The organism is Brevibacillus choshinensis, assembly GCF_001420695.1.
Classification (GTDB): Bacteria; Bacillota; Bacilli; order Brevibacillales; family Brevibacillaceae; genus Brevibacillus; species Brevibacillus choshinensis.
Genome location: NZ_LJJB01000007.1, coordinates 879890 through 937560, shown reverse-complemented (window position 1 = coordinate 937560; position 57671 = coordinate 879890). Strand labels below are relative to the sequence as shown.

The window sequence follows — 57671 nt, the reverse complement described above, 5'->3', positions numbered from 1 at the left end:
CTTTTTGATGGCGTCTGTCATTTGTGCCACGGTGCCGTTCAATTTATATTGCAGCGTGATCCTATTGGCCGCATTCATTTTGCCTCTTTGCAATCCGAAAAAGGGCAGGAGCTCTTGTCTGCTTATCGGTACGAAGGCAATCTACAGTCTGTTGTCTTGATTGAGGACGGAGAGCTCTATACAAAATCCGATGCAGTCCTGCGTGTGGGACGAAAGCTCAGCGGAGCATGGCCAGCGCTATCGTTGATTGGAATGGCATTCCCCCGAGGACTTCGTGATGTAGTGTATAATTGGATCGCACGGAATCGCTATCGGTGGTTAGGCCAATCCGAGCAATGCATGTTGCCAACTCCCGACATCAGATCCCGCTTTTTAGAATAACAAGAGCCCAAGCAAAAAGGGGCGTGTCCTTTGACGCAGCCCCTTTCCTCTTTTTTTTCCGTTATTGTACGATCGCTTGCGGATGATCTTCGCTCACGAAATCTGCTGCTTTGGCATTCGCTTCCACCTGAGCCGGGCTTTTGCTTCCCGGAATGACGGTCGTGACAGCAGGATGCTTGAGGCACCAGGCCAATGCCCACTGCGCCATATCCATTCCTTCAGGTAATTCATTTTGCTTGATCTCTTCCACCTGTTTGAGAAGATTAGCGACGTGCTCCTGATCGTGACGGTGTCTGACATCGTTCCCCGCAAAAACGGAACCTGGCTTGTATTTGCCACTCAAGTATCCACTCGCCAAAGGCACACGTGCCAAGACTCCCAGATCTTGCTGCTCGCAGGAAGCAAATACAGCTTCCTCAGGTTTACGATCTAAGCGGTTGTACACGACTTGAATGGTTTTTGCATTTACCTGCGACGCGGACTGTGTCTGATGCAGGTTTTCATTTTTGGCGATAGAGAGGCCCAGATGTCTGATTTTCCCTGCTTGTACTTGTTTATCGAGCATGGTCCAAAGCTCGTCGTTATCAAAGGACTCATCTGGACCGGAATGGAACTGATACAAATCAATGTAATCCGTTTTCAGAGCTCCCAAAGAGCGATCGAGTTGCTGCAATACTTCTGCCGCCCCATATTGGTTCGTACGGGTGAACTTGTCATGAAAATGATGACCGAATTTGGTGGCTACGACCCAGTCTTCACGACGATTTCTACGAAGGTAATCCCCGATCAGGCTCTCGGACAAATGATCGCCATAGCATTCTGCAGTATCGATCAAATTAATACCGAGTTCTTTTGCCTTGTCCAGGATCTGATCGACGTCGTGTTGAGAAAAGTCCATTCCCCATTCGCCGCCAAATTGCCAAGTACCTACTCCAACCACCGAAACATTCAGATCTGTTTTCCCCAATCTGCGGTACTTCATGCAAGCCCCTCCCCTTTTTTGCTACCTTATGGCAACCGAGCGAACTGTCGCTCAGGTGCAGCCATCGCGAATTAGATCGTCTTTTCAATCGTCAGCTGGCTGATAAACGCTTGTGTGTTGGCTTTGCGCTCTTTACGCATTTTCTTGCGTTCTTCAGCTGACGCCATCAATCGCTTCTCCTCATCGGTTTCCGGAACGATGCTAGGCACATCCGTAGGGTTGCCAGCTTCGTCCAAAGCGACGAAGGTGAGAAACGAGGTTGCGGTCAAAACGCGTACGCCCGTTTGCAGATTTTCTGATATCACCTTCACAAAAACTTCCATTGACGTTCTTCCTGTAGAAGAAACAAACGCTTCGAGACAAATGGAATGCCCCATTTTGACGGGTGCCAGGAAATCGATGGAGTCTATAGAAGCCGTTACGACTGGGCGACGCGAATGGCGCATCGCAGCGATGGCGGCCACTTCATCTACATAGGCCATCATCGTGCCCCCAAAGATCGTACCGTGATAATTCGTGTCAGAAGGTTGAACCAGAGAAGCCTGAATGGTTCGAGAGTCTTGGGTTGTCTTGAATTTCATTGCTGTTTCTCCTTTGCGAATCTACTAAATGCCGTTCCCATCATATCACAAGGCAACCGTCGTTCCAATCAGATGCCAAGACCTACGCGCAGGTAACGTTCTGTCAGAATCGTTTCTACTTGTGGTGACTGATCTTGTAGCAAATACCGGAGTAATGGTAGATTCCATTCATAAGCAGGTCGATATCCATCCAGTGCAAACAACGTATCGTCCACATGTACAGCAAGCTTGCGCCGTTCGATACTGGCGCAATAAAAATGCTCCAGATAGTCAGTTCCCCAACGTGAGAATGAAGAAGTCTCTGTCGTAACAGCGGTTAACAAGATCCCTTCTCCTGTCTCAATCAAATCAATCGGATACAATTGACAGCTAAATGGCTTGAGCGGGTGGAGCTCTCGTCCGGTCTGTTCCGCGTACGCGTGAATCGCGCAGCCGTACTTACCGTTATTCTCTTGATAAAAGAGACAGTCGCCGTGACGCATACGGATCGTCCCTGGCAGTTGACTCACATCCCAAATGCCCTTCTCCAGCCAATTTTTACGCTCTCCTTCTTCTTTCAAGCGAGCCGCGATGTTTGGCAGCTCTGCTTCCATTACGGGAATCTGTCCCTTTTCAACCGCGTATGGTTGTCCACCTTCACAGCAGGTCTCACGGTGAACGGTCCGGCAATTCCAGCAATCGAGATGAAAGAGGGAAAGCAAGGCAGACACATCCACCCAATACTCCCCTGCTCGAACGAACTCGCCACGATTCTTCTTGATGTATTTTTCACAGTGGTACGCCTCTTTTTGTGTCATCGGATCAGGCGTACCGACATAACGATATCGTTGCTGCGGTTTCATTTCTCCAGAACGACTTCCGCTTCGGTGCCAAAAATGGCGAGGCGTCCTTCTTCATAAGTGGCCAGGTCTACTTCCTCACCTGGAATTTCCATCAAGATTTCCACGGTTTCTGCCTCTTCGTCTACAAACAGTAGCAACAGATCTTTTTCTTCAAACTCGTTCTCCGTGAGTTTAAAGCCAGTTAGCTTGCCCTTGAATTGCGTTTCTTCTTCCTCATCCTCACGATCTGTATCCCATTGTGTAAAAGTAATCGTCGTTACCTGGTTTTCAAATTCGTCCGTCAAAAGGCGGAGCAGTCGTTCGTGTTGTTGAATATCCATGTCTATCCCTCCGAAAGTGATGTTACTGCCCATCATATCAGACCAGCCGCTGAAAGCCAAAAGAAATACCGCTTCAACTGTCGAAGCGGCTTATCCTATCCGGTCTAGCTCACTTTGCTGATGGTTTGAGCGAGTGCAAAATCTTTGCCTGTCAATCCTTTTGCTTCACGGGTTGCTAAAGTAAACGTTACCAACCCGCCATTCACATGAATTTCTACGTGCTGGCTGTCATACTCCAATAGCTCGGCTACCCGATTCACGAAGCTGATCGCTGTACCAAAATCACGACAATGATAAGTACGGGATAATGCCATCCGATCTTCGACCAACTTCCAGCCAGGCACTTTGCCCAAATACAGTTTGACCTGCTCCAAAGACAGTTTACTCAAAAGCAGCGCCCCCCTTTTGTCCGATGAACGGTTGTAACACCATCATATTCACGGGACTGGCAGGATAGTCACGTAGATCACTAGCCTTTTATTGCTTGATCGCGTAGAAAATCATTCGTGGAGATTCTGCGGCCACATACGGCTCAAACTGGTAGTTTCCAAACACTTGGATTTGTATAAAACCTGCTTGCTCCAACATGGATATCATTTGCTCGACGGTAAACAATCGCACTTGCTCCATATACTCACGCGGTTCGCTCGACTGATCATCGGTGATCGAAATCCGCTTTTTTACGAATCCGTCTTCTATCCAGCGCTTTTCGTGAATCAACATGCCTTCTGCTTCCTTGGTAGACTCTGGCACGAGATTTTCTTTTACGAAGACAGGACTCAGATAATCGATGACGACTTCTCCACCTGGCTTCAGCGCTTGGGCCATATTCCGCACCACTTTTGCATTTTCCTCATCCGTAGAAAAATAACCAAAGCTGGTAAACAGATTGACGACAATGTCAAATTCATTCTGAAACGGGATCGTGCGCATGTCACAGCGGGTAAAACTTAGATGTGAATAGTCGTTGTGTTCCTCTGCCAGCTGCAGGAGAACAGGCGACAGATCCACACCAACCACCTCGTACCCCCGGCGAGCCAGCGCACGGGAATGACGCCCGCTCCCGCAGCAAAGATCGAGCACGCGCCCCGTGTCCTTGATCGGCAATCGTGCCAGCAGATTGGCAACCTCTGAATCGGCCGCCGAATCGTCACGATGCCGGTACACCAGCACGTAATCTTCGCGAAAGCTGCGTTCAAACCATTCTTCTGCCATGTATGAGCTCCTTTAGTCTAAGATAGGGTTATTATACCACACCGGGGTTTGTTCGAGGCCGATTTCCCCTGATTGGATGTGCATTGCGCAGCCACCTTGATGATTCCAACTGCAAAATAATGGATTGCCATTTCGGTCATAGAAGCCTTTGTCCGCAAAAATACCCCTTCCCAAGGTGAATAACTAAGGAAGGGGTCTGCACAAAAAATCAATAAATAATGTCGTACTTGCGGGTAATGTGAACTACAATCGTGTTGCTCTGCCGATGCGAATCTTTTCTGCTACGCGAGCGATGATGCGCTCCACGGAGGATGGGTCCTCTACGACATCGTACTCGTTGATGTTGACTCGCAAGATTGGACAGGCGGTAAAAGACCCGATCCACTTTTCGTAGCGTCCAAACAAATCCTGCCAGTAATCGACTGGGGTCTGTTGTTCCATGGGACGTCCCCGCTCCTTCACGCGGTCGATGATGTCGTCAAAGCTGCCTTCCAGATAGATTAAAATATCCGGGTGAGGGAAGTACGGCGTCATGACCATCGCTTCGAACAATTCCGTATACGTACGGTAGTCCTCTTCTGTCATATTCCCTTGCTCGTACAGCATGCGAGCAAAAATGCCTGTATCTTCATAAATGGAGCGATCTTGAACAAATCCTCCACCATAGTCAAACATACGCTTTTGTTCCTTGAAACGCTCAGCCAAAAAGAAAATTTGCAAATGAAAGCCCCAACGCGACAAATCACCGTAATAACGGCTCAAATACGGGTTGTTGTCCACTTTTTCAACAGACACGCGAAAACCCAACTGCTCGGCTAGCGCATGTGTGAATGTTGATTTGCCTACCCCTACCGTTCCACCGATAGTGATGACCGCATTGTTTGGTATTCCGTATTTTTCACGGATATGGCTGTTTTGAAACCTAGACATGTACGCAACTCCTTATTCACATACTAGCGTAAAGCTCGTCCCCTATTACCCTTGCACTGACTTCAGCTCACGTACTTTTGGCCCGATTGCCTCCAGAACGTAGCGCAAATCTTCCGGTCGATGCACAAAGTCCAAATGGTCACAATCAAACTTGATGACCGGCGTATCCGGGTGGTGCTTTTCAAATGCTTGCATAAACTCGTTGTAATCCGCGATCAAGTTCTCCATGTACTCAACGTCCATGCTTCTTTCGATTTCCCGGTCGCGCAAAGCGATGCGATTCATGACCGTATCGATGGATGCTGTCAAATAAATGACTAAATGAGCCTGTGGCAAATCTTCTGTCAGGATATCATAAATCTTGAGGTACTTGGGCAAGTTGTCACCGGATAAAGTTCGTTTGGCAAAAATCGTATTTTTGAAAATATTGTAGTCGGCGACAACAGAAGTCCCTTGATTCAAATACTGGGAATGAATATCCTGAAGCTGTTTGTACCGGTTGCACAAGAAAAACATCTCGAGCTGAAAGCTCCACTCGGCTATGTTTTCATAAAATTTGCCCAAAAACGGATTTTCGTAAACAATCTCTTCCAGCAGCTCCAATTGAAAGGCTTTGCTCAATTCTCGCGATAGCGATGTCTTGCCGATCCCAATGGGCCCCTCAACGGTTATCAATATGGACTTCATGTATACTTCGATTCCTTTCACGAAAATGAGAGCACTCCATATTGTAGCACGCTTACATTCGTTTGTCGAAACGATTCGGTTTCTGTCAAAAAAAGAAAAAACTGCCCGCAATCCAGGCAGTTTCCTTGTCGCAACTCACGTGAAGTACTCGATTTTGGCTTGCGGAAATAGTCGTGCGATCTCTTTTTCCAAGTAAGCTTGCAGCGCCTTCGCCTTTACGTCAGGATACACGTACATCCCTTTTCCGTACTTGCCCCATTTGTACTTTCGTTCCTCTTCCTTCATCTCCAGCTTCGTCTTTGGATAGCGATGCAGGATGAGGTTGGCAGACCGCCTACTATCGTTATTGGAAGGAACTTTTGAATTCGCGTAGCCAGTATCTCGCTTGTTCCTCTTGATCAGAAGGCACTTGCAGCATGTATATATGTCCTGCTCGTTTCGTTTGTTTGGAGAACAACCGCACACGTATCCCTTGTCTCTCCAAGTATCTGCGGCACTCCTGCGCTACTCGCGGAAGACCGTATGACTCATGAATCGTTACCCATTTGATCCACATTCATTTCGCCTCACCTTTCTTTCTATAAAAAAACCCCTGTCGAGGCCTGTTCATGGAGGAGCGCGTTGCGCTTAAAAATTCCTATACGTTAAAATAAGCACCGACTGGGCGTTTGGTTCGCACGCAACCCATATCTCTTCCCTTTTTTATTTTTGGAAAACCGTTTCCCTTGTTCGTTCGTCTAATCAGGTAGGAGGGGGTTACGTGAATCTGGAACAGCTGGTAGCAGAGGCGCAGAGAGGAAGCGACGATGCCTTTTACCAATTACTCAATATGCACAAGGAAAAACTGTATAAAGTGGCGTATGCGTTCCTGCGAAATGAAACAGACGCACTCGAAGCCATTCAGGAAGCAACCTGCAGAGCCTATCTCAAGCTCTCTCAAATCAAGCAACCGGAGTATGTCTCCACTTGGCTGACACGCATCGTGATTCATGTATGCATGGATGAACAGAAGCACAAAAAACGCTGGGTCCTGCATCCATCCCATTTGGACGCCCAGCCTGAGAAAGAACCTACCTTCTCGGATCAGTCAGCTACCCGTCTCCATCTAGAAGATGCTCTCGAAAGGCTTACTCCCCTTCATCGACATGTCATTATCCTGAAATATTTTGAGGATCTGACCATTCGGGAAATTGCTACGGTACTCGGACATCCTGAGGGAACGATCAAAACCTGGCTTCACAAGGCACTGGGAGCACTTCGGCAAGACTTGGGAAAGGAGTGGTGAAAAGATGCAAGAGGATCAGTCATTCAAACAGCTCGAAAAGGAATTATGGAATGAAAAAGAACGGATGGAAAACATCACGGTGCCTGAAAGCATCGATCGTTATATACGCAACGGAATGCAGCTGGCAAAACAACGGCGGATAAGACATCGTCACAGGACCTTGGCTCGGTGGGGATCGGCAATGGCCGTCGGCATCCTTATGATGGGGCTATTTTTTTCCATACGCCTCTCCCCCGTTGTCGCTGCGTATGTAAGTCATCTCCCAGGCATGGAAAAGCTCGTCGAACTTATACGGGATGACAAAGGGTTGCAAATGGCGGCAAAGCATGACTTGGTGCAATCAATCGGGGCTAGCGCGGCACATGATGGGGTGAGCTTTACGGTGGATCAGGTGTTGATGGATCAGAAGCGTATGATCGTTTTTTATACGATCCGCCATGAGCAGGACGGTCATGCGGTTGACTTGGAGAATGTAAGCTTTTCCGACAAGAATGGATCGGACTGGGTAGCAGGCTACAGTTGGTCTTCGAGTGGTGAATCGGTAGCAACAAGTATTGAACAGAATCGCCTTGACATTTTCTGGGAGAATACACCAAACGTTCCGGACACACTTACAGCAAAAGTCACTCTCTCTGTCGATCAGAAAAAGCTGGAAACACCTTTTCAAGTCACGTTCCCTATCAATAAAACCAAGTATGAGACCTTAAAAGAAAGTGTCTATCCTGTCAACCAGGACGTGACAATCGATGGCCAACGCTTCACCGTTTCCCAGATCGTCGTTTATCCGACGCAGACTGAGGTGAGCATACAATTCGACCCGGCCAATACCAAGCATATTTTCGACTTCGACCGCTTGCGCCTGGAGGATGAAAAAGGACGTACCTATGCGTTCTGGGGGAATGGAATACCTTCCACGAAAGACGGACAAAACAAGGTCACTTACAATCTGGAGAGCAACTACTTTGAACAACCGGAAAAACTGGTGCTCAAAGCTGACGGGATCCGGGCGCTGGACAAAGACAAGTTACAAGTCGTCATCGATGGCAAGAAAGGCACGCTCATCAAGGCGCCTGACTCCCGCCTCCAGCTGACTGCATTACGACAAAATGAAGATGTGGTGGGAATGGACTTTCTCTTGAAAGTCGAGAAACAAGATGAAAATCGCTTCAGCTCTTTTGGGTACGAACTCACGGATGATCGGGGAAATCAGTACGAGCACGTAAGCGGGTCATCGTCATCTGGAGATCCATCTGACGTAAAGTCCAGCCAGAGGTACGGCTCACTGTATAAACGGACGACAGCGAAAGGCACTCCCGATACGTACACCTTTACTCTTACAGACTACCCGTCCCGCCTCTCGGATGGCTTCACGCTTCAAATCAAATAGTAGGAGCCCCCGAGCAGTTCATTCTGCTTACGGGGGCTCTCTTTATCAAGCAATCACAGCCCAATGATTGGTCGGTCCATGACCTCCACCTAGCTGTGGTGCGGTTTTGATCGCTTCAAAAATAAAACGGTTCGCCCGCTCCACAGCGGTGACGAGAGCCGTTCCCTTCGCCAGCTCAGCAGTCAATGCTGCTGAAAAGGTGCAGCCTGTTCCGTGGGTGTGACGAGTCTGTACGCGCTCATGGGAAATTTCATAAAAGGCTTGTCCGTCGAAGAGCATGTCGACGACCACATCCCCTTCCAGATGACCGCCTTTCATGAGCACGTTTCGAACCCCGAGCGCGTGGATCGCCCTCGCGCCTTCTCGCATTTCATCGGGAGTCCGGATTTGCATTCCTGTCAGGCACTCCGCTTCTGGCAAGTTCGGCGTGACGACTTCAGCCACGGGAAGCAAATGCTGCTTTAATGCAGCGATAGCTTCATCGAGTAAGAGTTTGGCTCCCCCTTTTGCGACCATCACCGGGTCCACTACCAGCTTTTGAATCCCAAACGAACCGATTTCCTCTGCAACCGCCTGGATGATGGCCGCATCAAAAAGCATACCAGTTTTGGCTGCATCCGCTCCAATGTCACGCAGCACTTCACGAATCTGCTGGGAAACGGCTTCCACGGGGATCGGGTACACGCCAGCAACGCCTAATGTATTTTGAGCCGTCACTGCCGTGATGGCACTCATTCCGTAAACACCCAGTTGATGAAAGGTTTTGAGATCGGCTTGGATTCCTGCCCCACCGCCGCTGTCAGAACCTGCTATGGTTAACGCTGTTGCTATCTTGCTCATGTTCTCCCTCCTGCAGACGCTTATTCTGATACCGAGTATACCATCCGACCGCTCGCTTCGGTATACTAGGATTGATTGATAGAGGCAAGGAAGGGATTTCCACTATGACATATCGTATTTTTTATTGGCTGACCGTACTGATCCCCACCGTCATTATCGGGGGCTTTGAGTTTGTGCGACATGACTTTCTATTACCTTATATGTCCATGGAAACGGGCAACGTCTACATTACGTTAATGACCTTGCTACTCTCCTTTTTATTTGCCACGTGGATGTTTCGTACATTGGAGCGAATGAATGCGAAAATCGTGGAAGAACAAGCCCGCCGTGCTGTCTATGAAGAAAGAGAGCGCCTAGCTCGCGAGCTACACGACGGAATTGCCCAGTCTTTGTTTTTTTTGAACGTGAAATTAAGGCAAGGACAGCTCGACGATGCTCGTGTTGCGGTTTCCGCCATCGACAACCATGTTCGTCAAGCCATCTTCAATCTGCGCTCCCTACCTGAAGAAGGAAGTCTGGAACAGCGATTGAAAAAATGGTTAACGCAATGGAGCGCTCTGTCCGGAATTGATGTTTCTCCCGAGCTACAAATCAGGGAAAACTTTTTTACACCAGCAGAAGAGGTACAGCTATTCGGGATCATTCAAGAGGCGTTTGCCAACATCCGCAAGCACTCTTCGGCTCACCATTCATGGCTGCACCTCTCCACTACCGAGCCTCGGAGCTGGACACTCGCAATTGAGGATGATGGAATCGGCATGCCCAAGCCCTCTGAAGAGGCGAAAAAATATGGACTTTCGATGATGAATGATCGAGCCAAGCAATTACAAGCTACGATCGATATTCGACCACGAGAGGCTGGAGGCACGACAATCGTCCTAACATCCCATTCTGGAGGTACAACCAAATGAACGGCTACCGAGTATTGATTGCCGATGACCACCCTATGGCGCGCTCTGCGATCCGTAGTCTCCTCGATCCAGACCCTTCTTTTGAAGTCGTGGGGGAAGCGGAAAACGGCGAGCAAGCCTTTCAGCTATGCGGTCAGCTACAGCCCGACCTCATCTTGATGGATATCAACATGCCCAAATGGAACGGCCTGGAAGCTACACGTGAAGTTAAAAAAGCGTATCCACATATCAAAGTCGTCATCTTGAGTGTTTCTGATGATGTCGGTGATCTCATTACAGCCATCCAGTTTGGCGCACAAGGCTATTTGTTGAAAAATTTGGAGCCGGACGACTGGATCAATTACTTACACGCTTTGTTGGGCGAAGACAGTGAGCTGTCGCGTGAGATGGCAAACAGGCTGCTGCATCGCTTCCGTCAAGACGAAGAACCCGATGGAATGGTTCCGGAAATTCTTACCCCACGCGAACGTGAAATTGTCATGTACGTCGGGGCAGGCAAAACGAATCGAGAAATCAGCGAGGCTCTCATCATCGCTGAAAATACGGTAAAAAATCATTTAAAAAACATTTTGGACAAGCTGCAGTTAGCGAATCGTGTTCAATTGGCAGCCTACGCGGTCCGGCACCATTTGATCATGAAAAAATGAGGAAGTACCAAGGCAGGTGACACGTTCACCTGCCTTTTGCATATGCTAGCCTCACAAAAACGCTGGACTCGAAAAACGACATACTTGCATACAGGCAACTTTTTTCACTTAAGAGAATACTGTTGCATAAAGGAATATTTATGTGCTAAAGTTGCCCTAAGGAAACATTCGTGCATTAATAAAAAAGAATTGAGGGGAGACAAACTTTGAAACCTACATATTTGACTCGTTGGAGAGCTGGAATTCTCACTACCATCATGACTGCTTCTTTGCTCTTTGCAGGCTGCTCGAATCATGATGCTCCGCAAGCAAAGGACGGGATATGGAAAGTCACCACGACAACTGGTATGGTCGCGGACATCGTTAAGCAAGTCGGCGGCGAACACGTCGAAGTCACTCAATTGATGGGAGCAGGCGTAGACCCTCACTTATACAAAGCATCTGAGGGGGATATCAAGCGAATCAATAATGCGGACATCATCTTTTACTCCGGTCAGCATCTCGAAGGCAAAATGATTGATATCTTTGAAAAAATCGGCAAAAGCAAACCTGTCAAACCTGTAACTGCGAAGCTGACCAAAGACGACTTGCTCGCGGACCCCGCTTCTCCCGATAATCCGGACCCTCACGTCTGGTTCGACGTCTCCTTGTGGATCAAGTCAGTGGAGCAAGTTCGGGACGACATGGTCGCGATTGACCCTTCGAACCAAAACACCTACACGGCAAACGCGGAAAAATACCTTGGCGAACTAAAAGAACTGGACGATTATGCACGCACGCAGCTCGCTAGCATCCCGAAAGAACAACGAGTTCTGGTTACTGCTCACGATGCTTTTCAGTATTTCGGTCACGCCTACGATGTAGAAGTACTCGGCTTACAAGGGATCAGCACCGCTTCTGAGTACGGACTCAAGGATGTTCAGCAGCTGGTAGATTCCTTGGTTGAACGCCAGATCAAAGCCGTATTCGTAGAGTCCTCTGTACCGAAACGCTCTATCGAGGCTGTCGTCCAAGGTGCTGCTGCAAAAAATCATACGGTAATCATTGGCGGAGAATTGTTCTCCGATGCGATGGGAGCGCCTGGAACACCTGAGGGTTCCTACATCGGAATGGTAAGGCACAACGTCGACACCATCGTGAAAGCCTTGAAATAACATGCTTGTCAGAAAGGAATGAGTGAGGCATGTCTATCAGAACGAAATCTGTACCACTCCGGGTTCGGGATTTGACCGTCGCCTATCAAAAGAAGCCCGTCCTCAGAAGTGTTCACGTTGAGGTTCCTGAGGGAAAGCTCATCGGTATCATCGGCCCAAATGGCGCCGGGAAATCTACGTTCATCAAAGCCGTACAGGGTTTGATCCCCGTAGCCTCTGGTGAAACGGAAATCTATGGCCAGCCTTACAAGCAGCAACGAAAACTTGTCGGCTATGTACCACAGCGCGAGTCAGTGGATTGGGACTTCCCTACCGACGCGTTGGATGTTGTCTTGATGGGCCGCTACGGACGTTTAGGCTGGTTTCGACGCCCTGGCAAGGCTGACCGCGATTTTGCAATGGAATGCTTGTCAAAGGTAGGAATGGCAGACTATGCGAACCGCCAAATCAGTCAGCTATCCGGCGGTCAGCAGCAGCGTGTCTTTTTGGCTCGTGCACTGGCACAGGAAGCTCAGCTCTACTTCATGGATGAGCCGTTTGCGGGTGTCGACGCTGCAACCGAAAAAGCAATTATTCAACTACTAAATGAGCTGAAGCAACAGAAAAAAACCGTGCTGGTCGTCCATCACGATTTGCAAACCGTCGAAGAGTATTTTGACTGGGCGATCTTGCTCAATCGTCGTGTCATCGCTGCAGGTCCCACACGAGAAGCGTTCACTCCCGAGAATTTGCAAAAGACCTACGGGGGAAGGCTCCATATTATGGGCAATCAAGTATTGCTAACCAGTTCGCCTTCTACAAAGGAGGCGACGGACTCATGAATGTGTGGCTTGCCCTGCAAGATCCCAATACACAATGGGTTTTGATGGGGTGCGTCTTGCTCGGGATCAGTAGCGGCGTTCTCGGATGCTTTGCCTTCCTGAGAGGACGATCTCTGGTGGGAGATGCCCTCGCCCATGCTGCTCTGCCTGGGGTATGCCTTGTCTACCTGTTGACTGGTTCCAAATCGATCGGACTTTTTTTAATCGGTGCAGGGGTAGCGGGACTGTTGGCCACCTACTGCATCACCGCTATCTCTCGGCATACGCGGATCAAGGAAGATACGTCGCTCGCCCTAACCCTTTCTGTCTTTTTTGGAATCGGTATTGTACTACTGACGTACATTCAGCACAGCGCTAGTGGCAATCAGAGCGGTCTGGACAAATTCCTGTTCGGGCAAGCCGCATCTCTCGTCTTCCATGACGTAATTACCATCATGATTGTAGCGGCCGTCCTGATTGTGACAACGGCCCTGTTATTTAAAGAATTTACGCTCCTCTCCTTTGACCCTGGCTTCGGACGCGGCTTGGGATTTCCCATGGGCCTGCTCGACGGCGTCTTGATGCTCATGCTCCTGATGTCTGTCGTTATTGGATTACAGGCTGTGGGTGTCGTCTTGGTCGCAGCGATGCTGATCGCGCCTGCAGTCACTGCGCGCTACTGGACAGATAAGCTCGGAAAAATGGTGATTCTCTCTGGTTTCTTTGGAGCACTCAGCGGTGTTCTCGGTACGCTCATCAGTACCCAGCAGGAAAATCTCCCGACGGGCCCGACCATCGTGCTCTCTGCTACTGCCTTCTTCTTGCTCTCTCTGCTCTTCTCTCCTCGCCGTGGTGTGTTGGCGCGGATGGTACGTTTTTTGAGCATGCGCAACAAAATCTTGCGCGAGGATGTCATGCAGGCTCTGTACGAGAAATTGGAAGAACAGACAAAAAGGCGCCCTACCAGAGTCTATTACGGTTTCAGTGGGGAACACCTGGCACAGAAATGCGGGAAACGAGCCTCAGCCGTTCGCAAGGCCATGTACGCGCTGCAAAAGAAACGCTATGTAACGGAACGATCTCGTACGAAAGAAGAGCTGCTCTGGACCTTTACTCCGGATGGCTTAAAGGAAGCCCATCGTCTCGTCCTGAATCAGCGTCTTTGGGATCTGTACCACATGAATCAAAATCAATACCACGACCTGGAAATTGACGTAAATCAGGAGGAGCTCGCTCCCCAATTATCTGACGAGGAATTGTCCCTCATGCTTGCTCAGTTGAGTGCCTATGACCTGACTCCGAGACTTGCGGATCACCAGGGCGTCTCTCACCTGCTGCAACCTTCGAACCAAGGGGGGCTATCGCTGTGAACACGTTCTTAATCATTTTGACTGGCTCACTGGTAGCGGCATCATGTGGTTTTCTCGGCTGCTTCCTCATCTTGCGCCGGATGGCGATGCTGGGTGATGCCATCAGTCACGCTATTCTGCCGGGAATCGTGCTCGCCTTTCTCTTCAGTGGCAGCCGGGATATCCTGCCTATGCTCATCGGTGCCGCCGTCATTGGCTTGATCACTGTTTTTATTGTCCAGATGCTGAATCAGAGTGGTGTCAAGTCCGATGCAGCTATCGGGGTGACCTTTACGGCCCTCTTTTCAGTCGGTGTCGTCCTCGTCTCGCTCTACACCCAGCAAGTCGATCTCGATCTCGATTGCGTTCTGTATGGAGAAATCGCCTACGTCCCATGGGATACCTGGCAGCTAGGCGGTACTGACATGGGCCCTCGCGCTTTGTGGGGTGTAGGAGGCGTATTCCTGTTCAGCCTGCTGGTCATCGGCTTGTTTTTTAAACAGTTCAAGCTATGCAGCTTTGACCCTGCTCTCGCGGCTGCCATCGGGATTCCGGTCATGCTCTTTCACTATCTGCTGATGACGCTAGTCTCACTGACAACAGTCGCTGCCTTTGAAAGCGTAGGAGCGATCCTCGTAGTCGCGATGCTCGTCGTTCCCAGTGCTACTGCTTATTTGCTTACCGATCGCCTGCATGTCATGCTCTTCATCAGTATGGGAGTAGGCGTCCTCTCCGCCGTTCTGGGTTACTTCCTCGCCTCGTGGCTGGATAGCTCGATCGCGGGTGCCATGACAGCTGTTGCTGGCTTGTTGTTCCTCCTGGCGTTCTTGTTCTCGCCTCGCCACGGCTTGATTAGTAAAATGGTAGCGAGAAGAAAAGTTCAGTTGGGTGAAGCATAACTCAAGTAAAAGGAAAAGCTGACGTCCGAGCAATCATTCGAGCGTCAGCTTTTTGGTTGGCTTTTATAGGAATCCTGTCCTCCTCATAAAAGGAACATAGATGACTGGACTCTATCTTCTCGTTCTACAGCTCTTTTCGAAAGAATGCGAGCGCAAGTCCTGGTGCAACTTCTTTTGTCCCTGTCGATTCGTATCCTTGGCGCAAGTATAACTGGACTGCTGGTTCATTCCGAGCACCCGTCGATACGACGATCGTCTTTACATCCGCGTAAATCGTTTCAAGATGAATCAGCAATTGTCTCGCGATTCCTTTTCGAAAATGCTTGGGGTCTACGATCATTTTGTGGATGTCGAGCTTATCCCCATTTTTTGGAACGATAGGGCTCCAGCCAACTCCCCCTCCTCTACATAAGCGATGAAAGTTTCCTCGCTCCCCATCAGCTCCTCGACGGTTTCTCGTAGCGGCGGCAAATCACTCCACCCAATCAGCTCAGCTTCCACACGGTATGCAGCTTGCTGTAGCTGCCACATGCGTGTAGCAGCATCTTGACTGGTCGTAGGAAAAACGCGAATCATGCATAACCCCCCTCATTCATTGCCCACAGGTGTATCGTAATTGTAATAAACATAAGGATCCTTTGGTGGTTTGACCGGTTCGATCTTACTTGCTCTCAGTACAAGCATGTCATATCCGTCTACTGTTCGCGCTTCCAGCTTTCCTCGTACTTTTACCCAGCTGTCCTTGGCCCATTTGCTCCCTTGATCATTTTCCACCAGCACCCCAAAAACGTTGGCATCGGCCGTGCAGCATGAAACGGAGAAGCGTGCGACAACGAACTGGTGTGCCGTAAAATCAGGCTGACGATAAACAAAGCCGAGCGTCTCGATCTCCTTGCCTGCAAACTCCTTTGCGTATAGCTCCATCGTCGTCAATCCATCCAAAAACACTTTGTCATTGAGCATGATGACGGGTTGCTTGTACAACGACACAGCCATGTCCGTGTAAAAATCACCCAAGCCAGTGGCCGAAAATTTCTGGCGAATCTGTTCATCAGATCGAACCGGTATGGATGCTGACGGATCGGCTTCCCCTCCTTGTTGTGACGAATTACCTTGCAAACTGGACACACTCTGCGTAGGCGCATTAGGGGTATTCGCCGCTCCAGTTACCTCCGCCAGTTTTTTCACGTCGTAACTGAGCAAAGTGATCCCCCGTTTTTCTGCCACATCACTGCCGAGTATTTGATCCGGCATGAAAAATCCCATCGCCAACGGTAAGACAAACATCCCGTATACCAACACGGAACGCCACAAGGAGCGCGGAATCTTATGCGCATCCTCGCAGTCGCAATCGTACGCAGTTGCTCCCAAGAAAGCCTGCCGTAAGCTGACAAGCGTTAACATGATCAGAATCCCAAGTGTGACATAGCTGAACATATGCAATCGAGGTGCCAGATAGTGACCGAGACGATCCGTAATGATGAGCTGTGCTAACAGCCCAGTGAACCCGATCAAAATCAAACTGCGCAGGAAGTAATGTCGTTTTACACTCGCTTGATTCATCACAATCCCTCCTTAGACCGGCCATAGCATTGTCACGGAGAGTACGAGTACGGTGACAATTGCAACCAGTTTGACCACAAATCCGAAGCGAAAGGTGCTAAACAGCATCAACGTGGTTTTCATGTCCAGCATCGGCCCAAAGACGAGAAAAGCCAGTAGCGAGCTGCTATGAAAGGAATTCGAAAAGGATGCCGCGATAAAGGCGTCCGCCTCTGAGCACAGGGAGAAAAGATAGGCCATCCCCATCATGACCAAATGAGACGCAACCGGAGTCTGACCGATCTCCACGAGTGTCTCTCTGCTTACGTATACTTGAAGCAAAGCACTGATAAACGCACCTAACAGCAAATATTTCCCCATATCGAAAAATTCGTCGATTGCGTGGGAAAACGTGGCCGAAAGCTTACCTCGCATCGCTTCCGTATGAGCTTCTTCATGACAATTTTGTGAGTCCATTCCCAGACGTAGCGGATTTTTACGAACAAACAGCAAAACCAATATGCCGATGATAATTGCGACGAGAAAAGCCGCCGCCCCTCTGTGGAACGCCAGATCTGGTTGTCTTGCAAATGCAATGTATGTAGAAGATAAAACGACCGGATTGACGATCGGACCCGCTAGCAAAAACACAATCCCCACGTGAAGCGGCATCCCCTTTTGGATCAAACGGCGAACAACCGGAATAATCGCACATTCGCAGACCGGGAACAAAAATCCCAGCAATGCCCCGAAGGGTAAAGCTACCAGAGGATGTTTTGGCGTCCAACGCCGTACCTGTTCTTCCGTTACGAACGTCTGGATAAAAGCGGAAAAGAACACCCCGAGCAGCACAAACGGAATGGCTTCCAACACGATACTGAGAAAAAACGTCTTGATGTCCAGCCAGCGTGGCGACCACTCGATCTGCCAGCCAGAAAACCAGCTGCCCCTTCCGCTCGTAGTCAACCAAGCCGCAGCTAATCCCAGCAAAAGCGCTCCGATGATTTCCAGGAAAAATCGGCGAAGCTTCACAAGCAAGTCAGTTCCTCCTCTCCCACAAATCATAATCATTACGAATTATATTCGGTTCGGGACAACCTTACAACGGTTTTTAGAAATAAATCCTACTATCCGCCTACCTCTCCGTACTTTTTTTTCCAATTCGGCCGTTTTATAATGGAAGAACCAACCCCCGTCCAACTGGAAAGGAGGTGGGTCCCCAAAAAGCCGCCCTTGGTTTGACGTAACTCGTGTCGAGAGCCCACATTCTCTAGACGATTGGAGGCGTCACGCATGAACCATCCTGATTTTCGCCATCTACTGGCCTGCATGGAAGACGTAACCCTCGCTGCCCTGGACGAGAATACCGGTCCACCAGATCCGACTGAGTATCAATCGTTGTACGGACGCTTGCAAGATGCAGCCGAAACCCTCCCCCCTCTTTATCGGGAACACGTTTACAATCCGTTTCTTCAAACAATGGACAAGCTATCCGAGTCTGGATTCGCTGAAATGCTGAGGCGTGACCCACACAAAGAAAGAGAAGCCGGTTTGTTTTGCGATATCGCCCAAGCCATTTTACAAAACAGCGAAGCGTATGAACGAGAAGCGACGGATGCCTTTCAGGAAGTAGTTAGCGATTTGTACGACGGCTTTTTGAGCGAGGAAGACAGGAAAGGCATTAAGCCTCCTGATGTGAGCCTGATTGCTCCGCTCGTGAAATGGGGACGCCCGCAATTTGGCCCGTATACGTGGACGGCCGAGGCTACCGCTCATTTTGGAATCAAGACGGGCATCGTCAATCTGCCTCCCGCAAATTCTCGACTGGGTCTGTTGGCTTGGTCCGCATTAGGTCACGAAACAGCTGGACACGACATTCTCCATGCAGATACCGGATTGCTGGGAGAATTGCAGCAAACGGTTTTTGACGCATTGGCAGATGAAATGCACAATCGTACGTTGGCTGACTATTGGTCCCTACGCATTGATGAGACCGCCTCCGATGTGCTTGGAATCTTAAACACAGGTCCTGCCGCAGGAATTGGCTTGATTGGATATTTTCGCGGGCTGAATAAGGCATACACTGGCCAAGCGACATTGCGTAATGCTGGCCCTCAAAACGATCCCCATCCTGCAGACATTTTACGTGGATATCTTGCTGCCGAAACTGTACGCATGCTTCACTTTGACAACGCAAAGGAATGGGCGGATGCCTTGGTAGAAGAAACAGATCGCGATTTGAAAGGAATTACCTTGGGAAGAGCTGTGCTCGATGCAGACACGGCTAAAAAATCAGCCGCCATCGTTGCGCGAACGATTGCAGAGGCACGCCTGCTCAGTCTCGAAGGTCATGCTCTTGGGCAAATTCAGAACTGGCATAATGAAGACGAACGAATCGTGCAAGAAATACGTTCTCATTTTTCCGGTTCGCTGACTGTCCACGATGGCATCGTTTCCGGCATGTATGCCGCACACGTGGTTGCTGCTGCAGTGACTTCAGCTGTTGCCGGGGAGCTTGAGGCTCCAACCGTCTTTGCAGGCATGACGACGTTGCTAAAAAGCATGCACGACGCAAATCCTTCATGGGGCCCGCTCTACGTGCGCCATCGTGGAGATCTAACCCCACATCGAATCTACTCCCGTTCGGCGAGTTAATCGGTTACTTATTTTACAAACAAAATGCGTGAAAGCCGTTGTTTTTTCACAACGGCTTTTTCTTGCGATAACATTCAAATGATTACTTGAATATTATATTGTATCTGGTATGATTTAGTTGAAAACGATTTAGAAAGTAGGAACACTCATGTACGACTACGACGTTATCGTAATCCGTGGAGGCCAAGCAGGATTATCCATTGGTTACCATCTACAGCAGCGAGGCCATCGCTTCGTTATTTTGGAAAAAAGCGAGCGTGTTGGCACGAGTTGGCGCGAACGTTACGACTCCTTAGTGCTCTTTACACCCCGTTCGTTCAATGACCTGCCTGGACTCCCCTTCCCTGGGCAACGGAGCGGATTGCCTGACAAAAATGAAGTTGCCTATTATTTAGAACTGTATGCCCACCATTTTCAATTGCCGATCGAACTTGGAGTCGAGGTGATACGCTTGGAGGAAACAGACTCTCCTGGCTCTCCTGGTTTTCGAGTCCACACGCAAGAACGCATTTTGCTCGCTCGATCTGTTGTTATTGCCACTGGTCCCTTTCATGAGCCTTATTGGCCTGATCTACATACGAATGCGGATAACGATGTGGTGCAATGGCACACGGCCACCTACCGAAATGAGCAACAGCTGTCCGATGGTCCCGTTCTCGTAGTGGGCGGGGGGAATTCGGGTGTGCAGATTGCGATCGAGCTCACAGGAAAACATCCTGTTTTTTTATCCATGGGACAATCCCGAACATTTCTGCCGCTAACCATTTTGGGTAAGACTATTTTTACTTACATGCGCAAGCTCGGTATACTCACAGCTCCCGTCAGCTCCTGGCTTGGCAAGCTCTACCACTCTTTGCCGGATCCTATTTTCGGATACAGAAAGGAACTACGAAAATTGCTTCACACAGGGAAATTAACACTCTCCTCACGAACCGTTTCTCTATCTGGCCGCGTCGCTACTTTTGCGGACGGCCGCACCGCTACTGTGTCAAATATCATCTGGGCAACCGGCTATCGTCTTCGATACAAATGGGTAGAGGTACCGGGCATACTGGACGATCAAGGACGTCCCGTACACAACCGAGGTGTCTCACCTACTCCAGGGATCTTCTTTCTAGGTCTGCCCTGGCAGTACAATCGTCAGTCCGCACTACTAGGCGGGGCCGGTCATGACGCTCACTTTCTGGTAAACGAAATCACAGACCTTCTTCGTTCGTAATCCTATTGTTTGGGAGGTATATACATGGGTCATCATCATGATCACGGACATGGACACCATCACCATGGCAGAGGTGCTAGCAAACAGGCCTTGCTCGTGTCTCTCTTGATTATCAGCGTATTTTTGATCGTAGAAATGATCGGGGGCTTTCTCACCAACAGCTTGGCCTTGCTATCAGATGCTGGTCATATGCTAAGCGATGCTTCTGCTCTCTTGCTCAGTCTGGTTGCTATGCATTTTGCTGCTCGACCACCCTCTGCCCAAAAAACGTTCGGGATGCATCGCTTCGAAATACTGGCAGCACTCATTAACGGAGTGACCCTCGTCGTAATCTCCTTGATTATTCTGTGGGAGGCGTACCAGCGACTGCTCAATCCGCCAGAGGTCGCCAGTGGGACGATGATCGTAATCGCCACAATCGGATTATTGGCTAACATCGCTGCCGCCTTTATCCTCATGCGTGGCGACTACAAAGAAAACATGAATGTACGAAGTGCTTACCTCCACGTCCTTGGTGATCTGCTGGGATCCGTCGGCGCCATTCTCGGTGGCATTCTGATGTGGGCATTTGACTGGTACATCGCCGACCCATTGATCAGTGTCATTGTCGCTGTTCTCATCATGATCAGTGCTTGGCGGGTGACTAAAGAATCGGTCCATATCTTGCTGGAAGGAGCCCCTAGCCGTCTCGATACCACTCAAATAGCAGAGAAGCTGCAACAGCTGAGTGGAGTGATAGCCGTGCACGATCTACACGTATGGACCGTGACGTCGGGGTTTGAATCGCTAACCTGCCATCTGATTGTCGAGGATGACTTGCCCAGCTACCCAATCTTGACCAAAGCCCTCCAGCTGTTGCAGCACGACTTTGGGATCACCCACGCGACGATCCAGATCGAAAATTCTTCGGTCCAACACGATAATATGCAATGCCAGGAAGGCAATCAACCGCAAGCTGGACACGATCATTCCCATAATACTGCTTGTCACGATCACAACCATTAAGACGCAAACGACAAAAAACCATCTCCCATTATTTGCGGAGATGGTTTTTGCTTATTTTTTGGATTAGTCTTCCATCGTGGACAGGTCGCCTGTCGGAAGTCCGAGCTCCCACGCCTTCAAGACGCGGCGCATGATTTTACCGGAGCGAGTCTTCGGCAGCTTGTCGCGGAATTCGATCTCACGCGGCGCGGCGTGAGCAGCGAGTCCTTCTTTGACAAACTTGCGGATTTCCTCCATCAGCGCCTCACTTGGCTCATATCCGGCACGCAGCGAGATAAATGCCTTGATGATCTCTCCGCGGACTGGATCCGGCTTTCCGATTACACCCGCTTCAGCTACTGCTGGATGTTCTACCAGCTTGCTTTCTACTTCAAATGGACCTACCCGCTCACCAGACGTATTGATCACGTCATCAATACGGCCTTGGAACCAGAAGTAGCCTTCTTCGTCCTTGTAAGCAGAGTCGCCAGATACGTACCAGCCTGGAATGTGGAAATACTCTTGGTATTTCGCAGGGTTGTTCCAAATCTGTCTCATCATCGCAGGCCAACCGACTTTTACAGCCAGATTCCCCATGCGGTTTGGCGGCAGCTCATTTCCTTGATCATCGATGATCGATGCGTATACACCTGGAATTGGCTTGCCCATTGAACCTGGCTTGATTGGCATACTCTTGTAGTTACAGATCGTTTGCCCACCGGTTTCTGTCATCCACCATGTGTCGTGAATGCGATGCTGGAAGACGCGCAATCCCCAGTAAACGACTTCTGGATTGAGCGGCTCGCCTACGCTCAAAACATGGCGCAAATGCGAAAAGTCGTATTTTTTGACCAGCTCGTCACCAGCACCCATCAGCATGCGGAAAGATGTTGGTGCGCTGTACCAGACACTCACTTTATATTTTTCAACCGTTTCATACCATGATTCCGGAGTGAAGCGGCCACCACGTACTACGTTTGTTACACCGTTCAGCCAAGGAGCAAAGATACCATAAGCAGTACCTGTCACCCAGCCTGGGTCAGCTGTGCACCAGTAGATGTCATCGTCTTGCAGGTCCAGCACCCATTTTCCTGTTTGGTAGTGCTGAATCATCGCATTGTGAACGTGCAAGACACCTTTAGGTTTGCCTGTGGAACCAGACGTATAATGAAGAATCATTCCGTCTTCGCGGTCCACCCACTCGATTTCAAAGTCGGAGGAGGCTTCCGCCATTGCCGCTTCAAAGCTAATCAGACCTTCAGCTAACGCGTCCTTGGAGCCTACGACAATCACGTGTTTAAGAGCAGGCAATTCCGATACAGGAATACGTGGTAGCAAGGCAGGAGTCGTCACGATTGCAACGGCTTCGCTGTTTTCCAGACGATCTCGAACAGCCGCTTCCATAAATGCTTCAAACATCGGACCTACGATAGCACCCACTTTTAATGTACCTAAAACGCTTACATAAAGCTCTGGGGTGCGAGGCATAAAGACAAACACGCGATCTCCCTTAGCAATACCTAACCCGCGCAGTACGTTCCCAAACTTGTTGGACTGCTCACTAAGCTGAGCAAACGTGTAGCTCTCATCGCGAGTCAAATCGCTGTATATCAGGGCTGTTTTATCTTTTCGATCCGTCAAAACATGACGGTCAATTGCTTCATATGCCACATTCACCTTGCCTGTTTCGTGCCAGGTGAACTGTTTTTCCACTTCTGCCCAATCAAAGTTAGCGTAGACTTCGTCGTAATTGTTCAGATTAAACCGACCATCCGTCGCCGGAATTTTTTCCACGTTCATACTTTCACTCTCCTAGACTCCACTGGATTCTTTTTCATTCAACTTTCATAATATTTCTGCACTTTTCTCGAAATTCCTCCTGCCAATAACCTACTTATTCGGACCAAGAATAAATCTAGTATAATGAGCGTTACTCACAATATAAAGGAGATGGCACATGCAAATGTTATGGCTGATCCTTGCAGCGGCGATTGCTCTGTTACTTATTCGCGCTTACCGCAATACATTTGATGTTCATACCAATTATGTATCCATTCCGCTTCAACCTTCTCGCCGACTACCCGATCCTGCCCTTTGGGAGCCTCTGTCCGTCTTGCACCTTTCAGACTTGCACATGGAAAATTTATCGGTGCAGGCTTCCAAAATCGTTGAGGATTTTTCAGATCGCCCAATCGATCTGATTGCCATTACCGGTGACCTCTTGGATCGCCACAAAAATATTCCCAAAGCGGTTCAATACGTTGAAACCGTCATGGCCCTGCAGCCTGCTCTCGGCACATACGTCGTATTCGGCAATCACGATTACGTCTTGTCGCCTCCAAAGCTAGCCTTGCTCAAAACCGAGCTGGAGCGTATCGGCTGTCGTGTCCTGATCAATCAGCACGAAACGATTTACCATCAGGACCAGGAATTGCACATCATCGGGGTAGATAATTTCTCTACTGGACACAGCCAGTTGTCCAAATCATTCCGGAACGTCCCTGAAACAGGTGCTCGCTTGGTACTTACTCACGATCCAAATATCGTGTTGCACATGAAGGATTTCCCGTACGACTATTTACTGTCCGGTCATTTTCACGGCGGACAAATTCACTGGCCTCGCCCTTTTCATCTGGCCAAGATGGGCAAACTGCCAAAGCTGAACATGGTCAAAGGATTGCATCAAGTCGATGGCCGATCCTTTTACATCAGTGAAGGATTGGGTCAGACCGGTCTAAATGTACGCTTGCGTTCTCGGCCAGAAATAACGTTGCATACCCTTGCTGGAGCTAGCTTCATCGCACATGGACAAACAGCAACAGCATCCTCCTCAGTTCAGGAAGCTTCTGCCACACTTGCGCTAGACTAAGGTATAATGGAAGTATTTCACAAGTGGGAGACGGAGGCGCTGATATGGAACAATGGATGAATCACGCAGAGCGCATTCGGCAGGAAACAGGTCTGCCGATTATGTGTTTGCAGACCTCCCAGAACGAAGCTGATCAGATCCGACACGAGCAGGAACAAAAAGGCTGGGAGCTTGTAGCCTCAGCAGGGGATGGCACTACGGTCTCGCTTGTTCTCATCGAGACTCCCTCTTGGCATGCTTCTGCTCGAGTTCTGCTCGGACTTTTTTTCTCCCCAGCATCATCAAAATCTGAGGCGACTCTCACCGATCAAGTCTCTACCTGGTTGCAAAGTATCTCCAGCGATTCGCCCTTGCCCCCTCCATCTCGCTTGGAGCAGCAGTGGTCGTGGCGTGAAAAACGAGCAGTCTTCCTCATAGAACGTTGTCGGCCTGAGAGCACTCTGGATTGGTATTCCTTGCAGCCATTACTCCACGACTTTTTCAAAGGGGAACACACATCTCTTACGTTTATTCCACTTGGTCATCTCTATTATTTACTTCTCGTTCCCATCTCCATGCTGGGAAATCAAAGCGAACCGGATGAACATCTTGAATGGGCTTCAGGAGTGCACGATCTCATTGCGAATGAACGAATGGAGCATGTCCGTCTTCTGGTCAGTTTTCCGATCGCTACACCACTCCAGCTAGAAAAAGCAGTTAGACAGCTTTTTACCCTTTCCCATGCCCTCACACAATTTTGTCCACGAGACATGGTCGCTGGAAGCTGGCACTACCCGCTGGAGCAATGGGCTATCACCTTACCCACAGGTATCTCTCAACAGCTTGCCCGTAGCATCCAATCTGAACTAACTGCTCATCCATTGACCGAGGAACAAATGGAAACGCTCGAAACACTCTTTCGTTGTCAGTTGAATATCAGTGATACGTCTCGTCAGCTTTTTTTACACCGAAACACCCTTTTGTATCGGCTGGACAAGCTCACCGAGCAAACCGGACTGGATCCCCGGCAGTTTTCACATGCTGTGCTGCTAAAGCTGTTTCTTCTTTTCCGGCAAAATTGACCAAACAATTCGTGCAATTTTACCGTAGAGGCATTTTAGCTCTGCCTGGTACCATAGGATACATACATCCTTGCGACTACTCCCTTCACTATGTCGAGGAGGTGCCAATAAATGGCAAAAGTAACACTCAATCATATTTATAAAAATTATGGAAATAACGTCACGGCTGTTAACGACTTTCATCTGGAAATTCAAGACCGGGAATTTCTCGTTTTGGTTGGTCCATCCGGGTGCGGGAAATCCACAACATTACGCATGATTGCAGGCTTGGAAGAAATATCGGAAGGTGATATGTACATAGGTGACAGACGCGTCAATGATGTCGCGCCTAAAGATCGGGACATCGCCATGGTGTTTCAGAGCTACGCCCTCTATCCCCATATGAATGTGTACGAAAACATGGCATTCGGCCTCAAATTGCGCAAATTTTCAAAAACAGAAATTGAGACTCGCATTCAGGAAGCAGCTCGCATCTTGGACATTTCTCATCTCCTTGACCGTAAACCAAAAGCATTGTCCGGTGGTCAACGGCAGAGGGTCGCACTCGGACGCGCAATCGTTCGTGAGCCACAGGTCTTCCTCATGGATGAACCGCTGTCCAATCTCGACGCCAAGCTGCGGGTACAGATGCGTACAGAGATTCTAAAGCTGCATCAACGCTTAAACACGACCATCGTCTACGTCACCCACGACCAGACCGAGGCCATGACGATGGGAGACCGAATCGTCGTGATGAAAGACGGGCTGATCCAGCAGGTGGCCACACCCACAGAGATCTACAATCACCCTCTTAACTTGTTTGTCGCCAGCTTCATCGGCTCCCCTGCGATGAACTTTATTAAGGGTAGCGTCGTGGAGAGGGAAGGCAAGCTCGTTTTTGAAAGTGACCAAATCCAGGTCGCCTTCCCCGATGACAAGGCCAAACATTTACGGGACCATGGGTACGTAAACAAGCACGTTATTTTCGGGATTCGTCCTGAAGATCTATACAGCGACACCCAATTCATGGAAGCCAATCCTTTTGAGAGCTTCCTTCATGCAGAAGTGGACGTTGTAGAAAACATGGGTTCGGAGTTGTACGTTTACTTCCATAATATTGGCAACGCTCAAATGGTCGCTCGTGTTGATGCCAGAGAAGGCCTAAAGCCCCGTATGACGGTAAAACTTGGGATGGATTTGTCCAAATGTCACGTATTTGACAGCGAGACGGAACTGGCTGTATTCTAATAGCAAAGTGAAAAGGAATGTCTTTTTCCTGACATTCCTTTTTCTATTTTTATGAGCTAAAAATTTAATCAACACGGCTCCAGAAAAACGATGATTCTTATAGAGAAAGAGTGGAGAGGAAAGAGAAATGACGTACAAAATTGTCTTCTTTGACATTGATGGCACGTTGCTTAATACCAAACACGTCATTCCTTCAGCAACCGTGGATGCAGTCCAACAGTTGAAGCAAAACGGCGTGCAAGTCGCGATCGCCACAGGCCGTTCCCCCTACCATCTATTGCCCATTGCACAGCAGCTAGACATTGATACCTTTGTCAGCTTCAATGGCTCCTATGCGGTGAGCAAAGGAAACGTCATCCATCATACGCCTTTTGATACCGCGACATTGGCGAAACTAGAAGGCATGGCAGATGGGAATCAGCATCCGATGGTTTTCCTGAGTGCTGATAGCTGCTACGCCAATGTGATCGATCATCCCCACGTGATCGAATCGTTCGACTCTTTGCGCTTGCCAGCTCCTTCGCACCGGCATCGTTATTGGGAGGAAGCCCCGATCTATCAAGCCTTCCTTTATTGCAACGCAGAGGAACAAGATCCGTATGTAGGGCGATTTCATGAAGTCTCCTATGTGCGTTGGCACAAACACGTATTGGACGTTTTGCCACCAAACGGATCAAAGGCTCGAGGCATTGAAGCGACCCTGCGCCATTTCGGTTACAGCCCGGATGAGGCCGTCGCATTTGGAGACGGACTGAACGACAAGGAAATGCTTTCCTATGTCGGGATGGGAGTCGCCATGGGGAACGCTCACGAAGAACTGAAACCTTTTGCCAATCGCATGACTCGTCATGTCGACGATGACGGCATTCATCATGGTTTAACACAACTTGGTTTGATATAGAAGGAAGGATGTAGGTTTTTGCATGTCTTGGGAATGGTTTAATATTATCGGAACGGTCGCGTTTGTCATCAGCGGCGCTGTCATCGCTATGGAAGAAGAGTACGATCTGTTAGGTGTGATCGTACTTGGAATGGCAACCGCTTTTGGCGGGGGGATTTTGCGCAACATCTTGCTGGGAATTCCACTCACTGCCTTTTGGAATCAAGGGACATTGTTTACAATTGCACTCGTCTCCATGTTCATTGTCTTTGTACTTCCCCATAAATATATCGGCTATTGGAATCGCTGGGGCCTGTTTTTCGATGCGGTCGGCCTCTCCGCATTTGCTATTCAGGGTGCTATGTATGCAACCCAAATGAACTACCCGCTCAGTGCAACGATCGTCGCTGCTGTGTTGACAGGAATCGGTGGCGGTATCATCCGAGATGTACTCGCTGGCCGCAAACCGCTCGTCTTTAAAGAAGAAATCTACGCCGTATGGGCGATGGTCGCAGGGGTAGCTGTCGGCCTGAAATGGGCCACTTCTATACCTGAGCTGTATGCGTTGTTTATCGCTATTATTGTCTGCAGAATGGTGTCCGTCTATCGTGGCTGGAAGCTCCCTCGTCGCTCTCTGCGACCATCTACTACTCCTTCCTCCATACGACCATTAAACAATCGACTGTAAGCTTTTACCTTCATAATCACTCTCTCCATGTGCAGGATATATCCATAAGCACAAGAGGGAGTGATTTTTTTGCGCTTGGCCCCGATTGTCGTTGCGGTCGCTTTGGTCGGACTCGTCGTTGTTCCGTATCGCATGCATCAAAATGCGGAGCAGGAACAGCGCGAGCCCCATCCTCGGGTCACCTCTACGGAGGCGAGTATTCCCCGGATCAACTTCATTGAACAGGTAAAAGACATCCGACGAGATCTGGAAAAAAGAAGCCACATTCAGACGCTTCACCATAATCCTCGCGATCGGAGCCACTATGTGGAGCATGAAGTCGTCGTACGCTTCTCCCCACGACCCGATCAAAAGACGATAGACAAGATGGTTGCCTCTCTCGATGCCAAAATCAAGCGTGATTTTGACAAGTTTATCATCATCAAATCTCGTAGTCTGAGTACGAAGCAGCTCATGAAAAAACTGGCGGAGCATCCGGATTCCGTCTTTGCTGAACCAAACTTCCTACTGTTGCCTAACCGCAAACCCAATGATCCGTACTATAGCGAATACCAATGGAATTTACCTTTGATCGGTATGGAGCAGAGCTGGGATGTGAGCGAAGGCAGCAGTGACGTGGTAGTCGCAGTCGTAGATACAGGAGTCGATATGGGTCATCCAGAGTTCAAGGGGAAACTCGTGGAAGGCTACAACGTGCTCAATGACACCAACAAACCACAGGATGACAACGGACATGGCACCCATGTCTCTGGTATCATCGCAGCAAAAACGAACAATAAAGACGGTATCGCCGGTATGACCTGGAAAAGCAAGCTCATGCCGATCAAGGCAATCGGAGCAGACGGTTCAGGCTCAGCTGTCGACATTGCACAGGGCATTTACTGGGCAACCGATCACGGCGCCGACGTCATCAACCTGAGTGTAGGGAACTATACTTCCTCTGCAGCGCTCAAAGAAGCGTGTCGATACGCATATGAAAACAACGTGGTCTTGGTCGCAGCATCCGGTAATGACGCTTCCGATCAGCCTAGCTATCCCGCTGCCTACGAAGAGGTCCTTTCTGTAGCTGCGGTTGACCACCTCAAGGAACGTGCTGATTTCTCCAATTTTGGTGATTACGTTGACGTAGCCGCACCTGGCGTGGACATCCCTAGTACGTATATTTACAGCGACTATGCGTCTTTGTCTGGAACGTCCATGGCTTGTCCACATGTCGCTGCACTAGCCGCGTTAGTCCGTTCTGTTCATCCCGATATGAAAACGCATGATGTGATGGAACTGATTCGAAAATCTGCTCTCGATCTCGGTCCCCCAGGGCACGATCAATTGTACGGATACGGCATGATAGACGTTAGTAGTACACTCAAGCAGTTGCGCACTGAACCTGCGAAAACCGAACAGCCACCCCAAACCATTGGAGGCTTGTTAAATAAATTCCTGCTGCGTCTGCGTTTCGGAGCCCAATAAGCACATCTCTGAGGAGGAGCTATTATGAAAGCTGTCATCGTGCTTGCCCATGAAGGAGAAAGCAGCTTTTGCCATGAAATACTCGCCCGTGTGACTCAAGCACTGGATAAGCAAAACATTGAATATAAGCTGCGCGATCTGTATAAAATGCAATTTCAACCCGTATTTCAGGCAGAAGACATGCGCTTAGTCGAACAAGGGACTGCTTCCGCAGATATTCTGGAAGAACAGGAACTGATTAAAGACTCTGAACTTCTCATTATGATCTATCCGGTGTGGTGGTGGTCCGAGCCTGCCATTTTGAAAGGCTACATCGATCGTGTTTTCACCGATGGATTCGCTTTTCGCTATGAAGAAAAAGGGCCGGTCGGGCTCCTGACGAACAAGCAGGCGATTGTCTTTACCACCACTCGTGCATCGGCAAAGGAAATGGCCACTTCCGGCATGGACGCCGTCGTAGAAAAGCAAATCGCCGAAGGTACCCTGCAAATGATCGGATACCGCGTCGCCTACCACAACTTCGCTGCTGTTCCTTACGTGGAAGATGGTGCCCTCATCAATATGCTGAAGCAAGTAGAGGAACGCATGCTCCACATTCGTCAGCCAGTCGGCGTGTAGCGAAAAAAACAAGCACGGGCAGTTACGCCTGTGCTTGTTCCTTTTGCATTCGTTTTTTGGTAATGTAGTCCGTCTCGTAATATTGCAGATCATCACGCATTTGTTCAAATACCTTTGACAATGCAAGCGTCAGTTGTTGCAATTCAGGTGTGACCTGCTTGCGGAAAATGATCGCATCTTGTCCGGTATACGAATAGCGACCGTCTTCGTCGTAGACCTCGCCTTTGGGGTAATAGAAGTTATTTATACAGGTATGGTATACCTGATACAATACTTCCTCGGCAAACTCCTCATTAAATCGTGCTCGGCGCAGGGAAACCCCCAGCCTATCGTACGCATTCTCGCAGTAGACAAGTAAATGGCGCAGGTCTGAAAGGTAGTTGCGGTAGTAGGATTCGTACTCTTCCGGATCCCCGGACTGAGAAACTAGGCTTGATAAGGTTACCTGGTTCAAATAGCGTTCCACTTCCATGCTTACCTTTTTCAACTTGGTGTACGTCTCTTCGCACAATTGCTTCAAATGAGTCGCTGACATAATGTCCCCCTTGCGTTGAAGAATCTGCCTTTTTTAAGTAAGTATAAAGGAAAGATTCTTTATAACACAAGGTTTTCTTTTCTGCATATCTCTCCCTACGCAGTCGCGGATTCGCTTACTCTTTCCACTTTTTTCCTCGTCTGTAGCAAGTAAATGACGTACGCTGCGAACAGGCCCAACACCGTCATGAAGCACAAAATGAGGAGATCGGAGGTAACCGCCGACAGGCCGTGTCCCTTGGTTAAAATTTCTCTCACACCATGCAAAAAATACGTAAGCGGCAAAGATTTTCCGATGGCCGCGACCACAGTCGGCATGGACATGAAAGGCCAGGTGAAGCCCGACAGCATAAAGGAAGGAACCGCGATCAGCATCGCTGTCTGTGTCGCCTGCAGCTGGTCTTTGGAGAAAAATGAGATCGCATAACCGATCGACAAAACCGCCAAGTTGAACGCACTCGCGATGAGCATGAGATTCATCGTGCTGCCGTAATACGGGATTCCAAACACTTTTAGGAGCAACGTGAATCCAATGAACATATTGAGCGTTCCGGCTAAAAAGTATGGGAGTATCTTGCTAGCGGTAATCGCCCAAAAGCTGTTGTTTGCCATGGTATCGCGCCAGGTTCCCGCTTCTTTCTGCTGAGTGACCGAGATGGCAATCCCCAGGAACAGGACTTGCTGCAGGACGGTTCCCGCTAAGCCAAATACCATAAAAGACATGTAGCTAAACGTCGGATTGTACAAAACCCGATAGCGATAATCGATGCCGGTGTAGAGATTTTTCCCTTCCTCTCCCCAGCCTCCGTGCGCTTCCAGCTTTTTAAGCGTAGCCCCTGCTGAGACCGTTTTGACTACTGTACTGGCTGCACGTACGGCCGTGTTGGAGATCATCATATTACTGCCATCAATGACGGTCAGCACTTCTGCCTCCCGTCCTGCCTTCACGTTCTTTTCGAGATTTGATGGTATGATCAGTGCGACGTTGGCTTTACCCTGATCGATGAGGTTCATTGCCTCTTCTTCTGTACCGACAATGGAACCAATGCGAAACGTCTGATCAACCTCAAACGCCCGATATAGCTCGCGACTTAATTCTGTCTGGTCAGCATCCACCATTACGGTAGGGATGTGCATCACTTTTTTCTCGCTGTACAGAAAACCGAAGAGGGTCAAATACATCAGTGGAACGATGAAGACGATATTGCGAATTGTTTTATTGGTAAAAAGATTTTGCCACTCGGTCCAAAAGAGCCGGGAGAAATTACTCACCGTTACCAGCCCCTTCGACATTCCACTCTACGGTCAGACCCGGACGCAATTCAGTATCTGTTACGAGCATTTTTACCTGGAACGAGCGGATGTCGCGGTCACCCAATTCTTGTGTTGCCTTTTTCACAGCAAAGTCTGCTGCTGGAGCTACGGTAACTACTTTTGCCTCTACATCGCGTTTCAAGGCAGGTACATACAATTTGACTGCGTCTACTGCTTTTACTGCAGAAAGCGCGTATTCATTGACATAAAACTTCACGTAGTTATCCACCTTCGACTGGATGGTCAATACGGTAAAGCCCTGGGCAACCAGCTCACCTTTTTGGACAGCGACCGACTTCACGATCCCATCGACAGGAGCAGTCAGCTTTGCATTGTTCAGGTATGCTTCGATTTCAGCCAAGGCCCCTTTTGCCTGTTGTACGCCCGCTTCAGCTGATTTCACGTCAAGCTCTTTCAGACCTACCTGACCTCGAGCCGATACGGCCTGTTGATAAGCAGCCTTTGCCTGATCCAGCTGTGCCTGTGCTGCGTCTACTTGTTCACTTCTCGCACCCGATTGGGCCATTTTCAGTTGCTCTACGGCCGCTTTGTTCTCTGCAGTCGCTTGCTGATGCTGCATCTGTGCTTCTTCGACTTTTACTTGTGGAACAGCCCCTTCTGCTAAAAGCTTTTTCATCCGTTCTAGATTGGTAGCTGCGATCTGTTTGGCAGTTTCTGTTGCCTGGACCTTTGCTTTCAACTGCGAGATTTCTTCCGCGCGCGCTCCGTTCTTATTTGCTGCCAATTGCGCTTGAGCTGAGCTGACGACTGCCTGTGCTTGATCGACTTGCGCTCCACTCGTGCTGTCTGTCAGAGAAACGCCTTTCTTCGCCTGCTCCAGCTTGACTTGCGCCAGATGATATGCCGCTTCAGCCTGTTCCTTTTTCGCCAGGAGCTCTTCACTGTTCAGCGTCGCAACCAATTGACCAGCTTTGACTTCATCGCCTTCAGCCAGCGTGACCTGCTCGATGGAGCCCCCCATCTTAAAAGACAGATCGACTTCTGTTCCCTCGATCACGCCTGCTAGTTTATCCGCTCGTTGGCCCGATACATTTCCGACCCCCGGTCCAAATAGTACGGTCCCCAATACTGCAATGCCGGCAACAAAGCCAGCCACCCCGATCCATGCACGTTTGTTCATCTGGTTTTCCCCTCTTTTTGTAGATGTTGATTTTTCTTTTCTCCTGATTACTTCTGTAAAATACCCGCTAGCATGTTGCGCAGCGTCAGTCGACCTGCTTCACTCTGAAGCGGTTCTTTGCGAAACTGCTTGCGCAATACTGTGAAACCAATCATGCCAAACAGAGCCGACGCTAACGTCCGAATCTCGGCATCAGCCCGGATGTAGCCTTTTTGCTGCAAATCTGTCATGTAATTTTCCATGGTCGTAAAATATCCGGTCAAGATCCTCCCGACCATCTGATCCCTTTGTTCGTCACCTGTAAAAAAGCTCAAGAGCAAAAAGCAAAGCTCCTGATTTTCGGAAAAGAAGCGAAGATGCTCATCCAACACACTCATCATGCGGTCTTCCAGCGATAATTCTTCTTTTTGCATGACACTGTCTACATGGTAAATCAGCATCTTCACGCCTTTTTCAATGACGTACAGGAACAGCTCTTCTTTCGTAGAAAAATGGTAATAGAGCGTCCCCTTGGCGACTTGCGCTACTTCGGCGATCGTGTCCATCGAGGTTTCACTAAACCCGTATTGGGCGAATGCAGTTAAAGCTCCCTGTGCAATCTGGTCTTTTTTTGCTGACGCCATCACTCCCATCCTCCTTATCTTTTTTGAACTGACTGGTCAGTACAAAAATTAGTGTAAGACTCCTTCCTAGTTTTGTCAAGCGTGCGCGTTTTTATGGGAGACTTTTGGTATGGTGGTCAATCATACTATGGTGGAGGGGAGGAAAAAGGGGAAAACGCTCCAGCTTCATAGGAACACCTACTGAGGGTCATACCTGTCCGGCTCCATATAAAAAACGAAACCGCGTGCAAAGCAGCCGTCTCAGGGAGCGTATCAGAGGTGGACGCTTAAAACCGTGTTTCGTTTTTCTATTGCGCCTTGGTTGGTATTCCAAAGATCTTCGCTTATTTCCCTTTTTTCCTCGACCAGCTTTGGCTCATCCACGTACCTTTTCTTGTGAGCCTTCCACGAAGATTCTCTGAGAAGAACCCTTCGTGGGATAATGCCATAGAAGAACGAAAGTATGGTTCTCCTTATTCAATTGCTCCCCTGACACGTCGAGCTGACATATTTGACGTCTCGTTATTCTCTTGATTCACCCATGTCCTTCGAAGCTCAACGATTGGGAATTAAAGCTTTTGCTCCCTTGTAATACCTGGTGGCTAGAAACCACAAAAGCTCGCAGGAGAAGCAGGTTTCCAGGCGGAGCGGCTACTACTTTACCGCTTCCCCGTGAATCGTTGTGGAGCGGACAGTCTATTCTCCCATGCAGGGCCGCCGAATCTGTTCGGTGGGAAAAGCCGGAGCACAGATCGGAAACCTGCTTCTCCCCACATCCGCTATGTTGGAGTCTCCATGTTTTTTATATTTTTCGTGATCCCTGATACTCTTAAAAAAGACCGCTTCGTGGCGGTCTCATCTCGTCATAATTTTTTGATACGTTTCCTTTGTGGCTGGCATTGGGGCTACCCCCAGTTGCTCTTGCAGTTTTGTTACACATTTTTCATACCAGCGTATCGCTTGCGCCCGATTGTTTAACTGATAATAGGCGGTCATCAACAAGCGATAGGCTTCTTCCCAACAGTCATCGACACGCAAGATCGCTTCACACCAGCGGATGACACCCTCCAACCGATTGTCCTCCAGCCTGATTTTGGCCACCCTCTCTGCCCCTCGCAGGAACAGTACCTGTAATCGCTCTCGCTCCTCGACACACCACTCGTCATATCGGCATTCTGGCAAATAGTCGCCCTGGTAATAGCTGAGCCCTTTTTCGAGCAATATGGCAGCTTGTCTCGAATCCGTCTCTGTCATCCCGAGTGTGACGAGCTTTTCGAATTCCTCGACGTCAATTTGGTACCCAGAAGCCAGATTAAAACCGTAGGAGCTCCCTTGCCTTTGAATAAAAAACGTATCGGCGCGAGCAGCTCGATTCGGCTCCAAGGCTTTGTTCAGCGCATTCAAAGCCACCTTGAAGTCACGGATGGCTGATTCCTCATCGCTGTCTGCCCACAGACGGTTCATGATTTCCTCACGCGCCAGTAGATGCTGTCGCTTGGTCAGCAACAGCTGAAATAAGAGCTTGGCTGTTCCACGCTGCCACGCCTTCTCGCTCAGCTCGTGATCGCCCAGCCAGACGCGGAACTGTCCCAGGGTCTGGATCCTCAGCGTATACCCTGGATGAAAGGTAACATTTTGCAGTCCCAAATCATTCAGCAGCTGCGAGACGTAATCCGGGTATACTTGTCGTCGTTCTGCTTCAATCAAAACGGGCATGAGCTGCTGAACGTCTTGCAGGGTGAGCATGGTCGGCCGCTGCAACAGAAAGTGATATTCGCCCGATTGCATCAGGGACATAGCCTGCGTAACAGCGGGTACAAACAGCTCCCATTGCTTGTTGCGGTACGCCAGAAAGCTGAGCCACAGCTGACAAGTCACTACGCCAAAGCTATCTCCACACAGACTGAGACGCTCTACACAATCTCGGAATACTTCCACTGCCTCTCTATCCTTGCCGTAAGCAGCATACGCAATCCCGGTAGCCACGCGAACCAGGCTGTTCAGCCAGTCATCCCGCATCGCCTCTGTTTCCTGCATCCCTCTTTTTCCGTACTGGAGGGCCAGATCCAATGCTTTTTCCCGGCCATGGAGAAGTGTGAGCCCCAGCAACGTCTCTGACTTTCCTCGAGTGGACTGCAGATCTTCCATCATGTGCAAACCTTTTTCGTACAATTGCCTGATTTCTTCTGCAGGAAGCTGTTGGCTGATCAAGGCAGCGTGTGCTTTTCGGACATACCCATTCGCCTCTACAAAAGGAGAATTGGCAGCACGCCCCAGCTCAATGGCTGTTTCGGCCGCTTGCCATCCCCGCTCCCACTCCCCATTTAGCGCGTACACGAAGGATAGCAACAACGATGTTTCCCGATAGGATCGCGTCAGCTTTGGGTGCTTGCTTCGCTCCGCCATAGATTTCTCCTCCAGCAATTGAATCGAAGACTGCAAGCGACCTGTCCGAAACAACAGTCGCGATTCCAGCTCCACCTCTGTCAACTGCTCGAGCTCCTGGCTTCGTCTGTACCATTCTGCCGCCTGCTTTGCATCTCCCCGGTTGGTGTAGATTTCTGCTAACAAGCGATACAGGCGCGGTGCCATCTCCTGTCCCTGCTCTGCTGGCGGCAGTAGGTCGATTGCTTGCTTCAACAATGTTTCTGCCCGAACCCCTTGGACACTGTCGAGATGGACGCGTGCCATCCCTTCTAGACCTCTGCATTGACCGACCTGATCATGCTTGGTTGCACACAGCTCCAGAAAATGCTCGTACGACCCAAATGCCTTTATGTAGTGACAGCGGTAGCGCTCGACCTCCGCTTGATAAAACCACAGCCAATGCTTTGCTTCCTTCATAGAATCCGGCAAAAGTGTGATCCAGTGATAAAGGACTTCGAGCTTGCCATCTGTCAGCAATCGCTCAGATGCCTGACACAGCCACTCTCCCAGCACATCCCATTTTTCAGCCAGCTGTAGATGCTCGAATGCTTTTCCATCTTCTCCCTTGCGCCTGTACCAGAGGGCCGCTTCTTCGTTCACTTGCAAATACAGCTCACTGTTTGACGCGAGCTTACTTGCCAGCAGCCTGTGAAAGAGTGGGTGAAACGAATGCTTTCCCTGCTGGTCGACAGCGATAAACAAATTGCATTGATGGATGTGAGAAAGTAGCTCTACACCTTTTTCCCCCAAAATCTGACGACAGTCTTCCTCTTCAAATTCTTCGAGTACCGCACATTTCATCAAGAATAGCTGCAGCTGCTCATCCAATCGTAGCCATACTTCTGCTTCCAAAAAGTGCACCAAGCGCGCCAAGTCCCGTAGACTTTCCGAAACCGTAGCTCCACCTGACATTTTCTCACCCAAATAGCGCAGCGACAATACCCAGCCACGGGACATCTGCTCTACGCGATCCCACTCTTCGGCTGTCAGCCATACATCATATTCATCCTGAAAAAATGCCTCGCTGTCTTCACGGGAAAAAGTCAGATCTTCCGTCTTGAGAGCCAGGCACTCCCCTCGTGCCTTCCATAATTCCAGCTCGGGCCAGGTAAGCTGAGCCCGGGACAATATCAGCAGCTTTAGATGATGGGGGAGCTGTCCTGCCAGTTTTCGAATAAAGGCGTCTACAGGACTGTCTTTCTCTATATAGTGATAATCGTCCAGAACGATCAAATGGTCTTTTTCCGTCTGCAGCTGGTGCCATTCGCGTACGAACAACTCCGCCATTCGTTGCGGATGCCATTCCTCACCAGTAAAAATTTCCAGCTTATTTGCAATCGATCCCCCAAAATGAGGGAAGAGCCGCCGCACGCTCTCCACCAAACCGTACAAAAATACGGATAGTTGTTCGTCGCCCTCCGTCAGGTAGTACCAGCACGCATCCAGCTTGGTGTCATGCAGATAGGCAGCGACCGTCATCGTCTTCCCGTAGCCGGTTGCTGCATGTACGACACAGAGCGGTACATGATGCAACAAACGAAGCTTTTTCGCCAAAGAGGGGCGCCTCAGCACATACGGCTTTGGTCGAGGAGGGGTTATTTTTGTGATCGAGACCTGCGATGTATTCATGGGCTGCACTCCTTGCCGTTCTCCTTCTCTCTCTCGTTACTTTCCCCATTTCGTGCTTCTTTTCCTGCCTAACAAGCCGTTTTCACGCTAAAAAGCCCACCCGGGCATCCAGGTGGTGCTTTGTCAGTCGATCAGATTGTAGCCTTTTATCGTGTAACCAATATCATTGATCAAGACTTGGAATTCTTCATCACTTACGTGTTCTCCACGTACAATCCGCTCATGCAAATCCGCAACTCTATCATAAAGCGCGCGACTGGTGGATACATACATGATGTTATACTGCGACTCTGTCTGCAGTCGGACTCTCATCCTGTCCACCACGCGTTTTTGGAGAGCGTCGGTATGACCATTATCGTTCCGTATGATTTTGCCCGGGGTATAGGGAATCGTTGGTCTTTGGTTCACTTCATCTGGCTTTGGTGTATCTACTGGTAACACACCGACCAATAGCGTGTCCTTGTAAGCCAATACTTTGATATCGACGACACCAGGGATCTTTTCCGCATGCCGCTCCAGTAAAGACACCAGATGCGGCTCCCGTTGGTGAACGTACTTTTGGCTAATCATAGCAGCCGGTCCCTTGTCCATACCTGCATTGTCATTGCGATAGTTGATGCCTAGTGACTCGTACTTGGCCTGATTGCCGTTCTTATCTTCCGATCCCTGTTCTTTGTTTGGCGAACAGCCTGCGACCAAGCCAGCGAGTATCATCGAAGCACAGATTCCCACTTGAATTCGTTTCAACAAAAAACACCTCCTTGCACATAGTGTGGTGTGCAGGAGGTGTTCTTACTCTATAAAAGAAAACCTAATTACTTACAAATTCACCCTCGAACGTATCGACTTTCCCGCCTTTTTCTGCTTTCAGTGTAAAGTTTCGGATACCGTCATACGTGTCCTTGTTGAACTCAAAGGTCCCGTCTGAATTTACATCTACTTCGAAGGTATTGTCTTCCAAAGTTACCACTACATCGCTGCCAGGCTCTACGGTACCACTCACTCGATAAAGACCGATAGTGGCGATTGTAAAGGTTTTCCCTTTAATTGTAGAGCGATCGATCAAGTTCGCAGCATTTGCAGCTGGTTCTTGCTTTTGCTCTGTGGTGTTGTCTTTTGGTTTTTCAGTGGATGCTGTTGACCCAGAGGACTGCTTGTCCGCAATCAGAACAGTTTGCGTGGCTTGATCCCAATTGACATTGTAGCTCAGTGCTTCTGCGATAAAGCGCACAGGAACCATTGTCCGTTGATTAATAATTTGCGCGGGTACATCCAGGTTGATGGTTTGTCCATTTTTCTTAGCAATTTTTTGAGTCACAACCAAGCGAACATTGTTTGTTCCTTTATTGATCGTCACTGTTCGAGTTTTCTCGTTCCAATCGACATCAAAGCCGAGGCTTTCCGCGATTGGGCGAATGGGTACCAACGTACGGCTGTCACGGATGACAGGCTTTTGGTCTAGGAATACGATCGCCTTTTTGTTGTATTCCACTTTAATGGCAGCTGGCGCAGATGCGGCGGATGCAGAAAAAGCTGCCACAGGTACGAGCGCAAGCGCCAGTACGAGTGAGGCTAATTTTTTTAGCATGGTGTCCACTCCATTTCAAAAAAGATTCACATGGTTCTAAATCTACTATAGGACGTGGGTGGATGCAAGGAATTCCAGCTATCAGATATTGGAAAACACTGGATATCACTGGTCCATTCGAATGCTGTATGCCAGATTTCCTCGTCCCTTTGAACTATTTTCAAATTGTTACAAAAATGAAACCATCTTACTCCAAAAAACCGTTACAATAGGACATACAACGACGAAATTTTCATTTTGAAAGAGGCAATGACGATGAAAAAAATAATTCCGTTCCTCATCCTCGCACTCATCTTGAGCATGATTCCTCCAGGTGGAAGTTCTGCCAACACTGCTGCCATTCAATTAGGAAGCGATGTACTGTTCGATCAATTCCATTCATTAATTGATGGTAAAAAAGTCGGACTCGTCACGAACCAGTCTGGTGTCAACAGCCTGGGAGTAAGCACGATTGATTTATTGAGGCGAGATCGTTCTGTCAGTCTTGTCGCCTTGTTCGCCACAGAAAACGGATTGGACGGCAAGGGAGAAGCCGGAAAACCGGTCGTTACCTATAAACATCCGGTGTACGGTATTCCCGTCTACAGCTTGAACGAAACAAGTCGAGTACCAACCCAAGAAATGTACGCCCATTTGGATGTACTGATCATCGATCTGCAAGATACTGGTGCACGTACGAACCCTTACATAACTACCTTGCGTGATTGTATGACAGCTGCAAAACAGCTGGGGAAACCAGTCATCGTTCTCGATCGCCCCAATCCGTTGGGCGGAAAGCTCGTAGACGGCCCGTTGCTGGAGCCGGGTTTTGTCTCTTACATCGGCGCGGATACGTTACCGATGGCTCACGGTATGACGATTGGTGAGCTTTCCCTGTTCTTCAACCGCAACATTGGTGCAGACCTCACTGTCGTTCCCATGCAAGGCTATACGCGCTCCATGCTCTTTCAGGATACTGGGCTGACCTGGCTTCCAAATGCCTCCCATCTCCCTAGCCTGACTGCCGTTTTCGGTTACATGGCGACGGGTGTGAGCGAAGGCACAGCGCTTCGCCAGGAGGACAACTATTCCTGGATTGGTGGCGAAGGAATCGTAGCTAGCCAGTATGCCGACCTGTTGAATGCCAGCCTGTTGCCAGGAGTTGTTTTCTTGCCTGAGACGACAAAAGGAACTGCCGGAGGAGTGAGGCTCCAAATCACCGATCCCCACCTGTTCAATCCAGCAAAAACAGGGATGTATGCATTGGCCCTTGCACGACAGCTGAACCATTTTCCTATCCCAAAAAGCTCCGATAAAGAAATCACCTTGTTTGACCGAATGATGGGAACAAACAAAATCGGGATTGAATTGGAACAAGAAAAGAAACCGCAGGACATCGAAGCAGCGTATGCGGAACAACTGGCGAGCTTCAAAGAGCAGCGCAAGTCATTCCTGATCTATGGAGAAGAGCCTTACCAACCGCTTATGCCGATTCATAACAAGCCGACTGTTTCACCGCAACCTGAAAAACCTCAGCCTGTGGTGAAGCCGGCAACCCCAACGGAAACAAAGCCAGCAACGACTGGGAAGCCTGGCACACCAGCAACACCCAAACCGGGAACACCGGGTACCAGTGTTCCCGTCAAGCCTACACAGCCCGCTGTGAAGCCACCTGTGACTCCACCTGCAGGGAAACCGCCAGTCACACCGCCTGCTACCAAGCCGGCAAATCCTGCTACTGATAAAGTTGCCTACCTGACTTTTGATGATGGGCCGTCACCTGTGACTCCGCAAGTTCTCGATACATTAAAGAAATTCGGAGTCAAAGCAACCTTCTTCATCGTCGGTCGCAGCGTCGCTGGGCACGAAGCCATTCTCAAACGGACCCTCGCGGAAGGTCATGCAATCGGAGGTCATACCTACTCCCATGATTACCGCATCGTGTACAAGAGTATGGAAGCATTCTTCGCGGATCTGGAAAAAGGAAATGACATGATTGAAAAAGCAATCGGAATGAGACCCACCATTTTCCGTTATCCAGGGGGCAGTACCAACACCGTGAGTCACAAGTATCAAGATCCAAAGGTGTATAATCAGTCGCATCCGGTCATGAACGCCATCAAAGCGGAAGCAAATAACCGGGAGTACACCTTCATCGACTGGAATGTAACCAATGGCGATGCCCGAAGCAATAAATACACGGCCCAAGGAGCTCTGGCAAACATCAAGCAGCAAGTAAAGAGCCAAAAGGAAATCGTCATCTTGATGCACGACTCCAGCACCAAAGGCCCAACTGCTCAAGCACTCCCAGAAGTCATTACGTTTCTGAAGTCAAAAGGATATCGCTTTGATGTCATCAAACCGGATCACCCGACTGTTTCTACGGTCAAATAGGACCTTCACTTTCTCCATAAGAAAGCCCGCTCTTGGTCGTCCAAACCATAGAGCGGGCTATTTTTATGGCTACGTGATACTCATTGCGTAGCGAGAACGTCGTATCGCAAGCGAAGCTCACGTTTCAATATTTTTCCACTCGGATTTCGTGGCAGGTTGTCTGCGATGACTACGTATTTGGGAGCTTTAAACGTCGAGAGGCGCTCCTTGCAAAATGTGAGCATTTCCTCTTCTGTCAGTGTTTCCCCCGCTTTTGGCACGACCACCGCAGTTACTGCCTCGATCCAATACGGATGCGGGATTCCAATGACGGCGACTTCAGAAACCTTTGGATGCAAGTAGATCAATTCTTCCACTTCCCGGCTTGCCACATTTTCTCCGCCAGACTTGATCATATCTTTTTTCCGGTCGACCACAGTAATGAATCCTTCCGCGTCCATAATGCCCAGATCCCCACTATGGAACCAACCACCCAAAAACGCTGTTTGTGACTTTTCTGGATCACGGAAATAGCCAATCATGGCATGACTCGTCCGGTGAACGATCTCACCGACACTGCCACGAGGCACTTCGTTTCCTTCGTCGTCCACGATTTTCGTCTCCACGTTGAGTGCAGGCTTCCCAGCCGAACCTGCCTTGCGGATCTGCTCTCCCGGTTTTAACACCGCTGCAAGTGGAGCCACTTCCGTTTGTCCATAGAAGTTGTAGAACTGGGCATCTGGCAGGCGCTGATTCAGCTCTTTTAAGACTTCGACCGGCATGATCGCTGCACCATAGTAGCATTTCTTCAAGGAACTGAGATTACGCGAGGCAAAATCCGGTGAGCGCAGCAACGCGATCCAGACAGTCGGCGGGCAAAACAACTGCGTCGCCTGAAAAGTTTCTATTGACTCCAGCAAGAGCGCCGGTGTCGCCACTTCCAGGATGATACCGCTTCCACCTAAATAAATGTATGGCCCTAAGAAGCAGTGCAATTGAGCACTATGAAACAAGGGAAGTGCATGAATGGCTACGTCCTCTTCCTTCATGTCGCCATCAATAATCGTACTGACATACTCCGAGATGATGCTCTTGTGCGTGAGCATGACTCCCTTTGGCTTGGACTCCGTACCGCTCGTATACAGGATTTGAGCAACATCCTCGTCGTCGAGCTCCACATCCGGCTCTTGCTTGTCTGCCCCGTCGATCATGGAACGAAACGGCAACCACTCTCCGACCTGTGCGGCAGGCTTGGAGATCACCGACAATACTTTAGGCACAAGCCCAGACAGCCCTAATGCCTCCTGTGCGAGCTCCTGGAACTCAGGGGATGCAAAGACCGCGCTAACCTCAGAATGGCCCAGAATGAAAGCTACATCCTCCTGATTCAGCATAAAGTTGATTGGAACCATAATGACACCTGCTTTGGCCAAAGCGAAGTTGAGGATAACAAAGTCCATTGAATTGCGGGAGATGACAGCAGCCCGCTCTCCTTTTTGCAAGCCATGGGTAATCAAGGCATTTGCGGCTTGGTTGACGATTCGATCGAGCTGGCTGTATGTAAGTACTTCTTCTTCAAACTGCAGAGCCGTCTTATCAGGGAAACGCCTGTGACTTCGCCTGAGGATATCACCTAACGTATTTCTCCTTACTCGCTTGGCCTCGATCATGTTCACGCCTCCTTACTTCGTCTCCTCCTAGTATACAATTTTTTCGATATTATGAGTATATTCTGATATTTTTAAACAAAAAAAGACGACAGCTCCGTCTGCATTTTTGAAGCTGCCGCAGGGCCCCAAGAATCAATCGAGTCCTTACATACAGGATATATCATTATGCCTTATACTTCGACATTGATTCTTCTGGATTTTAAGGAAAAAAACGGTTACAAGAAGCCCTGAGCTTTGATAACTCTGAACGGGACAAAAAAAATCTCCAACCGGTAAAGGTTGGAGATAAGGGATAGTACGTTAAGTACTTACGTGAATACATTTAAGATACACGATTTTCATCCTATTGCATACAAGCATATATAGGTAAGAGTACCTGAAACGGGTAAAAAAAATAGCGACGACTCTCTGCGCTGATTAGTTCGCCGCAAGTTCCCCAGATGTTTTACTAGATGATTTTCCTTACAAATCCATTATGCATCTGGGTGACTGATGGTTCTATAAGTAAATGTTGGTATACAAGGGAGTTGGAAGGAAATGCGCCCGTCTCACTGAAAATCAAAAACGTTCCGTGCATGGGCTCGTAAAGCCACCCTAGCAACGGAACGTAAATCGGCTTAAGTATGGCGGAGGGAGCAGGATTCGAACCCGCGTGAGCTTTCACTCTAACGGTTTTCAAGACCGCCCCGTTATGACCACTTCGGTATCCCTCCACGTTTCAACAAGTCTTACTATAGCACAGCTCGTTTCTGAAATGCAAGAGTTAGCTTCCAAATAAATAACTGGCTCCCAGCCTCTTGCACGGGAGCCAGTCTTCGCTACCACAAGCTTACTTTTTAATAACCACCAATTTGAGCTCGGTCAGTTCCTCAATTGCGTACTTCACGCCTTCTCGCCCCATCCCGCTCTCCTTTACGCCTCCATATGGCATATGATCCACGCGGAACGTCGGAATATCGTTGATCATAACGCCGCCTACATGCAGCTCGTCGGCAGCCTGCAGAGCGAGTCCGAGGTTGCTCGTGTACAAGCCTGCCTGCAGACCATAGCGAGAATCGTTCACCAGCTCGATCGCTTCCTGAACAGACTCTACAGCGTTGATTAGTACGACCGGACCAAACACTTCCTGGCATGATACCTTCGCATCCGCAGGCACTCCTGTCAGAACGGTTGGCTGCAACATACGATCTACCACTTCGCCGCCGCACTCTACACGCGCGCCATGCTGCTTCGCTTCCTCGATCCACGCCACAGCTCGCTCCGTCTCACGAGGACTGATCATTGCGGAATAATCAGCATCCTCAGTCAAGGCGTCTCCCCCGCGCAGCTTGTTTGTCTCGGCGACGAACTTGCTGACGAATTCTTCAAATCGTTCTTTTACGACGTAAATTCGTTGGACTGAAATACATACTTGACCGGAGTAGGCAAATGCCCCAAAAATGCAGCGTGGGATGACTTCGTCGAGATTCACATCGCGATCGATAATCACAGCTGAATTGGAACCCAGCTCCAACGTGACTCGCTTCAGTCCTGCCCGATTGCGAATATCGATCCCGACTGCGGGACTTCCAGTAAAGGTCAGCGCTTTGACGCGCGGATCCTTCACCAAGAGATCCCCGACGGAGGCTCCGCTGCCTGTCACTACGTTCAAGGCACCTGCCGGAACACCAGCCTGTTCAGCGACCTCTGCCAGGAAAAAGGCTGAGAGAGGTGTCTGGGAGGCTGGCTTCAGGACAACCGCATTGCCTGCTGCCAGGGCTGGTCCTACCTTGTGCGCGACGAGGTTCATCGGGAAGTTAAACGGCGTGATCGCACCGATTACACCGAGCGGCTCCCGAACCGTGTACGCCAGTCTGCCTTCGCCACCTATAGCTGCATCCAGCGGCAAAGTCTCCCCGTGAATGCGCTTGGCTTCTTCGGCAGCGAACTTGTACGTCTGAATCGTACGAATCACCTCACCACGAGCCGTTTTGATCGGCTTGCCGGCTTCCAGCGCGATGATTTTCGCTGCTTCTTCCAGCCTTTCATCCATCAAGAGCGCGATTTTTTCCAAAATAGCGGCTCGTTGATAGGCAGGCATCTTCCGCATGACCGCCGTAGCTTCTTCCGCTGCGGCAATCGCTGCTTTCACCGTTTCCGGATCAGCCTGCGGGATCTGGGCGATCTCTTCACCGCTGTATGGAGAATACAAGGGGGCGTATTCAGCAGACGACAACCATTGACCACCGATAAAGCATGCTTTTTTCATGGCAAACTCCTCCATCCATTAGCGATTAGGTGTGCACAGTTCAGTCAGGACACTCTCCAGCACGTTCAAGCCTTCTTCCAGCTGTTCTTCAGTAATGACCAACGGGGAAAGAATCCGGATCACATTGCTGTATAGCCCAGCAGACATCACAACCAGTCCATTTTGGTAGCAAGCCTGAACGATTTTTGCTGTCAGTTCTTTATTCGGTTCCTTGGTCCCTTTGTCTTTCACCAGTTCGATCCCGCACATAGCGCCGAGGCCGCGAGCATCGCCCACTTCAGCAAATTGCTGCTTGAACTGCTCGAATCGTTTGAGAATGGTGTCACCAATTTTGTTCGCTCGATCCAAGAACCCATCCTGCTCCATCATTTCGATGACTTTCAGTGCGGCTACACAACCAAGCGGACTTCCGCCATACGTACCGCCGATTTCTCCAGGATTCGGAGCATCCATGATTTCTGCTCGACCAGTAACCGCACTGATCGGCATGCCTGCCCCCATAGATTTGGACATGGTAATGATATCTGGAACGACATCGTAGTGCTCCATGGCAAACATTTTTCCGGTACGTCCAAAACCGGTCTGCACTTCATCCGCGATCAAGAGAATTCCGTACTTATCGCAAATGGCTCTTACGCCTTGTACAAAGGTTTTGGAAGGAACGATGAAACCACCTTCGCCTTGGACCGGCTCCATGATAATCGCTGCTACGTTATCTGCCGCTACTTCAGCGAGGAAAAAGTCTTCGAAACGGCGCAATACTTCTGCATCTGTCTCCTCAGGCGAAGCATCGTATGGAGAGCGGTAGTAGTACGGATAGGTCATTTTGTATGTGTCAGGTGCAAACGGTCCGAATTCATACTTATAAGGACGCACTTTGCTTGTCAGAGACATTGCGAGCAGCGTACGTCCGTGGAAGCCACGTTCAAAGGAAATGATCGCTTTGCGACCTGTGAATTTACGGGCAATTTTCACCGCGTTTTCCACTGCTTCAGCACCACTATTCAGGAAGAACGTCTTTTTCGCATGGTCCCCTGGTGTGATTTGATTCAGTTTTTCAGCGAGCTTGACGTATGGCTCATACATCATCACGTGGAAGCATGTGTGTATGTACTGATCCAGTTGTTCCTTGAGGGCTTCGACGACAGCTGGTGGGCAGTGACCCGCATTGATCGAACCGATCGCGCCAGCAAAATCAATAAACGTATTGCCATCGATGTCCGTGAGCAACGCGCCTTCTGCTTTGGCAACAAACGCAGATGTGGTGTTGGATGGCCCACGTGGCACATTCGCTTCTTTTTTCGCGAGCATTTCTTGAGATTTTGGCCCCGGAACAGCTGTTTTCAATTGGATGAACTTCGTTGTAATTGGACTCATGGTTAACCCTCTCCTTCTAGTTTTGGTTATTCGTATCGGCAATGCCGCACCATTCAATCAAGGTAAGTGCAAAGATTTCTGCGCAACGGAACACGTCATCCAGCACGATGTACTCATTTGGGTAATGAGCGACCTGCGTCACCCCAGGACCTACTACGATCGCAGGTGTATCCGCCAAAGCTGTCAGCAGTCCCCCGTCTGTACCCCATGGAGACGCCTCCACGACAGCACGCTCTCCTGTCACCTCAACAAATTGACGATGCAAGATTTCCATCAATGGATGATCTTCTGCTACCGCTCCTGGGACCCATCTCGCACCGTACCACTCTAACTCCACCGGCTGTTCTGCGAACCAAGGGTCGATCTCGGCAAGACCTTTCAGGGCAGCTGCCATCTCTGCCTTTGCGTCCTCCATTTGCTCCCCTGGTGCAACACCCATACGCCCTTCCAGTTTGACCAGATCGGCCACAGACGATGGCCATTTACCGCCCTCAATCACGCCGATATTAATCGGGATGGGAATCGGCAGTTTTTCATACAGCGGATCGTCCAGTCGATCGTTTCGTTCCTTTTCCAGACTCCCCACAGCTTGAACGACGGCCAAGCTTTTTTCGATGGCACTCACGCCTTCATAGCGAGTTCCTCCGTGAGCGGAACGACCTTTTACAGTCAATCGGAACCACATGGATCCTTGCTGTTTCGGGAAAATCTTCATGTTCGTCGGTTCCGGGATGAGTGCGGCATCTGCCTTGTAGCCTCGCAGAATGGTCGCCAACGTGCCTGCCCCACCGCTCTCCTCTTCCACTACGCTTTGGAAAATGACATCACCTTTTAACTGCACCCCTAGTTTCTGTAGCACTTGAATAGCCAGAAGGGAAGAAAGGTTTCCCCCTTTCATGTCTGTTGCGCCACGTCCGAACAGCTTGCCATCCTCCACTTTGCCACTGAAAGGATCATCGCTCCATTGGGCCTGATCACCTGCAGGTACCACGTCCACGTGTCCATTTAAAATGATGGAGCGACCTTCGCCAGCACCCTTCCATACCCCGACCACATTGGGACTGCCCGCGAATGCCTGACGTGGGGAAACAAAGTACGGATGCTGTAGCAGCTCCTCGCCTTCCATCACCCAAAGGTCGACGTCCAAGCCCATCGAAGCCAATGTTTTCGCGATGCTCTCCTGAATGGATTCCTCGTCACCTTGTACGCTTGGATCTTTTACCCAATCTTGCAGCAGTGCGGTCGCCGCTTCCCGGTCCTTTTCCAACTGTTCCCGAATGAGAGACTGCCAGTTTGCCATGATCTTCCTCCTGACTCGCGGATATTTGGTTTCGCTGTTCCTTATCGAAATACGCCTACCTCGCCGTCGATTTTCAGTTCGGCTTCTGTCGCACCGATCACATCTGCCACGCAATACGGATACATGACCTCGCGCAAGTACAGCCCGTCAGGCATGACCTGCATGACGGCCATATCTGTGATGATCCAATCGGCCGCGTTCTTTGCAGTCAGAGGCAGTGAGCACTCCCTGACGATTTTAGAGCGACCATTTTTATCGAGATGGGTGGTTACAACCATAACCTTTTTCGCTTTTTGCGCCAGCTCCATCGCACCACCCATTCCCGGTACGCGTTTGCCTGGAACGATCCAGTTGGCGATATCCCCGCTCTGACTTACTTCCAGGACTCCCAAGATCGTCATATCGAGAAGACCACGACGGATAATAGCAAAAGCAGTAGCACTATCAAAAAAGGAAGCCCCTGTCGCTAGCGTGACGGGAAAACCGCCAGCATTACAGAGCATCGGGTTTTCCTCCCCTTTTTGCGGACTGGGACCCGTACCCAATATCCCGTTCTCGGCGTGAAACATGACCCGTACGTCAGAAGGGATAAAATCAGCTACCATTGTCGGAATACCGATGCCGAGGTTGATGATCATTCCATCCTCGACTTCCAAAGCAGCACGTCGGGCAATCCGTTCGCGATAGCTCTCTGTCTCTTTTACTTCTCCCATGCCCATTGCCAATTCACCCCTTCACTTTGCACGATAAAGTTGATGAATACGCCTGGCGTAACGATTTCCTCCGGTGACAGCTCGCCGATCTCGACGATTTCATCCGCTTCAACGATGGTGATTTCCCCTGCCATAGCCACGAGTGGGTTAAAGTTGCGTGCACTCGTATCAAAAACCAAGTTTCCGTAACGATCTGCCTTTTTCGCGTGCACGATCGATACTTCAGCTGTAAGTGGTGTCTCTAGCAAGTACTCCTTGCCTTCCATCACGACTTTCTGCTTTCCCTTTTCTGCGATCGTCCCAATGCCGACGTCAGACAGAATGCCGCCTAGTCCCACTCCACCTGCACGGACTCGCTCCGCCAGAATACCCTGTGGGCAAAATTCAACCTCCAGCTCTCCTGCCGTCATCTGTGCCCCTGCATTTGGGTTAGAGCCGATATGCGAAGCGATCACTTTTTTGACGCGCTTCTCTGTCACTAGCTTGCCGATCCCGATATGAGGAAACGCTGTATCATTACTGATGAGCGTCAGTTCGCGAACGCCCTTTTCCAAGATGCCCTGGATCAGGGAGGGAGGATTGCCTACTCCTCCGAATCCCCCTGCCATGAGCGTCATTCCGTCGTGAAAATGAGTTAGCGCTTCCTCCATGGAAATCACTTTTTCAAATCGATTGGTCACCAGCGCTCTCTCCCTTCTAACCGATCAGTGCCTGCTCTTGGAGCTCCTGCTGCACACTTTCGATGGCTGCTTTCAAAATGCTGATCAGTTCGTCGATCTCTTCTTTCGTAATCGTGAGTGGTGGTGCGAGGATCACGCAATCACCTGCTACGCCCTCAATTCCACCGACTGCCGGATAAACCAGCAGACCTTTTTCAAATGCCTTGGCGATGACCTTCCCACTCACATTTTTGGAAAGCTCGAACGGCTCCTTGGTTTGTTTGTTTTTCACGAATTCCAAACCACACAGCATCCCTAATCCGCGCGCATCTCCAATCAGCGGCAACTCCTCTGCGAGTTCTTGCAGACGTTGGAGCAAATAAGCCCCTTGCTCCGCTGATTTCTGAATAAGATGGTGTTTTTCCACGTAGTTCAGTACGGCGAGGGAAACTGCGGCTGACTGTGGGTTGGCACTGTATGTGTGCCCTGCCATGATTAGTCCGGTTCCTTTTGTGATCGTCTCGATGATTTCTTCTGAAACGATCGTTGCTGCCATCGGGGTATATCCCGCACTCATGCCTTTTCCGAGCGTAATCATGTCTGGCACTACGCCCCAGTGGTCCACGCCAAATGCTTTTCCGGTACGGCCCACACCCGTCATAACCTCATCGGCGATAAAGAGCACGTCATACTTGTCACAAATCTCCCGGATTCGCTGGAAGTAGCCATCTGGTGGAACTACTGCGCCAGCTGTCGCCCCGATGACAGGCTCCGCAATAAAGGCTGCTACCTGGTCCGGTCCTACACGTAGAATAGCTGTCTCCAGCTCATTCGCGCATTGCAGCCCGTACTCTTCCAGGCTCATTCCTTCTGGCTTGCGGTATGGGTATGGTCCCGTAATCGCCGGATAGTCTTCTAGCAAGGGTACAAACCGCTTGCGACGAAGGACGTGTCCGGACATGGAGAGCGCCCCCATCGTGATTCCGTGATAGCTCATCCAGCGTGAGATGATCCGGTTTTTCGTCGACTTCCCTTTTTCTTGCCAATATTGAATCGCAATTTTTTGCGCTGTCTCTGTTGCTTCTGAACCGCTGCTGACAAAGAAAGTCCAATTGAGCGAACCAGGTGCCCACTCCGCCAGCTTTGCCCCTAGCTGCTCTACTGCGTCACTGCTAAAATGGGAGCGGTAGGCAAAGGAAACTTCCTTGCCTTGCGCGTACATCGCTTCCACGACTTCATCTACGGCATGACCGATGCTCGCCGTCACAGCGCCACTGCTTCCGTCGATGTATCGTTTTCCCTCTTTATCGTAGAGGTAAATTCCTTTTCCATGAGAGATCACCGGATAGTTCTTACCCAGCTCAGGCTTGATTACATAACTTCTTTCCATTGTCGCCACCTCGCTTTTCTCTACCTTCATCGTAGCTGACCGAAGTGCCGTAGCCATCCGACGAGCTGGCAAAAAAAACATGGTAAAGTGACAAAATCTTTTGTACATTTTGTATAAAGAACTTTTTCGGAGGGATCGCTGATGACAATTACTATTCGGGAGGCCCTTCAATTGCCGGATATGGTTCAAACGAGATTGATCGCCGGAGCTGGCGGCTTGGACAACCCGATTCGCTGGGTCACCATTGTAGAAGTATTGGAGGACGCGACTCGGCTGCAGGAAGGTGAATTTCTCATTACGACGGGCTTTGGTCTTGCTGAGAACACGGAGCGCCTCGCTTCTTTTATCCCGTCTTTAGCCAGTCAAAAATTGAGCGGAGTTGCCATTCATACAGGCTTTTACTTACGAGAAATTCCCACAGCTTTTATCGAGATGGCAGACCGTCTGCAGCTGCCACTGATTGAAATACCTGCGGAAATCAACTTTTCCACCATAACGAAGGCGATTTTGCAGCCCATCATAAACAGGCAATTTGAAACACTCGCTTACTCACAAGCGATTCACAACCGAATGATCGACGCTGCCCTTTCAAAAGGTGGACTAGCTGCCATCGCGGCGGAGCTTGCCACATTAACCAGCGGTGCGGTCACTTTGGTAGATGCTTTAGGTTTTGAAGTAACCCAGCACGGTTCCACGGATCTGGACAATTCCAGCGCTGGAGTAAAAAGCGCGCATTCGACACCCATTCGCGCCAATCGCGAGCATTTTGGAACGCTGACGCTGGTCAAGTCCCAGGAGGCATGGAAGGATCTGGACGACGTGGCACTCCAACACGCCTCGACCCTCTGTGCATTGGAATATGTAAAAGAACGGGCCGTATCCGCTACGGAATGGCGTTTGAAGGGGGACTTTGTAGAGGAGCTGCTGAACGGCAAACAAATGAGTCCATCCGAGCTGGAAAGCCGCTGTCGCATGCTGGGATACCCGCTCACAGGTGATCATCTGGTCGTCGCATTGAAAGTCGATGTAAAGGATGATGCCATCCTCTACGAGCTACATCAGAGTGCCATCCTGTTGATGCGCCGACTTTGCGATCGACAACAACGCTCTTATTTACTGCGCGAGCGGCCACACTATTTGTTGTTCGTGTTTCCTGATAATCGATCCAGCCTGCAGCTCATAGAGCTGTTTGCTCAGCGCTGGGAGCAGCTGCACAAGGATTTTTCTCTGCATCTTGCGTTAAGCAACTCTCGGATGCAGTTGGAGGATGTGGCCTCTGCCTCTGAAGAAGCGCTGTTTGCCCTGCAAGCCTATCCTTTATTGGCATCTGCACCCACCATGCTCCGTTATCGAGACATGCAAGGGTATCAATTCCTTTTTCCTTATCATCGAAGTCAGGAAGCGCTCCTCGAGCTTTGGAAGCCTCTGCTTGCGCCTTTAATCGGCTACGATAAAAAACATAACCAGCAGCTGCTGGAGACTCTGGACGTGTATTTGCAGCAAAATGGTAACGGACTGCAGACGTCACAAGCGTTATATATTCACCGACACACCCTGAAATACCGATTAACACAGATCGAAGAAAAAACGGGCTACCGCCTGGAGGATGCACATCAGCGCTGGCAGCTGCAATTGGCCCTGATGGCCCGCCGTCTCCAGAAGCAGTTGTACCCCTCTCAGGCGTAGCCCTTACTCCCACGCGGAGCGAAGTGGTTTCACCCAGATATTCATATCTTCGTACCCGGAAAAGATCGTGCAATTATTAATCAATCGTCCTCGATACTCGTAGCCCATCTTGGACGCAGTTACGTTCATTCCCGCTGATTGAGCCCGTGTCAACGTGTACAAGTAGTAGATTCCCGACTCCTCCATATTTCGTTCCAATGCAGTGAATAACGGTTGGAGGAGTCCTTTTCCTGCGTGATCGGGATGGGTCGCACAGTCTGTCATCTCGGCAGAGCCCATTCGTTCGTTGACCTCCGCTGAAGCTGCGCAGGCGATCTTTCCATCGTGCTCCACAACCATATAGCGAGTGCCCTCGTCCATCGTTTTGAGAACGTACTCTGGATCATCCATCGGCGTCGGATAGGTAGCGAACACCAAAGCGTACAGCTTAGCTAGTTCTTCTGCGTCTGCCTCGTTTGCCTCACGCAGTGTATACCCTGATGGCAAAGGCTTTTCTTCACCGTTTCCTTTTTTACTCAAGCTCAGAGCCAGTATGTCTTCCGCCAGATCAGGCGCCACAGAAGTAGCACGCTCTTCCGTCAAGTAGCAGGAGAGCATTTGTGCATTTTCCCCTTGGAAAAAGCCTTCGATAACCCCTTCCTGGCTATATCCTAGAGCGAGCCATTTCTCCACATCCGCTTTTTTTCCATAGACGATCATTTTTGTGGCATCTGAGTTGTTGGCCAGCTTCCTCATCAGCTGATCCATTTCGCCAATCAGGTTCGGATCATATACGTGCAGCTTGACTCGACGATTTTGGCTATCCACGACCAGATCGCCAGAGGCTAGCATCGCATCTACATTCGCCATGTAGGTATTCCCCTTTCCTACTCTTTATTTCATTGTAGCAAAATCAGTCCTCCCGTCATCTGCCAATCTGTATAAAACAAAGTCGCGACGAATAAACGGTACGAGTCAACTAAATCGGATAGGTATTCGAGGAGAGCCATTCGTACCGTACACTCATAGGATGATAGAAGGGAATGCTCCAGCTGGGAAGGAGATAGTTGTCGTGAGCTTTGGTAATAACAATATCGCCCTGATCTTGGTTCTCTTCGTCCTCCTCGTGATCGTTCTCACTGCTATTGAGTAAAGATCGTTTTCGCCCCTTATCAAAGTAGTATTGAGGGGCTTTTTACATATGCATGTAATAAGTGGCTTACGTCTCTGAAAGGGGGAAGCTCACGTGGCCCCACTCATTTACGCCCATCGCGGTGCTTCTGGCCTTTTTCCGGAAAACACCATGGAATCTTTCTACGCAGCCGTCCGACGTCGAGCCAATGGCATTGAGCTCGATGTACAGCTCAGCCGGGACGACAAACTCGTTGTCATTCACGACCATACCGTAGACCGGACAACTACAGGCTCTGGCCTTGTTCGACGACATACGTTGCAGGAACTGAGACAATTGCGAGCAGATCGAGGCTCCTCCTCCCGTTTTTCCAAAGCGAAAATACCTACGCTGCGCGAAGTGTTCCATGCCTTTTCAAATACGCCCCTCCGCTTTATCCTGGAGCTGAAAAACTTTTTGTCAGATCAACCTGGCCTCGAGGAGCGAGTCATTGAGCAAATTCGGCGGTATCATTTAACGGAGCGTACGATCATCTCTTCATTCAATTTTGATAGCTTATTGCACATCAAGGAATTGGATCCTTCCCAAACGACAGGGCTTTTGTACGTGGGACCGATCCCCCGCCCTTGGGAAGTGGCGCACCGCTATCAGGCTGATCAGCTTCATGTACCGATGGACCAGTTATCTGCCAAGCTCGTAGAGGAGTCGCACAACCATGATCTGACCGTACTAGGCTGGACGGTAAATAGCGCTCAGGAAATCGAAGACGCTCTCGATATGGGCGTAGACGGTTTGATTACCAACTACCCTGGACGCGCGAGAAAGATTTTGCGGGCACGCTCATAATCATCTACATGCGAAAAGGAGCCTCCACGGATGGGGCTCCCTTTTTGCGTTACTTTTCTTTAGGTCGTCTGCGGCACGTAAAGTTTTCCTTGCCATGTATTCCGATTTCTCAGCTCAGCATCAATTCCGTTGAGCACTTCCCATTTTTTCCGACTCCACATCGGACCAATCAGCAGGTCAGGTGGTCCATCCCCTGTGATGCGATGCACAATCATTTCCGGCGGAAGTATTTCCAGCGAGTCTACGACCAGCTTGGTGTACTCTTCTTGTGAGAGGAAGTCCAAAAGGCCAGCCTCGTACTGTTTGACCATCGGTGTCTTACGCAGCAGATGGAGCAGGTGGATTTTGATCCCCTGGACGTCCAGATGTGCTACCGCATTGGCCGTTTGCATCATTTCTTCATGCGTTTCACCTGGCAATCCGTAAATGATGTGCGAGCAAATGCGAATGTTGTGCTTACGTAGCTTTTCCACGGCTTGCAGGTAGCACTCATAGTCGTGCGCCCGGTTGATCAACGTAGCTGTATGCTCATGAATGGTTTGCAGGCCCAGTTCGACCCACAGATAGGTGCGCTCGTTCAATTCCGCCAAATATTCCACCACATCATCTGGCAAACAGTCTGGACGAGTCGCAATCGATAGCCCTACAACGCCTTCTTGTTTCAGAATGACTTCATACATTTCACGAAGCTCTTCTACGGGTGCGTAGGTGTTCGTGTAGGCCTGGAAAAAGCCAAGGTACTTGGCACTCGGCCATTTTTCGTGCATGCGATTTTTGACGTCGTGAAATTGGCGTTCCAGATCCATCCGACGGTCTCCCGCAAAGTCTCCAGATCCCCTCGCACTGCAAAATGTGCAGCCACCGGTAGCTACCTTTCCATCCCGGTTGGGGCAGCTGAAACCACCGTCCAATGGTACCTTGAAGATCTTTTCATGGAAAGTGCTCCGCAAATGGTAGTTCCATGTATGGTAACGTTTGTCGCCCCACAACAAGGGGGCATCGTTATGGCAAGCATTTGGTGCAAGCGTCATTGCTGTATTCCCTCCTCGTGGCGAAATACCTTTCATCCGCCACTCTCTTACGTGCAGCCGTATCCTGCGTTCACTTGGCTGCTCGGGTGATTCCCTTTCAATCCAACCATTATACCAAAAGCACCGCTCTGCTTTCCACTCAGAATAACAGGAAAACCACAGGTTTCCCTGTGGTTTTGCACATGTACTCGTTATTGCTGGATCTCCTCGATACGGATCGCACGGCTATGGGACGTGTGGCTCCACTCCTGATTTTTCTTGGTGAAGAAGGCGTAGAACATGATCGGCAGCCAGGTCAGGAAAAAGAATGGGAGCAACAGAATTCCCAAATACCCTTTGAGAGGTACCTTTTCCAAATAAAGAGCCAGGAACGGCAGCAAGTAAAAAATCGCTGTCGAGGTATATACTAACCAGCTTGGTAAAATTGTTGCAGCAGGCATCAACATGTCAATTTCAAAGAAGCGACCCAGGAACAACAGGGACATAAACGTGACGATCAATACGTACATCGGCTGGAACAAGTAGAAAGCAGCGTCCAGCATACCTAAGCGACCTTTTGTGATCCCGTTTTTCAAAACGGAGCCAATATAGCGCCCAGCGACATCGTAGTGACCTTGCATCCAGCGTAGACGTTGACGCATAGAGGACTTCAGGTCGATCGGTTTTTCATCCCACACTTTCGTATCGTGTGCCCATGTCGGGTAAATCCCTCGCTCAATGCAGCGAGTCGCAAACTCCAGGTCTTCTGTCAAACTGGTAGCACCCCAGCCCATTTCCTTGAGCAGGTTGCTTTCGATACACAAACCGGTACCGCCCAATGTGTTCGGCAATCCCAGGTTGTGCCGTGCCAGTTGCCACATCCGGTTGGTAAACCAGTAAGTAACAGCATAAGACAGGGTGATCCAGGAATCAAACGGGTTTTTCGAATCGAGGTAGCCTTGAATGACGCGAGCCCCTTTGCAAAGGCGGTCATTCATGACGCGCAAGAAGTTCTTTTCCACCAGATTGTCCGCGTCAAACATGACGACTGCGTCGTACTGCTGTGGTCTTGCCCAAAGATTTTCCAGCATCCATTCAATCCCGAAGCCTTTTCCTCGCTTGGACGTGTCAAAGCGCTCACAAGCGTAAGCACCGTGTGCACGGCTGATTTCCGCCGTGTTGTCCGTACAGTTGTCGCAAATGACAAAGATGTCGTACTTCTCACGAGGATAATCCATTTGTTTCAGGTTTTCAATCAAGGGTGCGATAACAGCACTCTCGTTGTGTGCGGCGATGAGCACCGCAAATGTTTTCTCTGGTTCATGTGTGACTTGTTCGTTTTTACGGAACAGCCCAGCACACGAGATCAGAGTTTGGTACGTGCTGACTACACCTACCGTAGAACTAAATCCGATGAATAATCCCTCAATGATCTCTCTAAATATACTCATGGGTTCTTCTCCTCGACCTAAATCAAATTTGGGTCAGATCTGATTTAGGTAGTGTTTTTCCAACATTTCTCTATTGTTTTTCTCTCAATTGGGAGTGTACATCAAATGCGATTCATTAGCAATGACCCAAAAGTGGGAAAAAAGAAGGCACTGCTATCACCTTTCCCACCTTTCTTTCTTTCTATTCGACATCCCACGACAGT

At 49.7% G+C, this 57671-nt stretch carries 54 protein-coding genes, 1 tRNA gene and 1 pseudogene (1 of these 56 cut by a window edge); 22 read left to right on the top strand and 34 right to left on the bottom strand.

Features of this window, described 5'->3' with window-relative positions; genetic code table 11:
- A protein-coding gene (locus AN963_RS04475; RefSeq protein ID WP_055743334.1) for a thiol-disulfide oxidoreductase DCC family protein crosses the window boundary here: on the top strand, nucleotides 1-381 show its 3' portion. The gene continues 42 nt to the left of window position 1, outside the view; only the last 381 of its 423 coding nucleotides appear in the window; the start codon falls outside the window, past its left edge; it ends in the stop codon at nucleotides 379-381.
- Between the two features lie 61 nt (nucleotides 382-442).
- Here the strand turns inward: AN963_RS04475 and AN963_RS04470 are convergent, their stop codons facing one another.
- The 10 genes and pseudogenes from AN963_RS04470 to AN963_RS30065 form a co-directional block, all read right to left on the bottom strand.
- Nucleotides 443-1363: an aldo/keto reductase gene (locus AN963_RS04470; protein WP_055743333.1), complete on the bottom strand. Its 921-nt coding sequence runs from the start codon at nucleotides 1361-1363 to the stop codon at nucleotides 443-445.
- A gap of 71 nt (nucleotides 1364-1434) precedes the next feature.
- The gene (locus tag AN963_RS04465) at nucleotides 1435-1944 is read right to left on the bottom strand and encodes an acyl-CoA thioesterase (RefSeq protein ID WP_055743332.1); all 510 of its coding nucleotides are present in this window, start codon (nucleotides 1942-1944) and stop codon (nucleotides 1435-1437) included.
- A gap of 68 nt (nucleotides 1945-2012) precedes the next feature.
- Nucleotides 2013-2786, bottom strand: coding sequence for a DUF3109 family protein (locus AN963_RS04460; RefSeq protein WP_055743331.1), 774 nt, complete (start codon nucleotides 2784-2786; stop codon nucleotides 2013-2015).
- Nucleotides 2783-3106, bottom strand: coding sequence for a hypothetical protein (locus tag AN963_RS04455; protein WP_055743330.1), 324 nt, complete (start codon nucleotides 3104-3106; stop codon nucleotides 2783-2785). The genes AN963_RS04460 and AN963_RS04455 overlap by 4 nt, the downstream gene beginning before the upstream one ends.
- Before the next feature lie 104 nt (nucleotides 3107-3210).
- Nucleotides 3211-3495 (bottom strand): 4a-hydroxytetrahydrobiopterin dehydratase, encoded by a 285-nt coding sequence (locus AN963_RS04450; protein WP_055743329.1) that lies wholly within the window; start codon nucleotides 3493-3495, stop codon nucleotides 3211-3213.
- An 88-nt stretch (nucleotides 3496-3583) separates the two neighbouring features.
- Entirely contained in the window at nucleotides 3584-4321 is a 738-nt protein-coding gene (locus AN963_RS04445; protein WP_055743328.1) for a class I SAM-dependent methyltransferase, read from the bottom strand.
- A gap of 243 nt (nucleotides 4322-4564) precedes the next feature.
- Nucleotides 4565-5251, bottom strand: coding sequence for a deoxynucleoside kinase (locus tag AN963_RS04440; protein ID WP_055743327.1), 687 nt, complete (start codon nucleotides 5249-5251; stop codon nucleotides 4565-4567).
- Between the two features lie 45 nt (nucleotides 5252-5296).
- Entirely contained in the window at nucleotides 5297-5938 is a 642-nt protein-coding gene (locus AN963_RS04435) for a deoxynucleoside kinase (RefSeq protein ID WP_055744444.1), read from the bottom strand.
- A gap of 135 nt (nucleotides 5939-6073) precedes the next feature.
- A pseudogene (locus AN963_RS04430) lies at nucleotides 6074-6262 on the bottom strand (spore photoproduct lyase family protein); the annotation flags it as partial.
- A 19-nt stretch (nucleotides 6263-6281) separates the two neighbouring features.
- Complete coding sequence (locus AN963_RS30065; RefSeq protein ID WP_083496880.1) at nucleotides 6282-6494, bottom strand: hypothetical protein; 213 nt, start codon at nucleotides 6492-6494, stop codon at nucleotides 6282-6284.
- Nucleotides 6495-6698: 204 nt separating this feature from the next.
- Here AN963_RS30065 and AN963_RS04425 point away from each other — a divergent pair, with 204 nt between their 5' ends.
- A complete protein-coding gene (locus tag AN963_RS04425) occupies nucleotides 6699-7223 on the top strand; it encodes a sigma-70 family RNA polymerase sigma factor (RefSeq protein ID WP_055743325.1) in 525 nt (174 codons plus the stop codon).
- Between the two features lie 4 nt (nucleotides 7224-7227).
- Nucleotides 7228-8610 carry a DUF4179 domain-containing protein gene (locus AN963_RS04420; RefSeq protein ID WP_083496783.1) on the top strand — a complete coding sequence of 461 codons (1383 nt, stop codon included), beginning with the start codon at nucleotides 7228-7230 and terminating at the stop codon, nucleotides 8608-8610.
- Nucleotides 8611-8655: 45 nt separating this feature from the next.
- On the opposite strand, the gene thiD is transcribed toward AN963_RS04420, so the two are convergent.
- The gene (gene thiD, locus AN963_RS04415; protein ID WP_055743324.1) at nucleotides 8656-9450 is read right to left on the bottom strand and encodes a bifunctional hydroxymethylpyrimidine kinase/phosphomethylpyrimidine kinase; all 795 of its coding nucleotides are present in this window, start codon (nucleotides 9448-9450) and stop codon (nucleotides 8656-8658) included.
- 104 nt (nucleotides 9451-9554) lie between these two features.
- Here thiD and AN963_RS04410 point away from each other — a divergent pair, with 104 nt between their 5' ends.
- The 6 genes from AN963_RS04410 to AN963_RS04385 all read left to right on the top strand — a co-directional run bounded on the left by AN963_RS04410 (nucleotide 9555) and on the right by AN963_RS04385 (nucleotide 15210).
- Nucleotides 9555-10361, top strand: coding sequence for a sensor histidine kinase (locus tag AN963_RS04410; RefSeq protein ID WP_055743323.1), 807 nt, complete (start codon nucleotides 9555-9557; stop codon nucleotides 10359-10361).
- The gene (locus AN963_RS04405; RefSeq protein WP_055743322.1) at nucleotides 10358-11008 is read left to right on the top strand and encodes a response regulator; all 651 of its coding nucleotides are present in this window, start codon (nucleotides 10358-10360) and stop codon (nucleotides 11006-11008) included. The genes AN963_RS04410 and AN963_RS04405 overlap by 4 nt, the downstream gene beginning before the upstream one ends.
- A gap of 257 nt (nucleotides 11009-11265) precedes the next feature.
- Nucleotides 11266-12162, top strand: a complete 897-nt coding sequence (locus tag AN963_RS04400) for a metal ABC transporter solute-binding protein, Zn/Mn family (RefSeq protein WP_055744442.1) — start codon at nucleotides 11266-11268, stop codon at nucleotides 12160-12162.
- A 29-nt stretch (nucleotides 12163-12191) separates the two neighbouring features.
- Complete coding sequence (locus AN963_RS04395; RefSeq protein WP_055743321.1) at nucleotides 12192-12983, top strand: metal ABC transporter ATP-binding protein; 792 nt, start codon at nucleotides 12192-12194, stop codon at nucleotides 12981-12983.
- Nucleotides 12980-14332 carry a metal ABC transporter permease gene (locus AN963_RS04390; RefSeq protein ID WP_055743320.1) on the top strand — a complete coding sequence of 451 codons (1353 nt, stop codon included), beginning with the start codon at nucleotides 12980-12982 and terminating at the stop codon, nucleotides 14330-14332. Before AN963_RS04395 ends, AN963_RS04390 begins: the two co-directional genes overlap by 4 nt.
- The gene (locus AN963_RS04385) at nucleotides 14329-15210 is read left to right on the top strand and encodes a metal ABC transporter permease (protein ID WP_055743319.1); all 882 of its coding nucleotides are present in this window, start codon (nucleotides 14329-14331) and stop codon (nucleotides 15208-15210) included. Before AN963_RS04390 ends, AN963_RS04385 begins: the two co-directional genes overlap by 4 nt.
- A 124-nt stretch (nucleotides 15211-15334) precedes the next feature.
- Here the strand turns inward: AN963_RS04385 and AN963_RS31770 are convergent, their stop codons facing one another.
- Genes AN963_RS31770 through AN963_RS04370 form a run of 4 tightly spaced genes read right to left on the bottom strand, consistent with a single transcriptional unit; the run spans nucleotide 15335 to nucleotide 17817 of the window.
- On the bottom strand, nucleotides 15335-15559 hold the full coding sequence (locus tag AN963_RS31770) for a GNAT family N-acetyltransferase (RefSeq protein WP_330218828.1): 225 nt from the start codon (nucleotides 15557-15559) through the stop codon (nucleotides 15335-15337).
- Nucleotides 15547-15786 carry a hypothetical protein gene (locus tag AN963_RS31765; RefSeq protein WP_236707868.1) on the bottom strand — a complete coding sequence of 80 codons (240 nt, stop codon included), beginning with the start codon at nucleotides 15784-15786 and terminating at the stop codon, nucleotides 15547-15549. The genes AN963_RS31770 and AN963_RS31765 overlap by 13 nt, the downstream gene beginning before the upstream one ends.
- 12 nt (nucleotides 15787-15798) lie before the next feature.
- Complete coding sequence (locus AN963_RS04375) at nucleotides 15799-16773, bottom strand: TIGR03943 family putative permease subunit (RefSeq protein ID WP_055743318.1); 975 nt, start codon at nucleotides 16771-16773, stop codon at nucleotides 15799-15801.
- A 12-nt stretch (nucleotides 16774-16785) separates the two neighbouring features.
- A complete protein-coding gene (locus tag AN963_RS04370) occupies nucleotides 16786-17817 on the bottom strand; it encodes a permease (RefSeq protein ID WP_407922538.1) in 1032 nt (343 codons plus the stop codon).
- A 228-nt stretch (nucleotides 17818-18045) separates the two neighbouring features.
- Here AN963_RS04370 and AN963_RS04365 point away from each other — a divergent pair, with 228 nt between their 5' ends.
- The 3 genes from AN963_RS04365 (at nucleotide 18046) to AN963_RS04355 (ending at nucleotide 21631) form a co-directional block, all read left to right on the top strand.
- Complete coding sequence (locus AN963_RS04365) at nucleotides 18046-19407, top strand: hypothetical protein (protein WP_055743316.1); 1362 nt, start codon at nucleotides 18046-18048, stop codon at nucleotides 19405-19407.
- 148 nt (nucleotides 19408-19555) lie between these two features.
- Nucleotides 19556-20626 carry a flavin-containing monooxygenase gene (locus AN963_RS04360; RefSeq protein ID WP_055743315.1) on the top strand — a complete coding sequence of 357 codons (1071 nt, stop codon included), beginning with the start codon at nucleotides 19556-19558 and terminating at the stop codon, nucleotides 20624-20626.
- A gap of 24 nt (nucleotides 20627-20650) precedes the next feature.
- Nucleotides 20651-21631, top strand: a complete 981-nt coding sequence (locus AN963_RS04355; RefSeq protein WP_055743314.1) for a cation diffusion facilitator family transporter — start codon at nucleotides 20651-20653, stop codon at nucleotides 21629-21631.
- A 63-nt stretch (nucleotides 21632-21694) separates the two neighbouring features.
- On the opposite strand, the gene acsA is transcribed toward AN963_RS04355, so the two are convergent.
- Nucleotides 21695-23410: an acetate--CoA ligase gene (gene acsA / locus AN963_RS04350; protein WP_055743313.1), complete on the bottom strand. Its 1716-nt coding sequence runs from the start codon at nucleotides 23408-23410 to the stop codon at nucleotides 21695-21697.
- A gap of 163 nt (nucleotides 23411-23573) precedes the next feature.
- On the opposite strand from acsA, the gene AN963_RS04345 reads away from it, so the two are divergent.
- The 7 genes from AN963_RS04345 (at nucleotide 23574) to AN963_RS04315 (ending at nucleotide 30420) form a co-directional block, all read left to right on the top strand.
- A complete protein-coding gene (locus AN963_RS04345; RefSeq protein ID WP_055744441.1) occupies nucleotides 23574-24479 on the top strand; it encodes a metallophosphoesterase in 906 nt (301 codons plus the stop codon).
- Between the two features lie 44 nt (nucleotides 24480-24523).
- The gene (locus tag AN963_RS04340; RefSeq protein WP_055743312.1) at nucleotides 24524-25540 is read left to right on the top strand and encodes a PucR family transcriptional regulator; all 1017 of its coding nucleotides are present in this window, start codon (nucleotides 24524-24526) and stop codon (nucleotides 25538-25540) included.
- A 111-nt stretch (nucleotides 25541-25651) separates the two neighbouring features.
- A complete protein-coding gene (locus tag AN963_RS04335; RefSeq protein ID WP_055743311.1) occupies nucleotides 25652-26767 on the top strand; it encodes an ABC transporter ATP-binding protein in 1116 nt (371 codons plus the stop codon).
- Nucleotides 26768-26894: 127 nt separating this feature from the next.
- Nucleotides 26895-27668, top strand: coding sequence for a Cof-type HAD-IIB family hydrolase (locus AN963_RS04330; RefSeq protein WP_055743310.1), 774 nt, complete (start codon nucleotides 26895-26897; stop codon nucleotides 27666-27668).
- Nucleotides 27669-27690: 22 nt separating this feature from the next.
- Nucleotides 27691-28335, top strand: a complete 645-nt coding sequence (locus AN963_RS04325) for a trimeric intracellular cation channel family protein (protein WP_055743309.1) — start codon at nucleotides 27691-27693, stop codon at nucleotides 28333-28335.
- Between the two features lie 69 nt (nucleotides 28336-28404).
- Nucleotides 28405-29802, top strand: coding sequence for a S8 family peptidase (locus AN963_RS04320; RefSeq protein ID WP_055743308.1), 1398 nt, complete (start codon nucleotides 28405-28407; stop codon nucleotides 29800-29802).
- 24 nt (nucleotides 29803-29826) lie between these two features.
- Complete coding sequence (locus AN963_RS04315) at nucleotides 29827-30420, top strand: NAD(P)H-dependent oxidoreductase (protein ID WP_055743307.1); 594 nt, start codon at nucleotides 29827-29829, stop codon at nucleotides 30418-30420.
- A gap of 22 nt (nucleotides 30421-30442) precedes the next feature.
- Here AN963_RS04315 and AN963_RS04310 read toward each other — a convergent pair whose 3' ends face one another.
- The 7 genes from AN963_RS04310 to AN963_RS04280 form a co-directional block, all read right to left on the bottom strand.
- Nucleotides 30443-30955: a DUF3907 family protein gene (locus tag AN963_RS04310; protein ID WP_055743306.1), complete on the bottom strand. Its 513-nt coding sequence runs from the start codon at nucleotides 30953-30955 to the stop codon at nucleotides 30443-30445.
- A 95-nt stretch (nucleotides 30956-31050) separates the two neighbouring features.
- Nucleotides 31051-32226 carry an ABC transporter permease gene (locus AN963_RS04305; protein ID WP_055743305.1) on the bottom strand — a complete coding sequence of 392 codons (1176 nt, stop codon included), beginning with the start codon at nucleotides 32224-32226 and terminating at the stop codon, nucleotides 31051-31053.
- Nucleotides 32219-33409 (bottom strand): HlyD family secretion protein, encoded by a 1191-nt coding sequence (locus AN963_RS04300; RefSeq protein WP_055743304.1) that lies wholly within the window; start codon nucleotides 33407-33409, stop codon nucleotides 32219-32221. The genes AN963_RS04305 and AN963_RS04300 overlap by 8 nt, the downstream gene beginning before the upstream one ends.
- A 47-nt stretch (nucleotides 33410-33456) precedes the next feature.
- Nucleotides 33457-34032 (bottom strand): TetR/AcrR family transcriptional regulator, encoded by a 576-nt coding sequence (locus AN963_RS04295; RefSeq protein WP_055743303.1) that lies wholly within the window; start codon nucleotides 34030-34032, stop codon nucleotides 33457-33459.
- A gap of 834 nt (nucleotides 34033-34866) precedes the next feature.
- Entirely contained in the window at nucleotides 34867-38067 is a 3201-nt protein-coding gene (locus AN963_RS04290) for a BTAD domain-containing putative transcriptional regulator (protein ID WP_055743302.1), read from the bottom strand.
- Between the two features lie 123 nt (nucleotides 38068-38190).
- Nucleotides 38191-38814, bottom strand: a complete 624-nt coding sequence (locus tag AN963_RS04285; RefSeq protein WP_055744440.1) for a sporulation protein — start codon at nucleotides 38812-38814, stop codon at nucleotides 38191-38193.
- 64 nt (nucleotides 38815-38878) lie between these two features.
- The gene (locus AN963_RS04280; protein WP_055743301.1) at nucleotides 38879-39655 is read right to left on the bottom strand and encodes a copper amine oxidase N-terminal domain-containing protein; all 777 of its coding nucleotides are present in this window, start codon (nucleotides 39653-39655) and stop codon (nucleotides 38879-38881) included.
- 255 nt (nucleotides 39656-39910) lie between these two features.
- Between AN963_RS04280 and AN963_RS04275 the strand changes: the two genes are divergently transcribed.
- The gene (locus tag AN963_RS04275) at nucleotides 39911-42028 is read left to right on the top strand and encodes an exo-beta-N-acetylmuramidase NamZ domain-containing protein (RefSeq protein ID WP_055743300.1); all 2118 of its coding nucleotides are present in this window, start codon (nucleotides 39911-39913) and stop codon (nucleotides 42026-42028) included.
- A gap of 80 nt (nucleotides 42029-42108) precedes the next feature.
- Here AN963_RS04275 and AN963_RS04270 read toward each other — a convergent pair whose 3' ends face one another.
- The 8 genes from AN963_RS04270 to AN963_RS04235 form a co-directional block, all read right to left on the bottom strand.
- Nucleotides 42109-43677 carry an acyl-CoA synthetase gene (locus AN963_RS04270; RefSeq protein ID WP_055743299.1) on the bottom strand — a complete coding sequence of 523 codons (1569 nt, stop codon included), beginning with the start codon at nucleotides 43675-43677 and terminating at the stop codon, nucleotides 42109-42111.
- A 624-nt stretch (nucleotides 43678-44301) separates the two neighbouring features.
- Nucleotides 44302-44390 (bottom strand) — tRNA-Ser (locus AN963_RS04265).
- A gap of 116 nt (nucleotides 44391-44506) precedes the next feature.
- The gene (locus AN963_RS04260) at nucleotides 44507-45925 is read right to left on the bottom strand and encodes an aldehyde dehydrogenase family protein (protein WP_201783701.1); all 1419 of its coding nucleotides are present in this window, start codon (nucleotides 45923-45925) and stop codon (nucleotides 44507-44509) included.
- A gap of 18 nt (nucleotides 45926-45943) precedes the next feature.
- Nucleotides 45944-47302, bottom strand: coding sequence for a 4-aminobutyrate--2-oxoglutarate transaminase (gabT, locus tag AN963_RS04255; protein WP_055743297.1), 1359 nt, complete (start codon nucleotides 47300-47302; stop codon nucleotides 45944-45946).
- A 16-nt stretch (nucleotides 47303-47318) separates the two neighbouring features.
- A complete protein-coding gene (locus AN963_RS04250; protein WP_055743296.1) occupies nucleotides 47319-48602 on the bottom strand; it encodes a peptidase in 1284 nt (427 codons plus the stop codon).
- A 41-nt stretch (nucleotides 48603-48643) separates the two neighbouring features.
- Nucleotides 48644-49321, bottom strand: a complete 678-nt coding sequence (locus AN963_RS04245; protein WP_055743295.1) for a 3-oxoacid CoA-transferase subunit B — start codon at nucleotides 49319-49321, stop codon at nucleotides 48644-48646.
- The gene (locus tag AN963_RS04240; RefSeq protein WP_055744439.1) at nucleotides 49303-49965 is read right to left on the bottom strand and encodes a 3-oxoacid CoA-transferase subunit A; all 663 of its coding nucleotides are present in this window, start codon (nucleotides 49963-49965) and stop codon (nucleotides 49303-49305) included. Before AN963_RS04240 ends, AN963_RS04245 begins: the two co-directional genes overlap by 19 nt.
- Nucleotides 49966-50011: 46 nt before the next feature.
- Nucleotides 50012-51364: an aspartate aminotransferase family protein gene (locus AN963_RS04235; RefSeq protein WP_055743294.1), complete on the bottom strand. Its 1353-nt coding sequence runs from the start codon at nucleotides 51362-51364 to the stop codon at nucleotides 50012-50014.
- Nucleotides 51365-51505: 141 nt separating this feature from the next.
- Here AN963_RS04235 and AN963_RS04230 point away from each other — a divergent pair, with 141 nt between their 5' ends.
- Nucleotides 51506-53050: a PucR family transcriptional regulator gene (locus AN963_RS04230; protein WP_055743293.1), complete on the top strand. Its 1545-nt coding sequence runs from the start codon at nucleotides 51506-51508 to the stop codon at nucleotides 53048-53050.
- Nucleotides 53051-53053: 3 nt separating this feature from the next.
- On the opposite strand, the gene ablB is transcribed toward AN963_RS04230, so the two are convergent.
- Nucleotides 53054-53899, bottom strand: a complete 846-nt coding sequence (gene ablB, locus AN963_RS04225; protein ID WP_055743292.1) for a putative beta-lysine N-acetyltransferase — start codon at nucleotides 53897-53899, stop codon at nucleotides 53054-53056.
- A 376-nt stretch (nucleotides 53900-54275) separates the two neighbouring features.
- On the opposite strand from ablB, the gene AN963_RS04220 reads away from it, so the two are divergent.
- Entirely contained in the window at nucleotides 54276-55007 is a 732-nt protein-coding gene (locus tag AN963_RS04220) for a glycerophosphodiester phosphodiesterase (RefSeq protein ID WP_055743291.1), read from the top strand.
- Between the two features lie 59 nt (nucleotides 55008-55066).
- On the opposite strand, the gene AN963_RS04215 is transcribed toward AN963_RS04220, so the two are convergent.
- Both AN963_RS04215 and AN963_RS04210 read right to left on the bottom strand, forming a co-directional pair.
- Nucleotides 55067-56038 (bottom strand): TIGR01212 family radical SAM protein, encoded by a 972-nt coding sequence (locus tag AN963_RS04215; RefSeq protein WP_055743290.1) that lies wholly within the window; start codon nucleotides 56036-56038, stop codon nucleotides 55067-55069.
- A gap of 191 nt (nucleotides 56039-56229) precedes the next feature.
- Complete coding sequence (locus AN963_RS04210) at nucleotides 56230-57468, bottom strand: glycosyltransferase family 2 protein (protein WP_055743289.1); 1239 nt, start codon at nucleotides 57466-57468, stop codon at nucleotides 56230-56232.
- Between the last annotated feature and the right edge of the window lie 203 nt (nucleotides 57469-57671).

What these genes read in the sequence shown, in the direction of transcription:
- AN963_RS04470 (WP_055743333.1), bottom strand. Translation starts at nt 1,363, where the DNA reads ATGAAGTACCGCAGATTGGGGAAAACAGATCTGAATGTTTCGGTGGTT.
- AN963_RS04465 (WP_055743332.1), bottom strand. Translation starts at nt 1,944, where the DNA reads ATGAAATTCAAGACAACCCAAGACTCTCGAACCATTCAGGCTTCTCTG.
- AN963_RS04460 (WP_055743331.1), bottom strand. Translation starts at nt 2,786, where the DNA reads ATGAAACCGCAGCAACGATATCGTTATGTCGGTACGCCTGATCCGATG.
- AN963_RS04455 (WP_055743330.1), bottom strand. Translation starts at nt 3,106, where the DNA reads ATGGATATTCAACAACACGAACGACTGCTCCGCCTTTTGACGGACGAA.
- AN963_RS04445 (WP_055743328.1), bottom strand. Translation starts at nt 4,321, where the DNA reads ATGGCAGAAGAATGGTTTGAACGCAGCTTTCGCGAAGATTACGTGCTG.
- AN963_RS04440 (WP_055743327.1), bottom strand. Translation starts at nt 5,251, where the DNA reads ATGTCTAGGTTTCAAAACAGCCATATCCGTGAAAAATACGGAATACCA.
- AN963_RS04435 (WP_055744444.1), bottom strand. Translation starts at nt 5,938, where the DNA reads ATGAAGTCCATATTGATAACCGTTGAGGGGCCCATTGGGATCGGCAAG.
- AN963_RS30065 (WP_083496880.1), bottom strand. Translation starts at nt 6,494, where the DNA reads ATGTGGATCAAATGGGTAACGATTCATGAGTCATACGGTCTTCCGCGA.
- AN963_RS04420 (WP_083496783.1), top strand. Translation starts at nt 7,228, where the DNA reads ATGCAAGAGGATCAGTCATTCAAACAGCTCGAAAAGGAATTATGGAAT.
- thiD (WP_055743324.1), bottom strand. Translation starts at nt 9,450, where the DNA reads ATGAGCAAGATAGCAACAGCGTTAACCATAGCAGGTTCTGACAGCGGC.
- AN963_RS04410 (WP_055743323.1), top strand. Translation starts at nt 9,555, where the DNA reads ATGACATATCGTATTTTTTATTGGCTGACCGTACTGATCCCCACCGTC.
- AN963_RS04405 (WP_055743322.1), top strand. Translation starts at nt 10,358, where the DNA reads ATGAACGGCTACCGAGTATTGATTGCCGATGACCACCCTATGGCGCGC.
- AN963_RS04400 (WP_055744442.1), top strand. Translation starts at nt 11,266, where the DNA reads ATGACTGCTTCTTTGCTCTTTGCAGGCTGCTCGAATCATGATGCTCCG.
- AN963_RS04395 (WP_055743321.1), top strand. Translation starts at nt 12,192, where the DNA reads ATGTCTATCAGAACGAAATCTGTACCACTCCGGGTTCGGGATTTGACC.
- AN963_RS04390 (WP_055743320.1), top strand. Translation starts at nt 12,980, where the DNA reads ATGAATGTGTGGCTTGCCCTGCAAGATCCCAATACACAATGGGTTTTG.
- AN963_RS31765 (WP_236707868.1), bottom strand. Translation starts at nt 15,786, where the DNA reads ATGATTCGCGTTTTTCCTACGACCAGTCAAGATGCTGCTACACGCATG.
- AN963_RS04375 (WP_055743318.1), bottom strand. Translation starts at nt 16,773, where the DNA reads ATGAATCAAGCGAGTGTAAAACGACATTACTTCCTGCGCAGTTTGATT.
- AN963_RS04370 (WP_407922538.1), bottom strand. Translation starts at nt 17,817, where the DNA reads ATGATTTGTGGGAGAGGAGGAACTGACTTGCTTGTGAAGCTTCGCCGA.
- AN963_RS04365 (WP_055743316.1), top strand. Translation starts at nt 18,046, where the DNA reads ATGAACCATCCTGATTTTCGCCATCTACTGGCCTGCATGGAAGACGTA.
- AN963_RS04360 (WP_055743315.1), top strand. Translation starts at nt 19,556, where the DNA reads ATGTACGACTACGACGTTATCGTAATCCGTGGAGGCCAAGCAGGATTA.
- AN963_RS04355 (WP_055743314.1), top strand. Translation starts at nt 20,651, where the DNA reads ATGGGTCATCATCATGATCACGGACATGGACACCATCACCATGGCAGA.
- acsA (WP_055743313.1), bottom strand. Translation starts at nt 23,410, where the DNA reads ATGAACGTGGAAAAAATTCCGGCGACGGATGGTCGGTTTAATCTGAAC.
- AN963_RS04345 (WP_055744441.1), top strand. Translation starts at nt 23,574, where the DNA reads ATGTTATGGCTGATCCTTGCAGCGGCGATTGCTCTGTTACTTATTCGC.
- AN963_RS04340 (WP_055743312.1), top strand. Translation starts at nt 24,524, where the DNA reads ATGGAACAATGGATGAATCACGCAGAGCGCATTCGGCAGGAAACAGGT.
- AN963_RS04335 (WP_055743311.1), top strand. Translation starts at nt 25,652, where the DNA reads ATGGCAAAAGTAACACTCAATCATATTTATAAAAATTATGGAAATAAC.
- AN963_RS04330 (WP_055743310.1), top strand. Translation starts at nt 26,895, where the DNA reads ATGACGTACAAAATTGTCTTCTTTGACATTGATGGCACGTTGCTTAAT.
- AN963_RS04325 (WP_055743309.1), top strand. Translation starts at nt 27,691, where the DNA reads ATGTCTTGGGAATGGTTTAATATTATCGGAACGGTCGCGTTTGTCATC.
- AN963_RS04315 (WP_055743307.1), top strand. Translation starts at nt 29,827, where the DNA reads ATGAAAGCTGTCATCGTGCTTGCCCATGAAGGAGAAAGCAGCTTTTGC.
- AN963_RS04310 (WP_055743306.1), bottom strand. Translation starts at nt 30,955, where the DNA reads ATGTCAGCGACTCATTTGAAGCAATTGTGCGAAGAGACGTACACCAAG.
- AN963_RS04300 (WP_055743304.1), bottom strand. Translation starts at nt 33,409, where the DNA reads ATGAACAAACGTGCATGGATCGGGGTGGCTGGCTTTGTTGCCGGCATT.
- AN963_RS04295 (WP_055743303.1), bottom strand. Translation starts at nt 34,032, where the DNA reads ATGGCGTCAGCAAAAAAAGACCAGATTGCACAGGGAGCTTTAACTGCA.
- AN963_RS04290 (WP_055743302.1), bottom strand. Translation starts at nt 38,067, where the DNA reads ATGAATACATCGCAGGTCTCGATCACAAAAATAACCCCTCCTCGACCA.
- AN963_RS04280 (WP_055743301.1), bottom strand. Translation starts at nt 39,655, where the DNA reads ATGCTAAAAAAATTAGCCTCACTCGTACTGGCGCTTGCGCTCGTACCT.
- AN963_RS04275 (WP_055743300.1), top strand. Translation starts at nt 39,911, where the DNA reads ATGAAAAAAATAATTCCGTTCCTCATCCTCGCACTCATCTTGAGCATG.
- AN963_RS04270 (WP_055743299.1), bottom strand. Translation starts at nt 43,677, where the DNA reads ATGATCGAGGCCAAGCGAGTAAGGAGAAATACGTTAGGTGATATCCTC.
- AN963_RS04260 (WP_201783701.1), bottom strand. Translation starts at nt 45,925, where the DNA reads ATGAAAAAAGCATGCTTTATCGGTGGTCAATGGTTGTCGTCTGCTGAA.
- gabT (WP_055743297.1), bottom strand. Translation starts at nt 47,302, where the DNA reads ATGAGTCCAATTACAACGAAGTTCATCCAATTGAAAACAGCTGTTCCG.
- AN963_RS04250 (WP_055743296.1), bottom strand. Translation starts at nt 48,602, where the DNA reads ATGGCAAACTGGCAGTCTCTCATTCGGGAACAGTTGGAAAAGGACCGG.
- AN963_RS04245 (WP_055743295.1), bottom strand. Translation starts at nt 49,321, where the DNA reads ATGGGCATGGGAGAAGTAAAAGAGACAGAGAGCTATCGCGAACGGATT.
- AN963_RS04240 (WP_055744439.1), bottom strand. Translation starts at nt 49,965, where the DNA reads ATGGAGGAAGCGCTAACTCATTTTCACGACGGAATGACGCTCATGGCA.
- AN963_RS04235 (WP_055743294.1), bottom strand. Translation starts at nt 51,364, where the DNA reads ATGGAAAGAAGTTATGTAATCAAGCCTGAGCTGGGTAAGAACTATCCG.
- AN963_RS04230 (WP_055743293.1), top strand. Translation starts at nt 51,506, where the DNA reads ATGACAATTACTATTCGGGAGGCCCTTCAATTGCCGGATATGGTTCAA.
- ablB (WP_055743292.1), bottom strand. Translation starts at nt 53,899, where the DNA reads ATGGCGAATGTAGATGCGATGCTAGCCTCTGGCGATCTGGTCGTGGAT.
- AN963_RS04215 (WP_055743290.1), bottom strand. Translation starts at nt 56,038, where the DNA reads ATGACGCTTGCACCAAATGCTTGCCATAACGATGCCCCCTTGTTGTGG.
- AN963_RS04210 (WP_055743289.1), bottom strand. Translation starts at nt 57,468, where the DNA reads ATGAGTATATTTAGAGAGATCATTGAGGGATTATTCATCGGATTTAGT.